Genomic DNA, 57,671 nt, shown 5'->3' on the forward strand with positions numbered 1-57,671 from the left:
GTTATCAGTGAGCTTAAGGTAAGCCAGATCCCATATTGGGTAGGATTTACGTACCTGATGGTAAGCGGGATCATGACCAGTGTAATAACCACACTGCCACCCTTTAGCACTATTGAGCGGAAAATATTCTTCCGCGCCCTTACCGAGCGTTCGTGTCCTTTGTTAAAAAAACGGCTAATACCAACTGTTAATACCTGCAACATAAAATGGGGTTTAGGGGGATTTAAAGCAGATTAAGAAGAATCTTATTTTACCAAACGTTCATTTTTATTTTCCGGAGCCAGTCTGCCACCTTACTGCTACTATCTTCATAGGGCGATCCGTAGCCATAGCTGCCATAGCCGTGCCCGTAACCTGTAATGGTATTGGTACGCATTTCAATATCATTCACTATCAGGTACATGTGCTTGGCTTTTTTGGTGCGGTGCAAATCATTTACAATGCCCAGCTGTGTTTTAAGCGTATAATTTTGCCGTACCACATAGAAAGTAACGTCAACAAATTCCTCGATAATGAGTGCGTCAGATACCAGGCCAACCGGGGCAGTATCGATGATCACATAATCAAACTTTTTCTTAAGGTCTTCAATAAGGATTTTAAGCCTGTCGTCCATCAGCAACTCGGCCGGATTGGGCGGTACCGGGCCCGATGATATGTAGAAGAAATTAGGGTTACTTTCAAAAGGTTTAACCAGGCAGTCAACACATCCTTCGGGAGAAATTACATAATTAGTAAAACCATAATCATCCTTCATACCACCTATGTTTTTGAGCAGTTTAGGCTTGCGCAGATCAAGCTCAAGCAATACCACTTTTTTGCCCGTAAGGGCTATGGAATTACCCAGGTTAAGCGAAATGAATGATTTACCCTCCCCGCTCATGCTTGAGGTAAACATGATCACGTTTGATCCTTTTTTATTATCGGTAACGTACTTTAAACTGGTACGCAGCGCCCTGATCTCTTCGGCCACCGTTGAGCGGGAATCATTATAAACCAACGATTTTGAGCGCTTATCGCCACGGCTTATCTCGCCAAATAAAGGCACACTGGTATGTTTATCAATATCGGCCTTGGTGTTGATACGGGTGTTCAGCAACTCTTTAACACTAAGCCCAGCTGCCGGGATACAGATCCCGGCAATTGCGCCAATAAGATACAATAGTGATTTTTTAGGTGCGAAAGGTTTTTCGTCGGCATCGGCATCATCCAAAATACGGCAGCTTGAAAGTGTTGCTGTTTGCGATATGGCTGTTTCCTCACGCTTTTGCAACAGGAACAGGTACAAGTCCTGTTTAAGGCTTTGTTCGCGGGCATAATCCAGGTAGATCCGTTCTTTTACCGGCGCATTTGTAATTTTATCTTCAATGGTAGCGTTCTGCTTTTTAAATGCCGATTGCGATACCCTCAGGCTGTTGCGGTAATTGCTCAAACTGGTTACCAATGCCTGGCGGGCCAGTTCAATCTGCTGATCAAGGTTTTTGATGATCACGCTGTTATCGGTAAGCGTCATCCGCAGTTGCTCTTTGCGCAGCAGCATTTCATTGTAGCCGTTTATAGCAGTACCAAAAGCCATATCCTTGGTAATTAACGAGCTTGGTACTACCTGTGGATTGCCGGCATCGTTTACGTATTTATAAAGATCATTGGCTATAGCGAGCTGCACCTCGTTATCATTCAGCTTACTTTGATAGGAATTTGCACCCTCTATAAGCGCTTTTGATTGTGCGTTGATATCTGAGATCTTGTTCTGAACCTTGTATTGCTCCAGGTTCTTTTCAACCTTACCCAGCTCTGCACCAACAACTACCAGGCGTTTATCAATAAACTTCATGGTGCTATCGGCAATACGGATCTTGTTGGCCAGGTTGTTTTGCAGGTAAACGTCCATCAGCTTTTGAAGTATTACCCGGCCTCGTTCAGGATTACTGTAACTCAGGTTTAGGTCAATAACGGTGGCCTGCTTATCGTCGAGCCCGACACCAAGGTTTTCATCGAGCTCCTTTTCAATTTGTTTGGGAGTTTGAACCTTGATCTTGTATTCGCCGTCGGGTTTAAAGTACTGCGTTTTGTGGAAAGTAAGGTTATACTGGGGTAAACTTACCGGCTTATCAAAAGTACCTGTGATACCTTCCGATTCCTTGTCATTTGTAAGCCTGAAGGTATTGCTGTTCAGCACCTCTAAGGTATAATTAGCCAGCACCAGTTTATCGGTTTTATAGCCGATATTAATTTTAAAAGGCGCTTCGTTAAATACCTCAGTTTTGCGGAAGCCATTATTGTCATAAACATGAATATTAAGATCGAGCAGGTAGACCACCCTTTTGATGAGGCTGCGCGATTTAAGCACCTTAACCTCGTTATCGGCATTGCTCTTAATATCAAACAAAGAGGCCAGATCAGAGTTTACACCGTTGGTAAGGGCTTTGGTAGGCGAGTTTTTTTCGTCCTCAACAATAATTTTGCTGCTGATGTTCCATTTACTTGGCTCGTACTGGATGTATACAAAAGTAGCAACAATGCACACCACTATACCAATGCAGAAGAGATACCAGTAATTAAGGCAGATGGCAATAAGACTGCGGACATCGCCTGGAGCTTCCTCCTTTTTGTACACGAAATCGAGCTTGTCAGCTAAAAGGTCCAATTTATCCATATCAACATTTTATTAAAATGCCAATAATCATGATAAAGCTATCAGTTTCCATAAGTAGAAATAATAAGCAGCTCAATGATCAGGGCAAAATTTATGTGCTACTAATTTGACCGAAAGTTAACTCAGAAAAGCCGTTTAACCTTGAAAATGAACGGTTATGAACAAAGTGAACAATGATTTAATAATGAACGAAATGAATGATTGGGGTGAGAGATTAGAGGTTGGAAACTGGAGATTAGGCTATATATCGCATTATATAATACATATAAAGATATTGTTATAAAGATAAGATATTGCCAACCACTAACAATCATATTACCTCTTCGAGGTCGGGACATTATATAGATCACATCACCACCGATGAGCACTTTTGACACGGAGGTCTTATATGATTGATTTATTTATAAACCCTTGTCCCGCCGTTTCCCAATATCTAACTTTGTATTATGCCAGTCACCCAAAATATAAAGGTTGCCGTTGATGCTGTAGTATTTGGATATACCTCAAAGGAAGGTTTATCCGTACTGCTTATCAAACGCAATATCGAACCCTTTAAAAACAGCTGGGCATTGCCGGGCGGTTTAGTGGCTGACCATGAATCGTTAGAAGAAGCTATTCAGCGTGAGCTGCGGGAAGAAACCGGTGTAAATATCACCTACCTGGAACAATTATACAGCTTCGGCCAGCCGGATCGTGATCCGCGGAACAGGGTGATCTCCATAACTTATTATGGCCTTGTACGGCCGGATGCCTTTGTTGTTAAAGCAGCTACTGACGCCAGCGATGTAAACTGGTTCAATATCAAAAAACTTCCCGCCCTGGCGTTTGATCATACTACCATCATCAGCGTGGCACGCGAACGCCTTAAAAGCAAAATGCTTTATCAACCCGTGGGCTTCGAACTGCTCGAAGAAAAGTTCCCCTTCTCCGAGCTCGAAAAACTCTACCTCGCGGTACTCGACCGCCCTATCGACCGCCGTAATTTTAAAAAGAAGATCACCAAATACGGCTTCCTGGAAGAAACTACCGAAAAACAAGCCCTCGAAGGAGCCGGCAGGCCGGGTAACCTTTTCCGTTTTAACGAGGAAAAGTATTACCAGCTTCAAAAAGAGGGGATTAGTTTTGAGATATAAGCCCCTCTAAATCTCCCCTAAAGGGGAGACTTTAAAAATCAGCCTACACCAACATGTCATTGCGAGCGCAGCGCGGCAATCGCACGGAAGCAAAGCCGCTCTGTATAACATGCGATTGCCACGTCGCGCCGACGCGCATTCCTGTTTCGCTCCTCGCAATGACGTGGTTTTATTCCTCCCCCTCTCCCGAAAAAATCAAAAATAATTTGCGTATTAAAAACACATATTTATATTTGTGTATAATTAACGCAAAATAGAAATGAAAACAGGAGTAATTATAGCACGCTTTCAAACGCCGTACCTGCATGAGGGTCACAGGCAACTGATAGCACAGGTTAAGCAAAATCATGCCAAACTGATTATATTACTGGGTGTTAGCCCCATAAAAGGCAGTCGCAAAAACCCTTACGACTATTATACGCGTGAAAAAATGATTAAAAAGGATTATCCTGAAATTGTGGTACTGCCCATCAGCGATAATCCGAGCGATAAAATCTGGTCGGATAATCTGGACAACCTGCTGAAAAGTGTTTTCAATGCAGAGCAGTTTTGCCTATATGGCAGCCGCGACAGCTTTATCCCCTACTACAGCGGCAAATTTGAAACCATTGAACTGCCCGAGCATGGCGACTATAACGCCACCGAACTGCGTAAACAATACGCCGATAAGGTTTTCTTCGACTCCAATGATTTCCGTGCGGGCATCCTGTACGCTTACTATAACCAATACCCAAAGGTATACCCTACTGTTGATGTAGCCCTGTTCAGGAATAACCGCAGCGAGATTTTGTTAGGCAAAAAAGCCATCAACAATAAATGGCGTTTTGTAGGCGGTTTCTCCGATCCGGAAGATGGCTGTTACGAAGATGCTGCCGAACGCGAGCTTGCCGAAGAATGCGGCGAAATGCAAACCACGGCCATGCAGTACGAAACATCGGCCAAAATAAACGACTGGCGCTACCGCAGTGAGGCCGACAAGATCATTACCCTGCTGTTTAGTTGCGATTTTATCGGTGGTGAGCCAAAGGCCCAGGATGATATTGCCGACCTGGCCTGGTTTAAACTTACCGACCTGCCTTTAATGATAAAAGACGGCTCTATTAGCGAAGAACACATTGAATTGTTTAATTTCATCACCGGCAAATACCTTAAAAACTAAAGCCATGAAAAGGGAAAATCTGATTCTTTTAGCCGACGCATATAAATACGCCCACCATAAATTTTACTACCCCGGCACCACCAATATTTACAGTTACCTGGAAAGCCGCGGCGGGATGTTCAACGAAACCGTTTTTTTCGGTCTGCAATATTTTTTGAAGGAATACCTGCAGGGCCCGGCCTTTAACCAGGTTGATTTGGACGAGGCCGATGAATTTCTGAAACAGGTTTTCGGCCGCGATGATGTGTTTGATTGCAGCAAGTTTCAGTACATACTGGATAAATATAACGGTCACCTGCCGGTGCGCATCAAAGCCGTGGCCGAAGGCACCAGCGTACCCACCGGCAACGTGCTCATGACCATCGAAAACACCGATCCGGAATGTTACTGGCTCACCAACTTCCTCGAAACATTGCTGATGCAGGTTTGGTACCCCTGTACCGTAGCTACACTAAGCCACGAGGTTAAAAAAGTAGTTACTCAATATTATGAAGAAACCGCTACGCCCGAAGCTTTCGGCGGGATTGGTTTTGTGCTGAATGATTTTGGTTTCCGTGGGGTGAGCAGTGTGGAGAGTGCCAAACTGGGGGGGGCTGCCCATCTGCTTAGTTTTGCAGGCAGCGATAACCTGGCGGGTTCTGGCATGGCTATTAAATACTATCGTGCGCAAAAAGTGCATGGACTGAGCATTCCGGCTACAGAGCACAGCATTTGCACCCTGCTTGGGCAGGAAGGCGAACTGGAAATATTTAAACACGTTTTGCGCAGCTTCCCTACGGGCGTTATTGCCTGTGTGAGCGATAGCTTTAACATTTTCCGCGCCTGCAGCGAATACTGGGGCGAAGACCTGAAAGAAGAGATCCTGAAACGTGATGGCACGCTGGTGATCCGCCCGGACAGTGGCGATCCGGTAATGACCCTTTTGGAGATCTTTAAGATACTGTTTGATAAATTCGGCTTTACCACCAATACCAAAGGGTATAAAGTGCTGCCTCCGCAGGTTAGGGTGATCCAGGGCGATGGCGTTAACTATACCGAGATCGGTGTGATTTACAAAGCCCTGAAAGAAAACGGCATCAGCGCCGAAAACCTGGTGCTGGGCATGGGCGGCGCATTACTGCAAAAAGTCGACCGTGACACCCAAAAGTTTGCCCTGAAATGCAGCAGCGCGGTAATTGATGGTAAAGAAGTAGCCGTTGAAAAAAGCCCTGCCGAAATGGATGCCCAAGGCAACATCACCACCAGCTTTAAAAAGAGCAAAGGCGGAAGGCTTAAACTGGTAAAAACTGCTGAAGGTTATAAAACCATCCACCAGGACGAACAACCCGAACTGGCCGACCAGCTCCAAACCGTTTTCGAAAACGGCCATATTGTTAAAGAATTTACCTTTGAACAGGTAATTAATACCTTGCAAAACCAATAAATCACATTAACAAAAAAGCTTTGTGCTTTATGCATTCTGCTTTAAGCTCTTATATAATGAAGAAATTACTTTTTGCCATAACCGGTTATGAATACCTTGCCGAAAAAGTGCTTGCCCTCGGTCATTGCGAACGCGGAGAAATTGAGGTAAGCTACTTTACCGATGGCGAACGCTACCAACGCATCCTCTCCAATGTTGAAGGCCGCGAGGTATTGCTGATCGGCGGAACTGTGAACGACAGCGCCACGCTCGAACTGTATGACCTTGCTTCGTCGCTGGTAAGCTACGGCGCCGATTCGCTTACGCTGGTGATTCCCTACTTTGGTTACAGCACCATGGAGCGTGCCGTTAAACCCGGCGAAATTGTAACCGCCAAAACCCGCGCCCGCCTGCTCTCGGCCATTCCCAAATCAAACCGGGGCAATAAGGTAATGCTGTTCGACTTACATAGCGAAGGCATCCAGTATTATTTTGAGCAGGACCTGTACCCTGTACATGTGTACTGCAAGGATATTGTGATAGAGGCAGCCACCCGCTATGGCGGCGATAACTTTGTAATGGCCAGCACCGATGCCGGCCGCGCCAAATGGGTGGAATCATTGGCTAACGATATGGGCGTAAATGCCGCCTTCATCCTCAAACGCCGCCTAAAAGGCGACCATACCGAAGTAAGCGCCATCAACGCCGACGTAGCCGGCAAAACGGTTATCATTTATGACGATATGATCCGCTCGGGAGGCAGCATCGTAAACGCCGCCCTGACCTATAAAAATGCCGGTGCCGGGGATATTTATGTGATCACCACGCATGGTTTGTTTGTGAACGATGGTATTGGGAAGCTAAAAGCCTGCGGGGCTATTAAAAAACTGATTTGTACCGATACCCATGTAAATTGTAAGGATTTGGAAGTAGATGATTTTGTGGAGGTGAGGACTGTGGCGGGTTTGATTTGTGGGTAGTTTGAAAATGTGTATGACATTATCATCCAGTTGCATGCATGGTTTATACCTTTCATGTGGGCCACAAGGCACAGCCTTGCGATAGCGGGGGTATTTTATTATATTGCTTATTTTATATAAAACAGTTAAACATTAAAAATCCCAAATCTTCGATGCCTGAAAGTTGTGTGAACGGCAGGATAAATCCTAGTGCCGAAACAAAATTACGCCTATTTGCTGATTCAGCAGGCCATTGTAACAGGCCAGAATGCCATAGATATCTTTTCTCGGATCTCGATATTGCGGATTATCACATAGGTGAGATGGCTCACATAATTGCGGCATCTGACAAAGGGCCACGAGGTGGGCAAGATTTCGATGAAGAAGCGAGAGCCGAATACGATAATTTAATTCTGCTATGTCCGTCATGCCATACCGAAATCGACAAAGCGCCTCAAATGTTCACCGTCGAACTCATTCAAAAATGGAAAACTAGCCACAAAAAACGCATTATTGAAACCATAGGTATTCCCAAGTTTGAAAACAGGGTTGATGCAAGAGCACATATCGCTAAAATCTTAAGAACAAATAAGGCAATTTTCGATAGTCTAAATCCTGATTTGCCTTACCAGGAAAATCCTGAAGCTGAACAAGCAATTGTCTGGAAAAGAAAAATGATAACACAAATCGTTCCCAACAATCAGGAGATTTTATTATTACTAGATATGAATGCTGATCTCCTTAATGAAGACGAACTTCATACAGTCGAAAATTTCAGACAACACGTTTACGATTTGATTGAGCGTCATCTTGGTGATAATTTGGCAATAGCAAGTAGATTCCCGGAAAAATGAATGACATTTTGAAAAACTAATAATGAGTTTTAGAAATTGGATTTTAAAGAAATTAAACGAGCCAGGGCAAAATCTTGATATAGACGAAGCAACTGGCCTTGGTGAATTTTTAATCGAAGTTCGTACGAAGCGAGGTAAAACAGTAACCGTAGGTGTTATTGAAAACAGCGAAACTATAACCAAGAATAGTTTCAACCAAGTTTGCATGAGCGGGCCAAAGACTCCCAACATCATAATTGCGAGATTTGGTGCAATTTGGAGCGGTAGCGCAATTGATTATTTAAGGCAACAAAATATAGGTTGGGGCGGTATGGGTGAAATTTCAAGTACTTTTACAACCGACAACTACGCCGAGATACAAAAAAGGGAATATAATTTTGTTGAGGAAGGACTACTAAGACATTCACAAGTTACCCGTTTGGAGCGTCTTTACGATCGTATTTTTAAGATACATAGAAAAGGAGGCCTTCCGCCTTTCACTATTGTGTTGATAAATTCATATGAACTTAGCGGCGACGAGGTAAGGCAAGCGATAAGAACCTACGGGAATTTTGACGGTATTTTAAAAACTAATCCCAACGGAAATCCAACTGGAAATGCTTATTCAGCAGCTGCAGAAATCGGCGCAGACATCTTTATATGGCGGGATTTACTTGGAAGACTTAATAAAAAATGAAGCCTGAAGTAGCTGCAATATCTGGCCTGCTTAAAAAACACTTACAGCAAATTGGAGAGATTAAAGCCTTTGTTTTTGGCTCGGCTGCTCGTTCAGGTGCCGAGCCAAATGATATCGACATTTTGATAATTTATGAACACTCTAGTTCTCCTCTAACAATCAGGAGGATTTTGGGTAAGGCGGATTATAAACCTATTCATTTGCTTTTTTTAACTGCGGAAGAAGAAATCGAAACAAACTTCATTATTAAACAAAATTGCGTTCCTATTCTATAAGCTATATTATTTAGCTATTGCCTTCAACCCTTCGCTGGCGCACGCGTGTCGCACCCCACTGGTCGAAGTTTAGCGATAGCGTAACTTCGTCCTAAAATGCTTTAAGCTTTCAGCTTAACTTTATGACGGCAGTAAATCCTTTATTGCTATTCAGGCCACGCAAGCAACGTGCTTGAGTTACACTATCACTAAGCTCCGATCAGAATTAGCGTTTCCGGATCTTCATCACCTCGAAATACTAAAACTACCGATTATCTCCACCACCTCACCGGGCGCCCATGCCGAAAAATTGAGATTAGTTTTGGTTTTAAACGTTCCCTCAATTAAGGTGTCGCTCGTTTTATATTTTGTGATCTGGGTTGTACCACGTTCGTAAAGCCCCCAGGTCATGGTGTAATTATTTGAAGGTATAGAAAAGCTGCAGGTATACAAATCAACTTTCCCTCCTTTAAAGCCAAGGTAAGTCAGCAGAAAGCCCTGTGTTCTGTCGGCACTGTGCGCAGAGATCATGGTTGTCGGGCTACCATTCCAAGGTTCAAAGATCTCGCTCATCGACAGGCTATCTTTAGGCGTTTCAAACGTATAGGTTTTTCCCTTTACATTTATTGTTACCTTACCGGTTTGCGGTACGGTACACAATGAAGCCAAATAGGCATTTTTAATCCCGGCCCTTATCGGGTTATTGTTGTTTTGATGAATAATTTTGTTTTGCTCATCATAAACAACCAATTTACCATTGTTACCGTTGAACTCGCAGAGAAGGAAGGTAAACTTAAAATAGCCATTGTTATCAAGATTACTCAGTATCTTTTTGCCGTTAAAAGTAAACTCGGCCCTGCCCTTCACGCCGTTAAATCCGCAATCTTCTATTTTACCCTCAAAGGTGGTTATGTATGGCGCCAATTTAACAACCAATGGTTGCTCCAATTTTTTATCTACCGCAATTGGCGGGATTAAAAAGGCGTTCAGCATATCATAACATGGTGATGTTACGGCTGTACGTATTTGTATATTGGCCGGCACGTAAATTAATGCAACGCCTTTGGAGTTAATTCTTACGCCCGAAAAACTATTAACGGCGTAATTATCTATACCGCAACCAAGCCTAAAAAAGCTGGCCGGGTTTGAATTGCCATCCGTTACATAAGCCCTGAGCAAAGCTTGCGGATAAGCTGTGCCCCATTGCAAATAGGATAGACTTGTTGTGCTACCGGTAAAATATTGTCCGTTCAAGGTGGCATCACCGGCTTCTTTCCAGATATCATCGGCTTCGTCGTAACTCCATATCTTTATTGAGTTGCTTTTATTAATGTAAACATACTGCCAGTCAATTTTATAAGTATAATTAACCGGCTTTACCAGTTTAAGCAGTTGCCCGGTGTTGCCATAAACCTGCACATTCATCCCTCCCCAATGGTCTAACACAACTTTCTGATTGGCTGCCGTTAAAGCCCTGGTATCCCCCGGTAACTTATCCGCATATTCGCTAATGATATTGGGAGGCATTTTTACGAAAACGTTTCCATTATAGGCGCTTCCGTCTTGATTAACAAAGCTATTAGGCTGAAAAACCAGCGTAGCATAGGTAGTGGTGATGGTACCGCCGCTTGCCGATCCGAAACTTCCGGCGGTTTGTTCCAAAATTAAAAGGTAAGAAAGGTTTTCTATCGTACTATTCTCTTCCAGCGTAAAGGTTTTACTGAATTTGAAATACCCGTTTTTTGATATCGAAAGTTTTACCTTATCAGCGTTACTTACTTTGCCGGTATACTCAAACAAGCCCGAAGCTGAAGTTATGGTTTTATGTCCGTCTATAGTAACTTCTACTCCTTCGGCCGGAGAGCCATCAGGGTTCTTTATATCACCCGACAATCCAATTTCTGTCACTCCCGGACCGGGTGTAGGTGGTGGTATTATTTCTTTTGCGTTTTCTCCTTTTCTACATCCATAAAAAAATAAAACAGCAAAACACAGTACGATAAGGCGGTTTAGTTTCATGCTCAAAAATAGCTAATATCCACCTTATTGTAAAAATCAATCGCTATTTATGCTATCAATTGCTGTTGCCGCACGCGCCAGGGGTTTCGCTTTATCAACTTATCTCCCAACTGGTCGAAGTTTAGCGACAGCGTAACTTTTTCCTAAAACATATTACGCCTTCAGTTTAGCCTTATGACCTTAACATCAACTGTCCTATAGAGGATAAAGTTATAATCTCGCTAAATATTATTTTAAAACGAACGAAATACACGCAACACGCTTGCACCTGCTTTAACGGACCGTACCCGTTACATCATTCATGCTGGCCAACCAGCCAGACGAAGCTACGCTTCGTCATAAAAAGAGAAAAGCACAAAGCTAACCTTCCCGGCTTTAAGCAATGGTGGCAGTACTTTGTCACCATCAAAATTCAAGCAACAGGCGATATCTAAAAAACATCAAAAAAATGATAAAAACATACCCAAAAACCAGCAGCCATGTGAGCAGGAGTGAAACACCAAACAAACACTCCAAAAAGTTTTAAAAACTGATTATCAGTATTTTAGTAATGTTTCGCACAAAAACTTAAACATCTGATTATCAATCAGTAATACTTTTAACCCGTTCCGTTGTTTCACTCTCAAAAAATGGGACATTTGAGTTTTTTTAAAAAAAAGCGCCGCACCCTTTTTCAATTTTTTTTCGGGAATCAAAAAATTGGAACATCCCATTTGTTACAAAGCATATAGTCAAAAAAGGCTTGCGTCTGCACGCCATCAGCTGTTATAGATCACTCTAACAGCAACGCATCCTCATCATCAGTAAGGTTAAGCTGGATAGTATCATTCCCGGCTATGCCTTCAATACTGCCGCGGATATGGGCCGCACTTAACAGCACCTTATCCAATTGCTTTTCGCGGGCCTTCCAAAGCTTCTCCATGGCATCCCGCTCCCGCTGGATAGACTGGCGCATACTCATATATCCTTCTCTAATGGCTTTCCATTGCTCCGAAAACTCGCTGCTGGTAAGGTAATCATATAGCAGGTGCATTTTATCACCTTTGTTATCCTGCGACTTGGCCAGGTTTGATAATTTCATCACTCCATCCCTTAAAATGTATGACACCGCCTTTACCTCGTCAAAACTACAGATCCAAACGCCATCACGTTCGCCAAAACAATCCATGCCTTTGGGGTAGCATTGGGTTACAATCACGGCTACATCAACGCCCATGCTGCGCATGTCTTTTTTTAGCTTCTCGATCCAATCCATCGAAAAAGCATTGGTGCGCTTGCTTTCGTAAATAATCTTACCACACTCCTGCCCAAACTGGTTGCGTACGGTTTGCACACAGTCGGCCCCACGCACACCCTTCCCTACCTCACTTATGATATCAAACGGGAAATAATTACGCAATGCTTCTTCCAAAATTAACTCCTGAACTTCACCCTGCAATTGCATGGAGCCTTGTTCGGCTTTGCGCTTCATTTCGTCGGCCAGTTTCTTTTGGTCATCGAGCTGTTTTTCGAGTTCTTTAACTTTTAACTGATACTCGGTATCTTTTATACTATGGCGTTCGGCCTCTTGTTTGCGGATCTGGTCGGTAAGTTCGTTACGTTGCTCCTGCAACTTACGTTGTATGGCAAGCTCCATTTCTTCTTCCTTTTGCTTCAACTGACTTTCGCGCTGCAAAAACTCCAGTTCTTTTTGGCGTGATTGTTTTAGCTTCTCTTCAGTTTCGGCGGCAGAGTTTTTGAGCAGTACAAGTTGGTTCTCAAAATCCTGGCTTATGGTTTTACGCAGGTTATCTTCAAGCGTTTGCTGTAATTGCTTTTTTTCGTTGTTAAGCCGTTGTTCGAAGGCAGCCTGCTGCTGGCGCTCCTTGTTTAAAAACTCCTCGTCCTTTTTGCGGTATTCCTCCTCTTTTTGACGGGTATAATCCATCATTTTAACCCTGAGTTCTTTTTTATACTCCTCGGCCATTACTTCTTCTATCGGAAATCCGAAACCACAACTTGGACACTTAACTTCTGTAGCCATATTACTAAAAGGAAAATTTTTCCTGTAAATCAAAGATAGGGATTTTACGTTTAGCATATTAAAACAGGAGTGCCAGGCTTTATTAACATTATTGCAACAAAATGAAACTATAATGATAACAATCTATTGCAATTGCCGTTTATATTGCCGAAGTTTATAACATGCAGATATTGAGAATAGGAAAGGTAATGTGGAGTCATGATTATGACCTGGCTACATTAGGGTTGGCAAATGACGGAGGCGCATTATTTGCATTTACCCCACCACCACACCATCACACCGGCGAAATTATACTTACCCCTAAAAGTATAGTACTTGACGGCGACGGTTACGAGCACATCCCGCTTGATAGCCTGGAACAGCTATATTTAGGCTTCGACGAATTTTACAAACGCTCAATGGTGCGCAGTAACGGCTTATTCTGGCAACCGCTGAGATTACGTTACAGGCTTAAAGAAGAATTGAAAACTCTATACCTCATTGTTGATCACACCCTGTTTGGTGCTAAAAATCAACTATGGTTTAATACCCTTAAACAACTGCTTTCCCGAAAAGGTTAAGTTAGTTCTATCCTATGTTTTCCGGCATAATGTTCGAATAACAGCGGACGATCCCCTCGTTGCTATAACCGATATTTGTACATTGATAATCCGCTATCAAAAATGAGGAATTAAAAGCATCGGCATATCTAAGCATCGATCATTCACCCCAGGTATATAAAACAAAAAACGGCGCGGGTTATCCGCGCCGTTCCTGTTAATATATTTTTTTCAATTATTTAGCTTTGCCGAACTCGCCGTTAGCTTTGATAGTTACTTCATCGCTAACCATAGCGTTACCAAATTTTGAACCGAAGTTAAAGTCAGAACGTTTGATAGTACCGGTTAGCTGGAAACCTGCATCATCAGCTTTGCTCATTGGGTTTTGGATAGTACCACGGTACCATAAATCAAATGAAGCTGGTTTGGTTACACCATGTAAAGTTAAGTTACCGCTAAGTTTGTAGTGCTTATCAGATGTTTTGGTGATAGCAGTGCTGGTAAAAGTAATGGTTGGGTAAGTAGCAACGTCAAAAAAGTCGGCGCTTGTTATGTGTTTATCGCGCTGATCATTATCGGTACTTACTGAAGCTGTTTGGATGCTGATCTGAAACTTAGCATCGCTGAAATCTGGTTTAGCGGCAGTGATAGTTGCATCATAGTTTTTAAAAATACCGTCAACGTCAGATACCATTAAGTGTGTTACGGTAAATTTAACGTTTGAATGTGCTTTGTCTACATTCCAGGTAGTTTGTGCTGATGCTGCCGTGTACGAAAATGCTGCTGCTAACAGGATAAGAATCTTTTTCATTGTTTTGATCTTTAAATTTCTTTTTTGTTTTGATTTATGCCCCAAAAGTATACAAAGGATCGGAACTTCAAACAAAAAAGATGTTTAAACATCTTTTTATTAAAATCGGATGACAATATACTACCATTTTAGTAGAACTTACAAGAAAAGTAAATTATTTTTGAGTGGCTTAAACCTCACGTTTTTAAGGTTTTTTGTTTATTACGAAGCATGATCATTGCCTTATCAGCCCTTACCTTACGGGTAGCTTCCTGCTTGGCCGAACCAACCCAATCGCAATAGCCCTGTTTGTATGATCTTGACAAACTTTCAAAAAATTCGTTCGCTTCTGCATCGCTGTCAAGCAGTACCTGTAATTCGGCAGGGGTGCCTTCAATATGTTCGCCGGGTTTAAGCATAGTATTTTTCTCGGGGTTTTATTCCGGATAAATATAGTGTTAATTGGGATAAACGTCCGGTTGAAACACCATGATTACAGCCAATAAAATTATTAAAAGGAAGGAGATAGCTAAAAGTGTATCAACCAGCAACTTTTGTTTTTTTGATTCCATATTACTATTAAATTAAACAGTAAAAGCCGCAGGTTAGCTTATATATTGAATATTGTAAAAACGGAGGTGCGACATTATTATTATAGTGTATTTACCTAAAATATGGATGTAACTTAAATTTTATAAAACCTAAAGCAAACAAGAGTGTTATTTGACTTTAATTGAGATTTACTAAATCAAAGTAATTATGTGAGATAGCCCGGCATAACCACCGGGTTATCTTTTTTAGCGCTTCACTTAATGCTTATGAAATGGCTGCTCAAAAAATTCATCCACCTTCTTATTGAATTCATCGGCATGTTCAACCAATGTACCATGGCCTGAGTTGGGCAGGATCCATAAATAAGAATTTGAAATATTCTCTGCTATCTGAACCGTATGCGTTGTTACAATGAGGTCATGATCGCCGGCAATAATAAGCGAAGGGCATTTTATAGCTTTTAGTGCCGATAGCTTAATATTAGGCTCTTTGTAGTCAAGCATAAATATCTTACGATCGTTTTTTTCTTTGGAAGTAGCAAAATGATAATCCTTTTTATCAGCGTATTCTTTTTCCATGTCCTTCCATAACGAGGGGATCAGTGCTGTAGAATCGGGCCAGAGATTGGCGCCGGTCGAGGCTAATTTTATTACCTTTTCGGGATGCCTCATAGCCATTTCGAGAGCATTGATACCACCATCACTCCAGCCTATCACATAAGCCGAATCAATATGCATTACATCAAGTAAAGCAGCAAAATCATCGGCCATCATTTCAAAAGTAAGTGAATCGCGCGGATCGGTCGATTTGCCATGGGCCCTGCTGTCAACAGCAATAACTTTATACTTTTTAGCAAAATAAGGTATGTTTTTCTCAAAAGCATTGATGCTGCCACCGTTGCCGTGTATCATTAACAGCGGCTTGCCTTTACCATAAACTTCGGTGTACAGCTTTATCCCCCTAACATCATAATATTTACCGGCAGCTGCATTATCGCCATAAACAATACTTTTTTGTTGGCTACACGCTATAAATGCCTGGCATACCAATACAATTAACAACAGTTTTTTTAACATCATGATTGTACCTGTTTAAGTTCATTAAATATACATACATAATGCGCAGTTTAAACAGCCATTGCACAAGCGCTACAATTAATTTTTAGATAGCGCTGTAAATCAAACAAGTATTATATTTGCACGCTTTAACAGAAGCGTTTTTTAAACCATACGGTTAAAACAATATCATACCTATAACTATTATAGAATGAAACGTTTATAAACCTGTATACATATATTGTTCATGCCCGCCACCTTTCCAAAAAAAGTTAACATTCTTACCCCACTCATTCCTTTGCTATGCATCCTTTTCACCACTATGTGTTATGGGCAGCAGAGTACAACTGCAGTACCCAATCGGTTTAAATTTAAAACGGTTATCATCGATGCCGGACACGGAGGTAAAGATCCGGGATCGCACGGGGCTTATTCTAAGGAAAAAAACGTTTCATTGAGTATCGCCAAAAAACTGAGGGATGCCATAAATGACGAAATGAGCGGCATTAAAGTAGTAATGACCCGCAGTACCGACGTTTTTATTGAATTGCATAAACGCACGGATATCGCAAACGATAATCATGGCAATTTATTCATTTCAATCCACTGTAACTCATCCCCGCAACGCAAAGGATCATCGCGGGGAACATTGCTGCTTGTTTACGGTTTTCACCGCAGCCAGGAACAACGCGAGGCACTGCGTGAAAATGCTTCCATATTTATTGAAAAGGACTATAAGGAAAAATATAATGGCTATGGTGATGATGCAGCAGTGAATACCATTGTACTTAATGCATTTCAGCAAAAATACCGTAAGCAAAGTATTCAGTTTGGCGATTTGATTGACTACCAATTTCGCAAAACCAATGGCAGGCATAGTTTAGGAGTAAAGGAACAGGGCGTTTTGGTATTGGCGCAAAGCGGTATGCCTGCAGTGCTGGTTGAAACCGGCTTCATTAATAACCCGGCCGACGAAGAATATTTGAACTCGGCCGGCGGGCAAAACGAAATTGTGCGGTCGATACTCACAGCCCTAAAGCAGTACCGTAATAATTTAGAAGGGAATTAATAGCTACCGCTCTTACGTGATCAACTTAATTAAGAATTACGCTTCTCCCTGATATTTATTATTGTCATTTAAATATTTATTTCAGCGCAATTATGAAAAACCTATTTTAACGAGCTTTTATAGCTTATATTATCGATTTTAGTCCAAATTAAATTTATTTTATAAATATTATTAAAAACCTCTTTTGGGGCAAAATATCTTTTGTGTTTCTCCGTTTCAGTGACTCAATAAAACCCAAACACTAACACAAATGAAAAAAATCCTTGTCCTAATTCCTGCATTTTTACTGGCTTTTCAAATCTCAAAAGCCCAAACCGAAAAAGGTTCACAAACACTGGGTATCGATCTGCAATTTATGCATCAGAAATCGACGCAAAACATCTTTCAGTCGTCCCCGAACCCTTATGAATCTGAGGTTAAAAATACAAATTTCAGTATCGGTCCTAACTATAGTTATTTTATAGCAGATAAACTTGATATTGGAGTAAATGTTAATTACGCTCATACCTCCCAGAACAGTAAAAACAGTACTTACCCCAACAACGTAACCTCGCACCAATATGGGGCTACACTCTTTTTAAGGAAGTATTTTATGTTTGGAGATAAATTAGGGCTCCGCGCAGGACCGTATCTTGGATACAGCCGCTACGATTTTAGATCGGTAGATACAAGCACTCCAACTAAAACTGATAACTATACGGCAGGAGCAACTATGGGCCTTGTTTATTATCCTGCAAAAAAACTTGGTTTAGCCGCCACACTGGCTAACTTTTCATATAGTCACAGCAAGGTTAAAGCTGATAACAGCCAGATTGAGAGCACCAATAATGTTAATTTCAATTTGATCAACAACGGATTATTACTCTCTGTATTTTATGTATTCGGCGGTAAATAAGCGCTAAATTTCAAGGCAGGACGATAAGATGCAATATCGTCCTGCTTTATTTTTATTTCGCCCGGTGGATGATAAACCCATTGTGAACAGTTTCCATACCTATTTTAGGGTAATATTCCATAGCTGTTGTGGCCGAAAGCAGTAGAAGCATGGTTTCATCTCCAATGGCTTCTTTAGTTAGTTCGACCAACTTTTTACCTATCCCCTCTTTTTGATAATCTTTAGTAACCGCCAGATCCGAAAGATAGCAGCTGTAGCAAAAATCGGTAAGCGCACGTGATATACCTACCAGTTTATCGCCATCCCAGGCACTCACTACCAGGTTTGAGTTTTGGTACATTCTGGCAATTCGTTCGGCGTCATGCGTTGGGCGTTTCAATCCGGCTGTATCATAAAGTTCTATCACCTGCCGGGCCGATGGTATGGTACCTGTTTTATAAGTTATTTCCATAGTGCTATTGAGTATTTTACATATCTATACCCAAATGTAAGCGGTGACTGCACTATCTCAATAAGCCAGAAACAAGAAAGCAGGTAGTCCAGCGAATTAAAAAGAAAAGCTGTTTAAAGTTTCTGCAATATCCCGTTCAGCATGTTACCATTTTTTAAAAATAACGAATACTGCCAGCACAATAAGCCCGAAACCCACCAGGTGGTTCCAGCCCAGTTTTTCGTTTTTGAAAAGCAGGGTTGTAAATATCATAAACACGGTAAGCGTAATGGCCTCCTGAATAGTTTTTAATTCAACCAGGGTAAAAGGGCCTCCGTTTTCCTTGAAGCCGCCTTCGTTGGCCGGCACCTGGAACAGGTATTCAAAAAATGCAAGGCCCCAGCTTATAAGAATAATGGCTATTAAACTCAGATTTTTACCCCATTCATATTCTTTAAACTTCAGGTGCCCATACCAGGCAAATGTCATGAAGGTGTTGGATATAAACAGGAATGTAACAGTACGTAAGCCTTTCATCAATACAATTTTTTTTCGCAAATATCAATAAATTGAGATTGATAACACCGGCAATTGTAAATTGTTACAGCATTAACTACAACAATTTAAAATTTAAAAACCAGTTCGGCACCAAGCGAAAGGGAGTTCCAATTTTGCTTTCCCGAAACATCACCCAAGGTAAGTTTCTGAGAAAAGAAATTATATTTTGATTCGATACTGACACCCAATTTTGGCGTCACCGGAAATATTACACCTACTTTAGGAGCATAATACAATGACTGCGACCATTTGTCGTAAACAAAGGTATTTGCACCATCAATTTCATAGGCTACTGCAAAGTCAGTAAAATACAGCCCTAAATTTACACCGCCATACACCCTGAAATTATCAGCTACGTCAATATTATAAGCAGCACCGGCATAAGCTGAAATTACAGGCATATCTGCATAGTATGTGTTTACATTTGAGTCGCTGCCCTCAACCGTTTCTGAAATAAAATATTCATGTGGTTTAAAATTAGTGTACCCTAAGCTTAAACTTGCGGTAAAAGGGCCTAAAAATCTGTAAACGCTGGCATTAAAATTAATAGACGACTTAAAAGTATAATTAAAATCCCCTTGCGGTATCTCAACACCGGTACCTGCGGCTACACCCCAGCCATCGCTAAAATTAACGGCTCCACTACCGCCGCCACCATAGGTTAAAGCCCGGCTTGAATGATGTTGCGCTATAGCAGCGTTAGAACAATAAAACAGTACAATTATTAAAAATAGCTTAAAACAGGTATTTGATTTTTTCATGGGGAGGAGGTGCGCCCTGCAGGGAGCACTTAGATAATTGTGTTTAGGAGTCATTACCGTAAAAATAAGCAAAAAAAAGATAACCGGGAACACTAAATTAATTTGATAACAAGGTAAAAGGCACAAAAAAACCCGGACTTAATCAATCCGGGCAATTAAGCATTCAGGATACTAAACTTTATATAGGTTTATAATGATCAATGCTGTTGAACAGAAGCCGGTAACCGCTATTGCAGCTGCGAATCGGGCGTATTGTCAAATTTCCGTTTATAGGCTATCCCTAATGTACACGCTATTATAAAAAGCAATAAAAAACACTCAATGTAAATATGAAAAGGCGAAATATCCTTAAAACGACCAACTATGAAAGTAGAAACATCAGGCAGCAATAAACCAAACAATGGAAAGCCTGCAAACATTCTTAAAATTGCTAATTTTTCCATAATATTTTATTTCAGGGGTAAAAGTTTGATACGACTAATTTACAACTTTAAAGAATAACAAACAATAATATTTTACTAAAAAGCAATTAATATTTTCTTAATGATTAAGAAAGATTAATTATAATTTGAGGCTTAGAGTTTATAATAATCCTCAATTGAACGACCTATTTCCTGTAGCGGAATCAAATGGTCGCCAAAACGATGTTCAATGATTTCCCAATAGCCTTTTGTTAACCTGGTTATGGTATAAAAAGCAGAATAGTTTAATACACTAAACGTAGCCTGATTAGTAACCGAAGGAATAATTTTATAAGTTCGTCTATTAACTTTTAGTTCAAAAGGTTCCATGGGCGTCAGTTTACACAAAAATATTGTGTAGCATACAGATATGCAAGCTCAATGCACCCCGTATTTTAACCCATATTGCACTACGTATTTTTACCCAAAAAAAGGGTTAAAAAGGCATTGCTTTTATCAACTCGAGTACATTTTGCTTTATTGCAGGGTCATTTTCGATGATTTGAACAAGTTCATTATCATCTGAAACAGAAACAATTACAAAATTCTTATCCTGGTTCCAGAAATCACCGCTTATAACAACTTTACCATTGCTTTTAAGGTTATCGTAATAACCTCTCCTATCGGCTAAGCATTGTTGATTATCTGCCGGATTACTAACTTCTTCAAAAAAGAGCATCACATGATGCGGATCTTTATAGGCTGATGCATGTACCATAAATTACTTATTTTTATTCAGATACTTAATTATTCAATTTGTTAAGCTAAACAGGTAACCTCAGTAAGAATATTACCCGGAGCATTAAAATAAAATCCGTAACCACCACGTAACGGCCCCGGTGACTGTGATACATTGACACCAGCTTCTTTAAGGCGATCATAAACTTCGGCCACTTGTTCATAGCTATCAACCAAAAAACCGATATGAAAAGCATCGGGATAATTGTTATTGCCATTACGATTAAAGGTATCGGCCATAAGCACCAGGATAAAACCGTCTTTACCTTCCATTACAGCCAGCATATTATTCCCTTTTATATCCGTGCATTTAAAGTTAAAATGTCGCTCAAAAAATTCAGAACTGGCAACCACGTCGGTAACAGACAGGTTAACATGATTAAGCTTAATATTGGTTACAGACATAATGATTAGGGTTTTAATGCTTTTAATACAAGACCAAGCGTTTGTTCCATCAGTTTGTCATTCAGTGCAAAACTGTTATTCACATAGCTGTTACCCTGATTATGAAACTTGATAAGCTGATAAAGAGGCGCGTAAGCCACGGACCAATAAACTTCAAAAGGTAATGGGATAAGCTGTTTCTTTTCTTCGGCATTGCGCATAAATGCCCCTAAAATCTCCCCAAAATTAACAGTAAGCATCGCCGTTACTTTTTCATAAAAATGCGTATAGCGCATGATCTCAATAAATTCCATATCTAACGGACATTGAATGAAATATCTAAGCCTGTTGTGCCATTGTACCCTTAACCCGTCCGCAAAATCCATATCAGGCGAAAAGTTTTGAAGACTAAAAGCCATCATTTTTTCGGCAACACTAACACAAAGGCTGCTTATAAGCTCCTCTTTATCTTTGTGATAGATGTAGATGGTTGCAGGCGATACGCCTACAATCTTTGCAAGCTTATTAATCCCAAACCCGTCAAGCCCTTCGGTAACTATCATTTCAATAGCTTTCTGACGTATTTGCTGTTCCTTATGTTCGTCTCGTGGTCTCATTTCAATACAAATATAAGTGAGCGTTCGTTTATTTAAGATTTTATTTCTTCCTTCTAGGTCAGATTATCATCATAATTTCTTCAAAAGACTGAACGCACCAATACTTACAGATCACTAAGTTTAAGAAAAACCTAATAAAACGTTTAATTTCTTTTCATTAAAACAATAAATCGGGCTATATGTTAATCATGGGCTCAAGTAATAGCGCATGATACGTTTAACAAGGAGTTTTAATGACGATTGAATCGAATTTTACAAATTTCAATCAAAAGATTAATAAATTTATTTAACTCATAAATAATTAATGCTTAACTTAGCATTATCATATTAAACATCAACAATCATGGAAAATTTAACAATTTTACGAATGTTCTTCTGCTTCCCACTGGTTGGTTTGTTATTGCCCGATGCAGGTATCTTATTGTCGAATTATCCCGGCCCGGTTCCGGTAATTCATGTGGTAATTGAAGCTGCGTTATTACTTTGCATTTCACTTTGCACCGCGGCCATTGCATACAGCAAAAGAAAAAATCAGGATCAAACTAACGAAGCTTCTTTTTCTTAAGCTATTGTGTAGAAACGGGAAGTACACTGTTTGGGATTAATTAACCGGCTAAAGTTGGGGTCTTTATGCCCCATATCTACCCTGTACTTTCCGGCTTTCTATTCATTCTTATTAGTTTGCAACATATTTCATAATGGTATAAGTTTTGCCTTAATCAATAATAGTTTTTTTATTGATATTTGATAAAACCGCTGACACCTTCATGAAAAGAATTCTATTTCTGCTTTTTTTACCCCTATACTCATTTGCTCAAACAGCAGGGACATATATTCAGCAGGGAAACTCAAAAGCCAATACCAGGGATTATAAAGGCGCCATACAAGACTTTACGCACGCCATAGAATTAAATGCCCAAAACGCCGATGTTTTTTATTACAGGGCAAATGCATATGGCAATATCAAGGAATACAAAGCCGCCATTAATGACTATGCTCAGGCTATTACCCTAAAACCCAACTTAACCAATGCTTATTTGTATAAGGCTAATGCCGAAGCCGCAATACAGGATTACCAAACTGCTATCACAGATTTCGACAGGGCTATAGCACTTGGGCCAAAAACAGCAGATATGTTCCATTACAGGGGCAATGCCAAAAGCAACCAGGGGGACTATCCAGGTGCTATTGCCGATTTTACAACAGCGCTTCAATTTACGCCTAATAACGCCGAACTATATAAATACCGTGGTTTAGCTAAAAACAACAATAACGATTTTACAGGGGCCATTGCTGATTATAACGCAGCAATTAAACTAAGTCCCAACAGTGCCGAGATTTATCAATATATGGCCGGCAGCAAGGCCAGTATAAATGACTATAATGGGGCCATTGCCGATTATACCAAAACACTATCTCTTAATCCCAATAACGCCGAAGCTTATTTTTACCGCGCCAATACCAGGGCGAAACTAAATGACTTTAAAGGCGCTGTTGATGATTATAAAAAAGCGGCGGCTATAAATCCTAATCAAAAAAACCTTTTGCTTTACATGGCCAACGCCCAAAGCAGTCTTGGTGATACCAATGGAGCTCTTGATTATTTTAACAAGGCGATAGCTCAATCCCCCAAAAATGCAAACCTGTACATGTACCGCGGTATTATCAAAAGCGATAAAAAAGATCATCATGGCGCCCTGGAGGATTTTAATAAAGCCCTTGCACTTGACCCTAAAAATGGCGATGCATACCAAAGCCGTTCATTTTCAAAACTTGCATTAGGCAATTATGAAGGCGCCAAACTTGATGCCGATTCGGCAATTAAAATAAATCCAAACAGTATAAGTGCTTATGTGAGCCTAAGTAAAGCTAAAATGGCTTTAAAAGATACCGCTGGAGTTATCGCCGATTTAACAAAAGCAATTAGCATGAATAATAAAAGCGATGAAGCTTATCTGTCACGTGGCGATGCTTATCGCGACCTGGGGATTCCGCTCGCCGCCATTGACGACTACACCAAAGCTATTGCTATAAATCCAATTTATACCTATGCTTTTTTAAATCGCGCCATTGAAAAAACTAAACTGGGTGATTATGCCGCCGCTGTAAAAGATCTCGAAAAACTGATAAGTATCGCTCCCCAACAGCAAAATGGCTATTTGCGACTGGGTAAAATCAATAACTTTTATAAATACACCAATAACGGCGTGCAGCTTTTCACTAAAGCAATAGCATTAAACCCGACAATTGCCGATTTTTACCTTTACCGAGGTGAAGCTAAGGCTGCCTCCGGAGATGCCAAAGGTGCCATGGCCGATTATAACACGGGAGTACTTAAAACTCCAAAAAACATCACATTGTTGTTGAAACGGGGCTTAACCAAAGCAGATGCCGAAGACAATGCCGGTGCGATTGCCGATTTCAATAACGCCCTCAAAACAGATTCACTATCAGACTCAACAGCACTGGTGTGGCAGGCAAGAGGTTTTGTAAAGGGCAAACTTAAAAATTATAAAGGCGCCCTTAACGACCTTGACCGTGCAGTATCAATTTACTCAAACGACGAAACATTTTTAATCAGGGGCGATACAAAAGTGGCTATGAAGGATTATGCAGGCGCTGCCGATGATTATCATAACGCCATTTATATGAATGATGCCAATATAAAGGCTTATTCGCATAGCGGTATCGCTAAAAGTTACCTTGGCGATGCCCAGGGCGTAAAGGATGACTTTGCTGCAGTGTTTAAAATTTCACCTAACAACCCGGATCTATATATTGACAGAGCTATTGCCAAAATAAATTTGAAAGACCCCAACGGTGCCATTTTGGATTGTAATACTGCTATAAACCTCGATGCTAAAAACAATCGGGCTTACTTACAAAGAGGACTTGCTAAAATAGCCGTTGACGATAAAACAGGAGGATGCGCAGATATGAATAAAGCTTTAAGCATGGGGTCAAAGGAAGCACCCGACCAAATATCAAAATATTGTAAATAACTATAACTTCTTATTTACAATACCCGTATAATAATATGTAACTATTAACTGATCTATAAAAACGAAGCCCCGAAAGGGGCTTTTACATTTAGCCGGTTTTTAATCCGGCTAAACAGCCTTTTTATCTCCTAGATGTAATTGTTCGCGCAGTTCCTTCATCTCTATTTCGTAGGCTCGCATACGGGCTTGTAAAATATCAACCTCGGTACGCATCATCTGTATTTCAGTAATAAGCTTAGCCGATTCGGGTTTGTTGATCATTTTTTCGCCGGTACCAAGAATAAGCCATTCGGGCGAGTATTTAAGCTGAAAACAAAGCTTCCGGATAAGATAATAGCTAATATCCTGCTTTTTGTTAATCACCTTACTAATAAAACCCTGGTCAACGCCAATAGCTCCGGCAAGCCCTAACTGGCCGCCATGCTCTTTCACAACAACCTTTAACCGTTTTATAATAGCTTCGTCAGACATAAGTGACTGCAATAATAATCATTTTGTTTATCCGTGCAATATATAATTACTTTATTGAACAAGCCTTGAAACAAAAAAGGTCAAATGCCCCAACAGCAAATGACCTTAAAGTAAAACTAACCAACAAAAACTATATATGACAATAAAAATAAGCTTAGGTTAATAGCAAAAATTATTTATTTCCTAACTTTTCAACAAGCTCGCCAAGTTTATTATTGTAAACAGACAAGCTGATCTTTCCTGCATTATAATCAACGGTTATTTGTTTCAGGCTTGCCTCTAATTCTTTGCCGGTATTCGCATGAAAGGCATTAACGCTAAGCTCTGTATTAATCCTGCTTAATTTCTGATCCATACTACGCTGCATAAGTAATGGCTGTACATCATTTGCATTTTTTAACAGCAAATCAACCCTGCGCCTTTGTTGTTTATCAAACTGTAAAATAACAAATACTAACCCCAGGCCTGCTATCAAAAACAAATAAAAATAATCCATATCCCCCTGATATTAAACGTTCGTTATACATTTTAATACGAAGCCTATAAAATAAGGTTGCATAATATTAAAAACTTTTTTGATTATTTCTTTTAACGTTAAAATTACATCTGTTACAGATTTTAAAATACGCTTAAAAAGCCGAACTTTACATTTATAATCCCTTAACAAAAGGGACACATAAAATTGCGATCATTATGAAACCGGGCGATAAGGTAATTTGTATAAACGACAAAATAGATCCCGAAAAGATGGCTGAAATACAGCAGGATTTTGAGATATGGATCACCAAAGATAAGGAATACACCATACGCGAAATACTGGACAATAATGGCATAGTAACCGGCTTATTGTTGGAAGAAGTACACAATTTTCCGAAATTTTTCAAGCTGATAAACCGTTTTCAGGAACCGGCATTTGCCCAGTGGCGTTTTCGCAAACTAAATTATGCAAGTCCGCAGGCAGAAGCTATTGACGAAGAATTGGTACTTGTTGAGCAAAACGAAAAAGAACAACAACAGGTAAAGGTAAAATAGCCCGATGATCATAGCCCGCTTATCTTAGCTTTAAAAATGCCGACTTGTTAAAATAAGTTAAACATTTTGCCGTAACCCATTCATAAACGGATATTTATATAGCAAAACGCTATCTATAATTATCCGTTTATGAAGAAGCTACCCGCGTTATTTTCATTGATCACATCAATTGGCTTGTGGTATGCCTGCACCCAACACCCGCAAAACAAAAATACCAGTGATAAGTCCACTGTAAAAATCAATAATCGTGGCGTTAATATTGCCTATACTGATACAGGCAAAAGTGATACTACATTATTATTTGTACATGGCTGGTGCATTAACAAAAGCTATTTTAACGAACAGGTAAAGTACTTCGGCAATAGATACCGGGTTATAACTATGGATTTGCCAGGTTACGGCCAATCGGGCAAAAATCGAAATTCATGGACAGTAAATGATTTTGCCGGTGATGTAACCTCAGTAATAACCACCCTTAAGCTAAAAAACGTAATACTCATTGGCCACTCCATGGCTGGTGAAATAATTGTACAAGCCAAACTCAATGCGCCACAACAGGTGATAGGCCTTGTAGGTATCGACAATTTTAAAGGATTTGATGGTAAGCCCGAAACTCCAAAATCAAAAGCTGATTACGCGGAAGCTATCGCTATGCTAAAAAAGCATTTTAAAGCGGTAGCCACTGCTTACTTTAACCAGGATCTTTTTTACAAAACAACCAGCACAGCCATCAGGAAACGCGTATTAAACGATGTAACAAATGCTGATAGCACTATTGCCATAGCAAGCATGGAAGACAATAATTTTAACACTGTATCCAAACTCAAAGCCACCAAAACAAAACTTCATCTTATTAACAGCGATTACACTCCTAATGATACAATTGGCTTTATCAAAGCAGGCATCCCCTATCAGCTATTGCAGATACATGCCACCGGGCATTTTCCCATGGTTGAAAAGCCTGCAGAATTTAACAAGCTTTTGCAGCAGGCTGTTAATCAAATTTAGTTGCTGCAAAGCTACATATAGGTGTATTAAATGACTTTGTACATTATGCAATAAATGCCAATCAGCATAATTAAATACTAACTTTAATAACTGTAGTCACTTGCAATCCCCTCTTCCACAAGCTGCGTAAGCAAATTCTTCAATATAGCTTCCCGGGTCCATTGCTGTTCAGGTAAAGAAGCATCATCCTTATACCAATGTACGGGGGAATTAATTTCAATACGGGCCTTGTAAGCAAAGTTCTTGGTTGGGTGTAATTTAGTTCCTTCGTAGCTATTCAGGTTTTCGGCCTTAATGATCCGGGCCATGTCACGTATCCTGATATCTACCTGTAGGCATTCATCAATTGAATTTTTAAAATCCTGTTTATCTTCCAGCCACAAAGTAAGTACTTCATCTGTAAGATCGTGCTCGGCAATGGTGATCCGGCTGTAATCATAATCAACCGATATAATAAGCCACCAAAGCTGGCTTTTAAGTTTTTGAGAAATTTTTATCATGATAATTATTGTATTGATTGCGTATTATTTTAATTGGTCATTATATTATAAAAGCTGCAAGCTGAATTATTGCCGGTTAAAAGCAGGCACCCATCCCGGCAAATATTTTTGAATAGCTGCAATTTCATCCCGATACTTTTCGCATGCGGCCCTGTATCCCTCAAAGCGTTGTAAAACCTCATGTTCATTTACATTATCCGAGGTATTGGGATAGTTACTATCCCCTGCCGATTGCTGAAGCGCCGAAAAAGCTATATACATAGTAGTATTATATTGAATTTATTTATTGGTATTATTTCTTGATTTTAAATTACAGAACACTGTATTCTCACAAAAGAATACTCTTGATAAAATAGTCTTTAAATTTTATTTTCCGAATAATTTAACTTACATTAGCAATTATCAACAAAACAAATATACAGAATAATCTTTATTATAATCAAGAAAAATCTTTAATTTATTTTCATCATGGAAGACGAAGTAAAACCAGGCAAAATAAAGACTGTACGCCCCGAGACCTTAGAGTTTATCATACTCTACAATCAACTTAAAGGAAAAGCCTTTAATGGTAATGCTCAATTAGCAGAAGCATTAGGCTTTAACTCCCCAAGCTCAATCACTGAGATAATAAAGAGCCGGCAAAACATAGACCCAGAAAAACTCCGTATTTTTAAAGAAAAATATAAAGAATACATAACTGGAGAAAAAAAACAGAACTTTTCTGAATCAAAAACTGTATCCAAACACAGTGAGGGCATCCCTATGTATGAAATTTCTGCAACTGCTTCGGGGGTTGAAGTATATAATGACATTAATGATTCGCAGCCGGTTGGCCATATGAATTTTCCAGGCATTGAAGATTGTGATTTCGCACTTCCTGTTTGGGGACACAGCATGTACCCGTATCTTGAAAACGGCTGCTGGGTTGCCTTAAAAATAATTCATGATAAAAAGATCCTGCCAGGTGAGGTTTATTACATTGAATGGGGCGACTATCGCATGTACAAACGTCTGCTTGCCGGAGATATTCCTGATGAGGTAATTGCTCATTCAGATAATACTACCGAAATGGTTGGTAACCGGCTCAAATACGCTCCATTTATTATAAAGGTGGCCGATATTAAAAAACTTTGCCTGGTTAAAGACATCCACAAAAAACACAATCACTAAACTACATGGCGGCTGCAATTTTGATATTTCCCTTGCAGCCGCCATTACCATTCTGCCCACTGCTACAAAACATCTGACGCCTGCAACATTCTTACAACTCTGCAGTTATTATAAATAAAGGTCATTTGTTAACATCTGCCTTATATTCGGCTCATTTGTTAAACCTTTCAAGATTCGGGCAATCAAATTCAAAGAGCCTTAAGCAAGGCTATTTTTTAATCATGCAAAGTGAGATATTAAAACTTATCATTAATGAATTCAACGTTGGCAACTGGATACAAAATTTTGCGTTTTATATATTTCTGGCTTTCTTACTCCGAACAGTAATCATACAAACAAAATCAACGTCAAAAATTAAATTGAAAAGCAGACGCGCCTTGAAGTAACTCAATTATTTACAGAAGACAAACCATCAGGCATTAAAACTTCTATAATTTAGCCGTAATTTTCTTTTTATAGATAAAATGACAATCCGACTGGCCACGCTTAGCGATATACCGCAGATATTAACCCTTATTACCGATGTAGTACCTGTCATGAAAGCAGCAGGTAACTTTCAATGGGATAACGACTACCCCAACAAACAGGTATTTACTGAAGACGTTGGGCTTAACCAACTTTGGGTAGCAGAAATCGCCGGATCCATAGCAGGCGTGGCCGCCATAACTACCGATCAGGATGCAGAATACGCTCAGGCTGGTCTTGATATCACCGAAACTGCCATAGTAACGCATCGGCTTGCTGTAAATATCGACTACCAGGGGCGCGGTGTGGCGGCAGCACTTTTAAAGCAAGCCGAATATGAAGCTATTCAACGCGCAATAAGCATATTGCGAATTGACACCAACATTGCCAATCAGGCAACACAAAAGCTGTTTCCAAAACTGGGTTACGTTTTGGCAGGGGAAATTAGCTTAGACATAAGGCCCGGCTTAAGATTTCTGTGCTATGAAAAGCGGCTCAATAACAAATAATGGCACTTTGTCCGGGCATAATGCTCCATCAGCATCCATCAAAATTTCACACATTCACACTAAGTCTACAATCATTTCTCAATAGTTATTCACAATTGGGCATTTTATCAACAATTACCTGTTAGTTTATTTTTTATTCAGCTATATTTATCGTAATTATAAACCGAAGGCCCTCCGCCCGGAATCATAAAGCTGTAACAAAAGAGAAGAAGATGGACCCTATAATGACGCTGGTAATTGTTGCTATTATTGCTGCTATAGTTTTAGTAGAGTTTAACAAACAACAAAAAGCAAAAGTGAGCGATAATACACCTATCACTTTTGACGTTCAACAAGCTTATTTACTTAAAGCTGCTGAATATAAGATAGAAGTAATAGAAGACCATCAAAAGCACAGCACAGGCTCAAGCGACACTAATATTCAACATCTTGAAGAAGAACTAACACAGCTAACCAAAGCTTTCGAAAAAGGAGACATCCAGTTAAAAGAGTTCAATTTAAAGTTAGATACTTTACTCAACAATCTTGACCCGGCCAATTTTTCGCTGGCCCAGGCTTCTTAACTTTTATTGATCAATTAAATAAAATGCTATTTCAGGAGTACTACATATCCTGATAATGGTTTGCTGCCATCTTTAAGGTCAACTACATAGTAATATGTACCTGAAGGTAGTACATAACCATTAAAAGATCCATTCCAATCTTTACTATAACCTACCGAACGAAATATTCCGGTACCATACCTGTTAAACACATTCACCGTGCAGTTTGGGTAAGCCGCAAGTCCGGTTATGCTCCAGGTATCATTAACACCATCACCATTTGGAGTAAAAGTATTGGGGATAAGCATTTGTTCAAGCACATTAACCTTAATACTGGCCGATGCCTGGCACCCTCCTGCAGATGTTACCATTAATGTATATGTGGTAGTTACTACTGGCGATGCATTTGGGGCTGAGACTGACGGGTTACTTAACCCAACCGAAGGCGACCAACTATAATAAACAATTCCATTGGATAGTGTTGGCGATAAGGTAACACTTTCACCTTTTTTAATAGTAACATCGCCGTTAAACGCAACGGTAGGCAGCGCTTTAGTTTGAATGGGCGCTGCCGGGTCCGAAATTGCACGCAAAGGACCACAATCACTTGTATTGGTCAGCGTAACGGTTACCTTATCAGCAGCTGTTATAGTAGCTGGTACCGGGAATATTTTATTGTTATAATGCTGATCGATACCATTGATCTCCCAACGATAAACAGAATTGGTGGTTTCAGTGCCATGGGTGTTTGCCACAAATGTTACCTGCTGTCCCGGGCAAGCCAGATCTGGTTGCTCTATTGTTACCATCGGAGGTGTTAATGGCACAAATTGGGGCGATAGCGGGTCCGAGATTGCACGCAAAGGGCCACAATCACTTGTATTGGTCAGCGTAACGGTTACCTTATCAGCAGCTGTTATAGTAGCTGGTGCCTGGAATGTTTTATTATTATAATGCTGATCGATACCATTGATCTCCCAACGATAAACAGAATTAGCATTCTCAGTATCATGAGTGTTTGCCACAAATATTACCTGCTGTCCCGGGCAAGCCAGATTCGGTTGCTCTATTGTTACCACCGGAGGTATTAATGGCACAAATTGGGGCGATATCGGGTCGGAAATTGCACGCAAAGGGCCACAATCACTTGTATTGGTCAGCGTAACAGTTATCTTGTCAGCAGCCGTTATAGTAGCCGGTGCTTGAAATGTTTTATTATTATAATGCTGATCGATACCATTGATCTCCCAACGATAAACAGAATTAGCATTCTCAGTATCACGAGTGTTTGCCACAAATATTACTTGCTGTCCCGGGCAAGCCAGATTCGGTTGCTCTATTGTTACCACCGGAGGTATTAATGGCACAAATTGGGGCGATATCGGGTCGGAAATTGCACGCAAAGGGCCACAATCACTTGTATTGGTCAGCATAACAGTTATCTTGTCAGCAGCCGTTATAGTAGCCGGTGCTTGAAATGTTTTACTGTTATAATGCTGATCAACATTATTGATCTCCCAGCGGTAAACAGAATTAGCATTCTCAGTATCATGAGTATTTGCCACAAATGTTACCTGCCGTCCCGGGCAAGCCAGATTCGGTTGTTCTACTGTTACCGTTGGCGGTGTTAATGGCATAAATTGGGGCGATACCGGGACTGAAGTTGCACTCAGAGGCCCGCAATCACTTGTATTGGTCAGCGTAACAGTCACTTTATCGGCTGTAGTAATTGTAACCGGTGCCTGGAATGTTTTATTGTTATAATGCTGATCGATATTGTTGATCTCCCAGCGGTAAACAGAATTAGCATTCTCGGTGCCATGGGTGTTTGCCACAAATGTAACCGACTGCCCCGGGCAAGCTAAATCTGGTTGTTCTGCTGTTACAACCGGGTTTACCAATGGTATATACATGGGTGATGCCGGGGCAGAAGTAACGGATGGCGAAGTGGTACAATCAACTGTATTGGTCATCGTTACCGTTATTATATCAGTACTGCTAACATCAGAGCTTATAAAATTTACACTATTAGGCCCAGTGGGGATTCCGTTTACATACCACTGGTAATTTAAATTATTGGCCGGATTGGGTGTCAACGCCACAAGTATCACTTGCTCGCCGGGGCAACCTAAAATTTGTTGATTAATGCTTACTTCAAGTGTCATGATCTCGTTTACTACCCCGCTTACAGGCACTTGAACATCCGCTACCCCAGTTGATTTTAATAACACATTCCCGGTTATATTTCCGACGGGTGCTGTAGCTGCAGAACGAACATACACGGCAATTCCGTCACCATCGGGTGGGAACTCCAAATCAGCAAGAGGTATAGTAACAGTATTGCTATAACCGCCAACCGGCGTCAACGACACTTCAAAGCTGGGAGGAGCTATAACAACTGCATCACTGGTAAGGTTTATTCCCGCAACCATGAACGTTTGATAATTTGCAGATGCCGTCCCAACGCAGGCCGTAATAGTACCACTGGCGCTACTATTATTGATAATGGGCTTTGTCACATCATCAACTTCTATACTCAATATAAATTTACTGCTACCCGCTGCGTTATATGCGGTAACTGTATAATTAGTAGCGGGCCATAAAACTGTAGGTGTACCGGTAATAATGCCTGTTTTCGGGTTAAAAACAAGACCGGCAGGCAAAGCTTTATCAATGGTATAACCGGTTGCTATAACCTGTTTTATAGCATTTTTACCATACTCTGCCACATATAAGTTACCATCCGGCCCCATTGTTATACCGCTCGGGCTACTGAAATGAACATTAGTACCAACCCCACTTTCGGCTCCTATGGGCCCGCCGCCAGCTATAGTTTTAACCTCACCATCCGGCGAAATTCGTCGCACAGTGCCCGCGCCACCGTCAGTAACATATAAATTGCCGGATGGATCAATCGTTATACCTACAGGATATTGGAAGTTAGCAGTTGTTCCGTTTCCATCATGTGTACCGAAGGAACCACTACCCGCTATTGTTGTAACCTGCCCGTTAGGGGTAATTTTACGGATTACAAATCCGGCCTGATCTGCAACGTAAATATTCTCATCTTTATCAACTGTAAGTCCGGCCGGCTTGTTAAACTTTGCAGCAGACCCAATACCATCTAACGTACCCGCCACCGGCTGCCCGGCAAGTGTATATACATATCCGGAGGGAGAAATCTTTCGGATTGCGTTATTACCATCTGATACATACAGATTATCATCCTTGTCAATTGCAATACCATTAGGATTAATGATATTTGCTACATTACCCGGACCATCGGCAGTTCCAGCTTGGCTAATACCGGCAAAAATTGTAATTATCCCGGAAGGGGTGATTTTTAGAATGTTGTGATTACTGTAATTGGCTACAAACAAATTGCCACTTTTATCCTTAACAACACCGCGGGGGTTATTAAGCTTCGGCACATTAAAAGGAGGGCCGGGTAATGCATCAGTAGCTATTGACGAAACCTGCCCGGAAGCACTTATCATACGAATCCCACCACCACTTTCTGCTATGTAAGTATTGCCGTCGGCATCCATGCTTATACCATATGGCAATTTAAATTGCGCGGTAGCTGCGCCACCATTTACATTGCCAAACTGCCCCGTACCTGCTATAATCTTAGTTTCACCATATATAGTGGCGGGTACAGCGCCACCTGTATTAGAAGGGCTTAAGGGCGTTATTGCAGCACCATTAATATAAACGTTGAGGGTAGTATAAGTAATATCGGGCGCCTGGCCAAAAGCCGAAAAGGCCATAAGCCAAAGCGCTATTGCTGCTGTTGCCGGTTTCAGGAAAGTATACACACTGCTGTTATTTTAAATTGTAAGCAAGTTTGTGGATCCCGGAATATGAAAGATAATAAGAGCAGATATAATTGGCCATTAAATTGCAGGTAAGGTTATAGTAATCTGTTTTATATCATCAGTCTATCAATTACTTATAGACATACTAAAATAAGTCTTTTCCGGCAACTACTGGTCAGTTAATTCATTTAATATGATTTTAATTATATAGTTTCACATTACAGATAAAACAAAAAAGCCGGCATGGCCGGCTAATATTTTGAAAAAGAAGAATAAATGTTTTAATTGGTATTAATTACGTCTGAAGCCGCCTTTTTGACCACCACCGTTAAAGCCAGGACCTTTATCTTCGGCTACGTTAACCGTGATCCTGCGGCCATAATAACTTGCTCCATTCATGCAACGTATCGCTTCTTTCGCTTCATCCTCGTTAACCATCTCCACAAAACCAAAACCCTTACTCTCTTTTGTTTCGCGATCCTTAATGATCCTGAGCGATTTAACAGGCCCAAAATCACCAAAAACAGCTGTTAATTCGGCCTCATCTACTTCTAAAGGAAGACCTGCAATAAATACTTTCATCAATGTTTTTAAAATTTGCGTAAAGGTACGAAAAAAGAGCCATATTCCCGCCTCTCCGGGCATTAATGATCATTAGGTAATGGCTTTTTTACCTTCATATTACTGAATAAAAATTTCCAAACCAAATGTTAAAAACAGAGCCGGATTTTATTTAAGCTGCAGCTCAAAACTGCCCTCAACGCGGTAAAATGGCGAGTCGGATTTATCATCCTTGGCTAAAAAGGTAAAGAAAGTACCTTTGGCAATCATGTTTTCGTGGTTATACTGGTCCATATCAATTTTACCAAAATCCTGTTGCCCGGCATACCTGGTAAGTGTGTATTGAAGTAAAGGTTTTTTTTCATCAACCTTAAATAAAAACTGGCTTCCTGCTACATCACTGCTTGTTTTTACCGAAGCCAATCCTAACGAGCTGATACCAAAACTCATGTTATGCGCTTTATTAATTGCAGTGATGCCAAAATATTTATTATCACCATTATGCACGTTTATGAACGCTATCGAATCCTGGCTGGCATCAAATGTGTAAGTTGAATCTTCGATGGTAACCTTTAAAGTTCCTTTACCTGCAAGAAAATTACCGGGAGTATTGATGATGTTTACTGATGATACGCTGTCTTTACTACTTGTTGTTTTAACCGCGTTTATATCCTTCACTTCCTCATCTTTTTGACAGGAAGTTAAGGCCACCGAAATGGATAAACTTAGTAAAACAAACAATTTAGTAAAACTGGTACGTATCATAGGCTCATTGGCGAATAAACATAGCAATAAATAATTACAAATCTCATTAAATATGGTTAAACAAATTAATTTTTTAACTTTTTTTAACCTTTGTATGATATACGTCAATATTCATGCTAAAGTTGCCCTTTTCGGCACGACAAAGCACTTTTAATAAAAATGCAAAAACAAGTATGCAACCGGCTGCTTTCAGGGATTTTCGATGCCTAAAATTATAAAAGACAAAATCAAGACTACTGACAATCCACTGCCAATCAGCTCAATACATACACATTAAAACACTTCGCCTACATTTATAAACAAGCCTCGTGACCCTTCACGCCCAAAACCGTAGTCAATGGCTATGTTGGTTTTGGATACCTTATTTAGCTTAACCCTTAAACCAGCTCCAAAACCGGGCTGTATAGATTGCAAAGCCGTGCCCGGTGCCGCCGAAAATGATTCGCCGTTTGCAAAAGCTACACCTCCAAGCAAACCATTGCGGGTGACCTTAAACCGGTATTCGCTTTCAAGATAAACCATTTGCGCTCCACGAAATCTGCCTTGTATATAGCCGCGTCCGGTAGTAAAGCTGGGATCATGTCCTGTGGCTGGCAGATCAAGATATGCAGGCCGGCCATTAATTACCAACCAGTTATATGACCAAAAGGCCAATACGTTATCAGAACTTTCAGGAAATCTGAAATATTTACGTATGTCAACAATTAAAGAACGCCAGGCCGTTGTGCTGCCTAAAAAAGTATAATTATCCCGGTACTGTAACGAGGTGTAAAACCCGCGCGATGCATTGATCGGGTTATCGCGACTATCATACAATCCGCTGAATGTTATCCCGGTTGATATAGCACGGCTAACAGAGCCGTACCTTTCATAATCAGAGGTTTTTCCGTTCAACTGCCCTTTCTCGTACATATTCCATCGGTCATCAAAAATATAACCCAAGCCGGCATAAAAATTTCCGGTTATATTGCGTAAAACGGTTTCATGAAACCGGAAAAAACTGTAAACCAACGGATTTTCATTATCCCTGTCAGAATTACTGCCTAAGCCAAAACTACTTTGCGGATATTTGTAAAACCTAAAATCACCTATAAAGTCATACTTATTATTTTTTGACCAGATGTTTGATTGTATGGGGATGATCACCTGCTTATTCTGAGTATAAGCGGGATTTACGGTTATAGTAGAGATCCGGGTATTAGGAGCTAACCTGAAAATCACATTGCCGGATATAGTACCAGCCAAACCTGTTTGCAAAGTATATCCTATAGCCGGGATAATTGATATTACCGGTTTTGAGGTTACGGAATCAACCTTGCCGGGTTTATTGCTTTCATGAAAAATGGATCCGATAACATCAAAAATATCTTTTTCGAAGGTAGTGTCGGGGTGGGTAACCAGTACTGTATCTTTATATTTAGTATGCCCTATAGGGATGTATTTTTGATCCTGGGCATGCACACTGACGCCTATGAGCAAGCCTGCAAATATTAAAATGCCTGTTTTATTAATACCCATTATAATTATTCGATGCAGGGATGTGTAAAGGTTATATCCGTGCAATTATAAAATAATTATTTAAGTTATTTGTTTGTGCAAAGTCTTATTGCGCCTTCAGCCGCGGATCAAAAGTAAACTTACTCACGCTACTGATAGTTATTTTATCATAGTCGGGATGGGCCGGATTAAACAGGTAATTATATTCCAGATCGATAATTGCCGACGGAACTTTTAAAACAGCCGTTTCCATTTTACGCAGCCAGGTATCGCCAAGCAACTGCGTAACAGGATAATTAATTACTTTATGCCAGTTAGCATTAAGTTTTTGCAGTTTGTTTACAGTGATTTCAAAAACGGGCAGGTCATCAGGTATTTGAAATATAATAACCGAAAAATCACCCGCATATAACGCAGTTCCGGGTGAATGCGCTAATTTTTCAAGACATGAAAGCGCTAACGAACCACCCGTATAGATCATATATTGTCCCAATGAGTTCCAACGACCGTCGATGCCCGAGCCCTTACGGTCGCGTGCATATTTGGTTTGGCTTATCCTGTAAACGTTCAAAAGGTGGTGTAGATAGATTAATAAATTATTTGGTAAACATAGATTTACGTTAAAAGGTAATCTATAATTCAATAATTGATATTATGCAAGCACACCGTAATCAATACGTATAAGCTGACTTATTACAATACTGATGCCTGTTATTGTATCAAGTAAATCATAAGGAATGGCATCAATGCCCGGGTTATAATGCTTTAACCAGCCTTTAAATTCATCAAGAGAGCCAAAGGTATCAAGGCCTTTATCAAAAAGTTCAAAAAGTTGGATAATATGCTCGCTAAGCCCCTGGTTTAACTCATGTGCACTTTGCAAATGTTTACGCAAAGTAGGCTCGGTGATATGTAACCATTTGGCAATATCACCCTGAGTAGCACCGGTTACTTTTAATAAATCAGTGATGGCATTTGAGTGTAACCCTTGTTTTATAGCACCAAGCTTAGCTAAGGGCGATTTAAAATAAGTTTCATAAGGTACCAGCAGATCATTAAAGGCCTGCATAGGCGCATCTGTAAATACATATGGGTGCGATGCAGCCTGCCCCTGCCTGGCTTCAATACCTGTATTACGATTTTTGATTGCTTTGCTCATACACAAATGTAAATATTTTCTATTAAAAAAGAAAATATTTACATTCACTTACATGCTAATTATTCTATTAATTATACTCAGTAAAAAATTACCAATAAAATTAGCAATTACAGAAAACATTTCCGATATTTGGTTATTCTTTTATGCCATTCGGCATTATAAACATAATGAAACTCAACATATCTTCCTGCAATAACGCCGCCCAGGTTAAGCAGCTTATTGATCATTATTTCGACAATATAAAAGGTGAATATCACCTTGAACACAAACCCGCAAAAAACAATAAAGACAATGTAGAAACTATTGAACACAAAGTTTGGGATAGGGATCCCGAACCTGCAACCTTATCAGCTTTAGCCCTTGCCCTTGGCTTTAGCAGCCGCCAGGAGTTTCATGATTATGTACATCATGGCCGTTTTTCGAAAGCTGTTAAACAGGGAATTTTACGCGTAGAGGCATGTTATGAAGCTCATTTACATCAAAATACAACGGGCGCAATGTTCGCATTAAAAAGTATGGGATGGACTGAAAAACCTGACTCACCATCTGCTAATACCAACGCAGATAATAATTTAAAAGTACATATAGTTGACTCCGGTCCTGCTCCGGCCGGCAGTGAAAAAGATGTAAAGCTATAATACCAACATCTCTGGTTGATAAATTATCAACCAGATTAACAATTAAAACCATGACCGATGAAGAAATAAATGACGAAATTGAATTTAAAGAACCGGAAGATTTCCACTGCTCCGTGCTGTTCAAACAAAATTACCTCTCAACGGCACATGTGGTAGTTAACCAGGGAGGTACCAGTAGCGGTAAAACGTTCGCCATTGAACAGGCGCTGTTTTGCCTTGCCTGCGAAAAGCCCAAACAGGTAATCACCATTGTTGGACAGGACATCCCTAACCTTAAAGCAGGTGCCCTGCGCGATGCGATTAACATATATAGTTCTTCGGCAATATTACAGGCCAAAATAAAAAGCTATAATAAAAGCGACCGTATTTTTGAGTTTGTTAATGGCAGTTTGATCGAGTTTAAGAGTTATGATAACAGCCAGGATGCAAAATCGGGCAAGCGCGATTATCTGTTCATCAATGAAGCAAATGGCCTCACGTGGGATGTATATACAGAACTGGCATTACGTACTAAAAAGCGCATTTTTATTGATTACAACCCCAATACAGGCTTTTGGGTACATGAGCATTTAATTGGCAAACCAGGAGTACAACTCATTGTATCCGATCACAGGCATAATCCATTTTTAGGGGCGGAAGTCCATGATAAAATCGAAGCGCTAAAAAGCGTCGATTTTGAACTTTGGAAGGTATACGCCCGCGGCTTAACAGGAAAAATAAACGGACTTATATTTGACAACTGGTACATCTGTGAGGCAATCCCTGCCGATGCCCGCTTGATAGCCCTTGGCCTGGATTTTGGCTTTACCAATGATGAAACAGGATGCGTTGAGGTATATCAGCAAAATGGTGAACTGTGGGCAAATGAGCTACTTTATGCAACAGGATTAACCAACACCGATATATCTGCAAAATTGAAAGATGCGGGAGTAGGTATTAATAATGAGATTATTGCCGATAGCGCAGAGCCCAAATCAATAGAAGAGTTAAAACGGCTTGGATGGCGTGTTACCCCGGCAAAAAAAGGGCCCGACAGTGTTAAAAATTCTATTGATATCCTTAAACGATACAAAATAAATGTAACCCGCAACAGTGTAAACCTCCGTAACGAGCTTAACCGTTACAAATGGCGCATAGATGCAACAGGCAAAGCAATTAACGAGCCGGTTGATTCATGGAACCACCTGATAGATCCGCTAAGATATATCGCCCTTAATAAATTAAAAATAAGCAGCGCAGGCAAACTTCAGTCCCGTCTGCCGCACTTGCCAGGCAGTCGGCAAACCAACGCATTACACGGGCTGATTTGACATACGTTATTAAAACAATACAGGCTTTATAATTATGACAGAACGAATATTAAAAACCACCGATGGCAAGCTGCGCATTCAGATGCCAACCCAATTAAATGAGATTACCCTTGGCCAAATGATGGATTTACAAGCCCGACCCGATATAACGGATATTGAAGCCATCAGTATACTTTCCGGCATCCCGGTAAACGAGCTTCAAAACATCAAAAACTATGATGACCTGCATCAGTTTGGAGAGGCAGTACTTTCACTATCGTACCAAATCAAATACCTGTATAACAGTAATGAGATCCCCAAAGAAATAATTTTTACAATGTTGGGCGCCAACGAAATATCGCCCCAAAAAACAAAAGTAAAAGTAAAAGTAATGCAAAACCTATCGATTGAACCCGCAGGCGCTTTTATGGCTGCACGCGACATCATAACCGAAGAAATAAACACCCACATAAAAACCCATGGAGAAAACGATTGGCAGGAGCATTTTAACCCTTCGTTAAACGCCTGCTGCCAGGTACTGGCACAATATTTTTATTGCCGGGCAACAGGTAAAAAATATAGCGAATACGAGGTTGAAAGCTTTATTGATGAAGTTAAAAAACTACGGGTAACGGAGGCGCTGCCCATCTCGAAACATTTTTTTACCTGTTATCCCAACTTATCGATACCGAAAACAAACTTTTGGCATCGGCTCCTACCGCGCTTGAAAAAAGGGCGGGCATCCAATCGTTCGAAAAATTTAAGTATATCAACACTATAAACTCCTTGGCAGGCGGTGATATTACCAAGTGGCACCAGATCATGAGTATGCCATATGAGCGTATCCTCACCAAGCTACTCCTCAATAAAACTGAAGCCGAATATCAAAAGCGATATAGCGAGCTATCTCAATCCTCAACTTAAACGCCTACTCCCTGCAAGGCACTGAACACTTAACCAGCCCCAATCAGGGATCGGGGTTTTAATTTTTATGCGTAACCAAATAGAAGCTATAGTACAAACACTTAATGATAACCCAACATTTGCCTATGGCACCCAGACTGAACTAAACACCCTGGCAGACGGCATCACCTTTCCCTGCGTGTTCCTTTATCCGCTTCAATCTATCGAAGTAAGTGCGCAGGTTAATGGCTCAGTAGATAATACGTTTGCTATTTACATGGAATTTCTGTTCAAAACAGACTTTGGGCAGTTCACGTCCGAAAATGAAATATATGTATCTCAGGCATTGCAAATGGCTAATCAATTTGTGGTGAAAGCCTCACAATACCGTGAAGGCGAAGGCAGGTACTTTAGAGTAAAAGCCGGGCAAAAAGCTAAATGTGTGCCGGTTTATAACAAGTTTGATGTTAACACCACAGGCGTAGGCTTAACCATAACGTTGTCAACTATGTATTTTGATATTTTTTAACCTGGTTAAATCCAATTGACAAACAATGAAAATAACAGCTATAATTAATGAATTCATCAGCTCAACAACCTATCCCGATCAAAATGGAGGACAGATTGACCAGGGCGATATATTCATCAGCATTATTGATGCAGATACCAAACAACCTACTAATGGAAATAACTGCGAGGTTACTTATCAGCGCAACCAAAACGGTATAACAAGTAATTACACCGTTACTGTAGCCGGGCAGTCATTCCCTCTCTATTCGGGTGTAATCAGAGATTACGAGTACAGCCCCCAGGGAGATATGATCCGGAGCGATTATGTGTCGTTCACCCTAATTTCTGTAAAAGCCGGAGATAGTCCCTCCACTAATCCCTCTGTATGTGACCTAAAGATAAACTATATAGATATTAACAAGATTGAATCGGCTCCAGGGGCCTCCGATGCCCAAATTACAGTTAATGCAAGCTCAAGTTTTGCATCTATATTATACAGTATAGATCTGGGCATAACCTGGCAAACCTCTCCTGTTTTTTCAAACCTGAGCGGCGGATTAAAACACATATTGGTAAAAGACAGCAATCCGTTAGGGTGCACCGACTCAGCAGACATCAGCATTTTAACATCTACAAACCTGTTAACCGGCGATCCTTCAGTTACGCTGCCCGATGGGTATGTTTCACGATGGAATGCGGCATTTAACCCCGTTGTGTTTACCTATCAACGAAAAGATTTCACTATTAAAAGTATAACAGCTGATAGCGGGCAAGGACACACTATCATCAGCGTCAATGCCAACTTCATTGATCCCAATACAGGTTTACCAAAAGTGAAGGCAGGAGATAAAATCTATATAAATACCCCTGCTTATAAAGGAGTTTATACCATTGAAAAAGTTAGCGGCATTAATACTATTGTGATCAACACGCTTTTTGCAAGTAGCGATACAACTGGTTTTATCAATATAAACAGTATGTACCCCTATTATGAACTGCATACACGTATTACTTATACCGATCCGTTTACCAATACCCTATCCACTATCAAATCAGTAAACCGGCCGGATAATACAGGGCTGATAAAAGCCGATCTGTCAAACTTTTTGCAAAGTTTATTACACCCTGCAGATAATAACAACTACAACCAGGTTGATTATGCGGATACCAATCTATGTACCAGCTTTATGGTTGAGTATGCCTGGCATTATGACGATGGATCAACCGGGGGATTTACAAGTAACTTCAATCAAATCCAACATCCATACTACGTAGTTTATGCAGCCAAACAGCTTGGAGATGAATATGGTGGTAATCTTGCTGCTTATGTACCAAATGTTAACTCACCTGCACAGTGGATAACAGATTTCAAAGAACCTGCATACTCCGCAGGATATCCTTTTGATATAGGGTATCTCTTTACTGATGAAATGACAAACCTTCAGCCTTATTGCCAGCTCACCTTACTTGATATTAACCGGAATTCATTAACTGGTAGTTATGAACCCGACCACCTGCAAAATGAAGATGATTCATGGATCCTGAATGAAGATGGCAGTAAATTTAGTATTGGGAACCAAACATCTTTTGTGATGCCATTAGCAGGCCCTGCCGGCCTTCACCGGTTGATGGTTAGTGCCAATTTCCCACCTGAAGCTTATTACCTTAATATGCAGATCAGGTATGACGATGAAAATGGTTCGCATTCATTAACTAAAGTACAAACCGTTAGAATAGATGATGCTATTGACGACAACTCAGTATATTTAAGATGGATCGGGTTAAGTGGTACGTGGAACTACTACCGTTTTGTATTTAACCAGGAAATAAGTCTCGATGTTCAAAATGCCGTTATCATCAAAAACTACGTACAAAACTGGCAAACCCAGGAAGGAATTGAGGAAGTGATCAGTAAAAGCGCAGGGCAAAAAATGAAAGTAATAGCCGAAGATCTTTCTGTAAATGACATCCGTGGACTGCAGTCCATAAAATATTCGCCAAAGGTTCAAATGCTGATAAATAAAAATCCTGTTAAATGGCAAACTGTGGTAATAAATACAGCAACATATAGCGAATATGAAACCCGAAATGGTCGGGCTCCTTTTAGCGTTACATTCAATATACCGTCAATAAACATTCAAACCCAATAAAGGCTACGGCTGTTTTTTAAAAAGTATGTTATCAATTCCCCGGTAATGATCGCCATTATACACAACTGCACTTTCATAAGTAACTTCAAGCGTATTCTCAGTAAGCTGAATTATGGTATAAGTACCTTCATAAAGAGCAGGCGTATTTTGGGTTATCATCAAAGTTTTTCCGTTTAATGTATAGTTGTATTTAATTAGCTCAGTTTCACCCGCAGGCGTGAGGTTGGAGGTATAGCCTGAGCCATCAGCATTAAATAACTCGAAATCTGTAGATGTATAATTTGATTTGGAAGTATCCCGCACCAGTATATCATTCTTATAACTACGGGTATGATATTTTTTAAGATACCACTTACCCACTATTGTAATTTCAGGATTAGCGGCATTGTTATCTTTTTTACATGATGCCACGCAGCATGCCAACACAGCAACTACAAAAAAATATCTCATATGCATAGTGTGCTGTTTTAGGTTTACAACCCGGGAGACGAAAGCAACAGTTAAACTTAATAATTTATTGATAATAAACCAATTGTTTTAGTATCTCCACTTTTTACCGTACTCAAAATCATCATTTATTAATTTCATGAATCAGATACAACTTTATATTAATGACCAATTGGTCGACCTGGCCGATGACAGTCCTATAGCCCTCACCTTCCAGATTAACAACCTGGCCGAGGTAAAAAACCAGCAGGGAAACACCAGCAACCAGTTTAAGATACCATTGACACAGCGTAACCGGCAAATTCTGGGTTTCCCGGATGATATAGCTTTTACCACAACCCTCCCTTATGATAATTACCAGGCAAAAATTATCCAGGATGGCCTTGAGATTATTCCTTATGGGCTGGCTGTACTTAACAGCATTGAGCAGGATATAGCCAACATTACTATACTAAGCGGCAACGTAGATTTTTTTGATGCATTGGAAGGAAAGATTTATGATATGGGCGATAGCAGCAGCTCGACATCCAATTTGGGTAAAAGGCTGCCATGGCAGGTTTATGACCACCCCTGGAATTTGGATACCATTGTTGCGTCACAAAAAAAGACAGACGGCTGGATATGGCCCGTTGTTGATTATGGATCAATAAACGAGGTTGATTTTGATAAACCTTTGGATGCGTACACCATGCGCCCCGGCTTTTTCATTAAAACAGCTATCGAACTAATGATAAGCAACATAGGATATAAGGCGACCGGATCTTTGCTTAAAAACGAGTTGTACCCTAAGCTCATTTGCCAGTTTGCAAATGATGAATTTGAGCACGGTTCAGATTTTCAGAATTCTATTGATGGCTTAAGTAAATCAGAATCATTATTATACGTAACAAAAAATGAGCTTGTAATTGACGGTGGTCGATTAGGCATGAATGCTAAGCATGTTACAGACAAAACGTTACCAATTGGCTTCCAGGAATATCATGCAACAAATCGTGTCAATGGCACTGCAAGCTTAATTCTTGATTTGGATATGCATGGCATCGCGAATACCGGCGATAACGGATATTTCGAACTCATCATAAACTACCGAGAAGCGAATGGTCATGAAAGTGAAGTGGCAAAGCAAACTATCAACTTTACTGATAAGGCTTATCCCCCTAATACCCGTGAGCGTACAGAACCGGTTAAGAATTTAAAACTCACATACGATTTTGAACTTAATAAAGGCGATTCTGTATTCATCACTTATCACCTGCATCGTTATAATACCACCGTTTTCATCCACAAAGGTGCTGTATTTAGGTTCGATGTTGACCAAAAGCCGGTTTTATATGGGCAACAGATACAGTGTGAACGCATTTTTCCGGATATAAGCCAGAAAGATCTGCTGAAAGATACATTACAGCGTTTCGGCATTGTATGCCAAACCGATAATAGTACCCGAACTGTGTCCTTTAATTCATTTGCAGATATTGTTGCCAACATTCCAATCGCAAAAAACTGGACAAGCCAGTGTATCGATCAGGGTAAAACCATAAATTTTCAGCTCGGCGGCTATGCCCAGGTTAATTACATGCAATACAAAGATGATGATAATGTGCTGCCTAAAAAGTTCGCCGACTCGGAAATTAAAGTTAATGACAAAACCTTGCCAGCCAGCGCAGATCTGTTTGAAAGCCAGTTTGCTCCCACTCTTAACCGGGCATTTATAGGCGGCACCATAGCACAAATCAAAAAACTCGATCCTGACAACAACACTAACGGCTTCAGTATCAGCACATCACCTAGAATACTGGTCGATCAGAAACTAAACCTGCTTAATCTTAAAGATGCCCCCACGGTAAAATTTACGGATGGCGAGAAAACTGTAACAGTAAATGACTTTGTATCGGTGCCCTATTTTTACAAGCCCGATGGCGAGTTTAACCTTTGTTTTTCCGACAAACCCGGGACTAATGGCAATATATTACCAGGCTTAAAAACAAACTATTACCCCCAGCTTGAAAAAATACTTACCCAAACAAAAAAAGTAGTACGTTATTTTTTGCTTACGCCGCGCGATATCCTTGAACTTGATTTACTCATTCCCGTTTATCTTGAGCAGGATAGTTGCTATTATTACATCAACAAGATTGATAGTTGGCGTAAAGGGCAACCCACAAAAGTAGAATTAGTAAAAATGGGATGATAAATATTCATTTTAAAATATCATTTGTACCTCAATAGATATATTGTATATTTACCAATAAAATTAGCAAAATCTAAATTATCACTTACATGAAACTATCAAGAACTTTATTGCTGCCATTATTCATTATTGTTGGCTGTGAGCCTATAAAATCAATTGATAATAGGCCCACTGATGAATTGGCTTTTGTAAGAAAATTTCGTGCAGCCGATTCTATTTATTCCGGCGAAAAAAACAATATTAAAAAAGCGGAAATACTTGAAAAACAACGAGCTCAACTAAGTAAATTTATAACAGATACGTTACACGCAAAATTCAATCAATGGCAAGCTATTGTTAGTCAGATCGAGATTTATAGCGCCCCTACTGATTATATTGAGATTACATTATTGATAACTAAAGATGCCGATTTAGATCCGAGCCAAAAGTATCCCGATGTTAGAAACATAATATTATCGGCAATAATTAAACCGCAAGACCCGCTTAAAGATAAATTAAAAGAATTATTAAGAGATGATAAGGTATTAGTAACCGGCAAATTCCAAAAAACATTAAAAGATAATATTGTTGAAGTCAGGAACAGCTTAGATAGCGAAGAGTCTACTTTTTCAAATCCTAAATTTGATTTTAAAATAGAAGACATAACTAAAATGAAATAGAAGTTAGCTGGTAATATAACAAGTCACACACCACCGCAAAATAAAATAGGCCAATTGCACAACAATTTAACTCTCATTAAATCGGGCAATTACATTTAAATAAACTTCATATCGCACAAATAATTATTAAAAAAATTTTGATGCATTCAAGTCGTAAAAATTGACATCATTCATATTTTATAACTGTGACTTTGATTATTAAACTATGCCAAAAGACATTTAAAACATAAAAAACATGACTAATTATAACTACAGGCTCGATCTCAGCAATGATGATATTGAGAAAACAAAAAAATACACTGATGCTTTAAATGAATTAAAAAAAGCAGTTGTTGGTGTAAATAGCAAGTTTCCTGAATTTTCGGATGGATTAAAAGAAGGTATTAAAGCCATTGGCGAAAAACTACCGGAAGTGGTAGATGCTATGCAAAAGCTAAATGAACAAAATAAGGAACTTGCCGCATCAGGGCAAAAGCCTAAAAATATTTTAAAGGAATTGGCTTCATCATTTTTATCATGGAATTCCCTTATCTCGGTGGGCATAACCTTACTTGCCAGCTATAGCGATGTAATTATCGATTGGGTAGCCGACATGCTCAAGGGACAAACCACGCTATCGGCCCTTGGTAAGGCTATGAAGGACAATGCAATTATTACCGAATCGCTCATACAAACTAAACTAAAAGGAGACCAGGCAGCACAAAATGAAATCACTAACTTAACTGCTCTGTACCGGGCCACCCAAAGCCACACGCTATCAATGGCGGAAAAAAAGAAAGCTGCAGCTGCGTTACAAGATCAATGGCCCGGAACATTTAAAAATATGAAAGATGAAGCCATTATAGCAGGAGATGCAGCAAACGCTTATGGGGATCTAAGAGAACAAATTCTTGCAACAGCCTACGCTGAAGCGGCAAAAAGTAAAATTTCTGCAAATGCAAGCAGGGCGCTGGAAAATGATTTAAAAATTGCAAAGGAACGTAAGAACAATCTTGACATTATCAAAGAGAAAGCGGCAGTAGATAGGAGCTATGAATATACTTTAAAACACCCTGTTCACGACGAAGGCGAAACTATCAAGGGATTGGCCCGTAGTTCAGGACTTCTTGCTAAAGATCTTGACGCCAGCGACAAAATAATCTATAATTTATCAACAGATTCGAAATTATTAAACGATCAAAATGAAAAATTATATGATGAAATTGAAGCGAGGCAAAAATTAATTTTACCCAACAAGAAGTTAGATGAAAGCGGTTCGGATAAACCAAATAACAGCGGCCCTATTATCCCTCATAAGAAGGTAGAAAAACCTAAAATTGATCAAACCCGTTCTTCCGAAATTCTTCAAGTCAAAGCAATTGATTTTGCGAAACAAATTGAACTTGATAAGCAAAATTATGACACTGAACTTTCGTTATTAAATGATCAGTATAACAAAAAGCTGATTGGCCAGGACGAATACAACAAAAAAAGTGAAGAGCTCCAGAAAAAATTTCACCTCGGCATTGGCGATAAGATCCAGTTTTTCAATAAAAATGATTTTGCTGAAGCGCAAAAACAAATGCAGGCGATGATAGATGCCCATCAGCACGAGGATATGATGGCAAAGGATCAGAAAAAGGTTGATAAAACACTATTACCTGGCCAAAAATTAGATGCCGAGAAACAGCTTATTAATGATAAGTATACTTATGAGATAGGCCTCGCCGCTGGTAACGCCGAAAAAATCAAAGCGCTGGAAGATCAAAAGCAAAAGGATATTACAGCCTTAACTCAGCAATACGAGCAACAACGCAGAGAGTTCGCCTTGCAAAGCGCGCAACAAGTGGCCGACAAAGCTTTTTCTATCATTCAAAATAACATTAAAACTGAAAGCGATGCCAGGATAAGGGGATTAGAAAAAGACAAAGCAGCCGAATTGAGTAATAAAAACCTGACAAAAACTCAGAAAAAAGGGATTGAGGATAAATATCAAAAAAAGGAAGCCGCCGAAAAAGTTAAAGCTTTTAAAGCAGAACAGAAAGCATCTATACTTCAAGCTGTTATAAACGGGGCGTTGGCGGTAACCAAGGCTACCTCACAAACTGGTATATTAGCTCCTTTTGTAATACCAGGAATAATTGCTTCTACCGCTATTCAGGTTGCCACTATCGTGGCTCAAAAACCACCGCAATATGCTAAAGGTGGTCTGCATTATCAGTCGGACGGCCGCGGTGCGTTGTTGCCGGGCTATAGCCGTACGGATAATACAAACGCCTACCTCCGCTCGGGCGAAGCCATTGTAGTATCCGAAGCCATGCGCAATCCATGGGCCCGCAACCTGGTAAGTGCTATAAATGTGGCGCATGGCGGCCGCGACTTTTCAATACCCAATCCCGGCCGTGGTTATGCCGTAGGCGGCATATTTACTGATGGTGGCAATGCTAACCGATATTACAATCAACCGGTTAATGATGTAAAAGATCTGGCCAATACGCTGGCCTATCAAATGATCAATAACTTCCCTCCTGTTTATGTTGATGTTAAGGATATTAATAATCAACAAAATATACTTGCCCAAACAATTAATCGTGTAAACCTTTAAATAAATTATGCCAATCATCACAATAAACATACCTCTAACCTCTAACCTCTAACCTCTAACCTCTAACCTCTAACCTCTAACCTCTAACCTCTAACCTCTAACCTCTAACCTCCATGGATATTCAAATTGCTAATACACTTTTTGATGAAGGGATCTTCTCTGCTATGTACAAAGCAGGGTTCATCACTACTAAAGTATTTGTGTATCGTGAAATCTATTTATGGGTAAATGCCCAACAACAAACACGCAGCATTTCTAAAAATCAAGCTGTACTTGAAGCCGAAATCAAATTCAATAAAGATGAACGCACTATCTGGCGCGCGCTCAATTGCTTTTCTGAAAAAGTGGCTTAAAAATTCGTCCAGTGACAAAACACTGTCACCAAATTAAAAGGATTTTATGCCGACATTTGTTATGTCAATCCACCGAAACTAAAAAAATCCTTGATGATGAGAACAAGCCAAGGCAACTTCAATTCATTCAAATAATTCAACAAATTCCGGTTCAGACAGCCACTGACAAACTACTGTCACCATCAAAACAAGCAATAATCACGACCTTTGATATATGCCAACCGGCATTATAAAACATCAAAAAAACAGTCTGCTATTCCAGGCAAAATAACAAGCCCAGTCCCACTGCCGGACTTTCTCACTTACCGACTTTCGGACAAAAACAACTTAATATGAGCTACAAAATTTATTTATACGACACCGAAACCGACTGCATAGGTTCAGGCAACTTATCATCAGTATACATGCAAACCCAGCTTGCGGTAGCAGCGGGCGATGATGTTGAAGTACACATCAGTTCGGTAGGCGGCAGCGCATTTGATGCCATTGCCATTTATGATCTCCTTAAAAAATATCCAGGCAAAGTTACTACCTATATCGATGCGCTGGCCGCCTCAGCGGCGTCAGTTGTTGCAATGGGCGGCCGGCAGGTAGTGATGAGCAAATACGCGCTCCTCATGATCCACAAACCTATGGTTGGCACTGGCGGCAATGCCGATGAACTTTTAAAAGATGTACAAATGCTAAATGTAGTTCAGGAACGCCTGGCGCAGATCTACATAGACAAATCCGGCCTGGACGGAGTTACCGTAAACAGCTTGATCAACTCAGTAACCTGGATGACCGCAGATCAGGCACTTGATCTCGGTTTTATCGACCAAATCGAAGATTACAGTACAAAGATTACCAACAGCGCACTTATTAAAAACTATACCAGCACAGCTCCGGCAGTTTACCAGCGATGCATTAACAAAATCTTAAACATAAATAACAACAGCATGAACATCGAAAACAAAGAACTCATTGAGAAAACGACATCAGTATTAGACAAGATCATGAACTTTTTTAAAAAGGTTGTCAACAAGCAAACCATCACTGATAAGGGAACGCTCCATCACGCAGGGCAAATTGAAGAGGGTGCCGAAGTTTATCAGGATGAAGACATGACTACACCTGCCATAAGTGATACTTACACCTGTGCCGATGGTAAACAACTGGATATTAAACAAGGAAAGATCCAGAGTGTAACACCTGTCGATCCTGAAAAAGCCCCCGAAGCGGAAGATGAGGACGAGGATTTGCCGGAAAGTAAATTTAAATCAGCTAAAAAAACCAACGATGTGCAAAATCGCATGCAGCAGTTAAAAGCCCGCTTGCACGCACAAAACGCATTGCTAACAGAAGCCCGTACGGCGCTTGAGGAAGCTAATAACCGCCTGCAAAAAACACGTACTGAGGTAAAAAACGAAATCAAGTCAACCTTTATACCCGAAAGTTCAAAGCGCAGCAATAAAGCCCATTCAGAGCCTGCTCCGTTCTTTGCCCCACAAACCGAAATCGCAAAAAATGCGGTTAAAAAGGCTATCGCCTCCTAAACCGATCAACACATTACCTAAACCTTATCATATCTAATTAACCCATTTTTACTATCCCTATACGTTTAAAACAATCAAAGCTCCCCCTTTAGGGGGCTGGGGGGCTAAACTTTATGGCTCAATTTACATTTACTAACAACACCTACGCCGGCGAAGCGCTGGCAGGATTTATGGCAAGCACATTATTAGAAGCCGATTCGGTGAAACGAGGCCTGCTCACAGTAATTAACGACGTAAAAGCCCGCAAGGTAATTCTTGATGTTGACGATGACGTTGTATTGCAAAACCCTTCGGGCATCTTTACCGACCAGGGTACAACCGCTCATCAAACCGAAAGTTATCTTGACCCGGTAGTTTACGAATTTATGAAACAGGAGCAGTGGGATAAGCTTGCGCAGAGCTGGGAAGCCCAGGCCCTAAAACCCGGTGCCTTTATGGATTACGAAGGTGTGGTTGACCTTTCGGACTTTATGGTACAACGTTATTTAACCAAAATCCAGATTGCTAACGAGCGTTTGTACTGGCTTGGTAAGACTGCTACCAAGGAGGCAGCATTCACTGCTGATTTTCCTGGCCTGCTCCCTTCTATAGCTGCCGCTTCCGGTGTTTATAAAGTAGGTTTAAGCAAACCGGCTACCTCCCTGGTTGCTACAGCAATTGACGCAAACGGCATTGTAACAGTAGCCGATACATCAACCCTTGCCGATGGCGACGTTGTTACAATCACTTCAGTAACCGGCACCAGCAAGGATATCACTAACGGAGCACCGGGTATAGCCATCCAGGGGCAATCATACTTTATCCAAATTGCCAGTGCAACTTCATTTAAACTGGTACGCAATTACAACGATGTTAACAGCCGAAAACCAGCAACTTTTAGCGGCACAACTACCGCGGCTACTGTAAACTACATCAACGTGAGCAATGTTTTACAGGTATTGGGCAGCGTTTACGCCCAGCTTGACCCAGCCGACAGGATCCAGGAAGATTTTAACTTACAAATCCCGTTACATGTAGGTTACGCTTATGCCCAGGCACAGGCCAACAAAGCACTCAATGTAATTAACGCCTTTACCGATATGAAAAAGATGGACTACCTGGGCATTCCGCTTCAGATCATGAACCACTGGCAGGCAAATACTATTTTAGGTGCAAGATCTTCAAACCTATTCCTTGGTGTTGACCTTTTAGGTGACGCATCAGAATTATCAACCGTTTACCTGAAGCCTTACACCAATGATAACGTGGTACGCATGAAAGCCCGTATGAAAGCTGCTGTAAACTTCAAATTTGCCAACGAACTATTTTACCTGTCTGCATAGGCAATTATTGAGTTATTGAATTAGTGATTTAGTGAATTTGCTTTCATATCACATGTATAATTCAATAAATCATTAATTCAACAATAACTCCTTGATTCATTAATTCAATAAATCATTAATTCACTAATTAAACTCCATGTCAATTTATAATAAAATAAACGCCGGTTTTAGCCTGGGTACAGATGAACCTATCACCTCCGGTATTGAGGATGTGATCTACATTTTTAATGCAGATGATATTGTACTCACTTATGATACTACCAACCCGCTTATTGTTAAAGGCCTTACTGCAGTAAGCAACGCTAAGGTTTACAAATTTGAGGGCACAAATAACAGCTTCAATACCATGTCCAAACTCGCCAAAACACAGGTGGGCCCACGTTATACCGAAGAGATAGATTTCAACATTGCAGGTTTATCTGTTGATATCAAAGGGCTGCTTATGGCTATGGGATACGGCCGTGTGCGAGCGATAGCCGTTAATAATTATAAATCAAGCGATTCGGCGATTGAACTTTTTGGCGCCGTAAACGGATTGATCCTCACCGATGCTGAACGTAATGCGGCCGATGAATCACTTGACGGTGGTTACAAACTAAAACTTACCAATCCGGATAAAATGAAAGAGCCCTACCCTCCCCGTGCGGTATCTATTGCTCCAACATCGGGCACCGCTACGTACGCCAGTACCATAGCAGCGCTTGAGGCACTGGTTGTAGCATAATCATTGTGTCATGAGGTCATTAGTCATTTTTAATAATGGCTAATGACCATTAAAACATCTTTTTGATATAACCTAAAACTAATGACCAAATGACTAATGACACAATGACAAAGAAATACATTCTTAAACCTGGTCTCCATCAGTTCGCCCCCGGTTCGGCAGCTGTTCATTGTAATGAAAACCTGAGCGATAAAGAAGCAGAATGGTATTTGCAACGATACCCGCATATTGAAGCACTGTTTGCCCCCCGGCCCCCTGAACGGGGAGTTGCAGAGCAGACCAAAGAGCAGCGCCAATCAACAGAAGATGAAATGTTAGGCAAAGGAGGTTTAGTATGAAAACCTACCTTCCGCAAATTGAAAGACGAATACTGGTGAGGCCGAACCAAACCTACGGTATTCTTAACTATGACCTGGATAACGCTTATCCTCAGCGCATGCTTGAGTTGGTAGCCGGATCGCCAACTGCAAAAGATTGCTGGAACAAACGAACAAAATTCATAGCCGGTAACGGGTTTGAAGAAAAGGAACTTGGGAAACAAGCAGTTAACTCTAAAGGTTTAACTGTAGCTAAACTGTTAAAAGCCTTGGCAACTGATAAAGCGCTTTTTACGGGTTTTGGAATCCACGTAAATTACAATGCCGATTTTAAGATCGTATCGGTAAGCTATGTAAAGTTCGAAGACATTCGCATAGGTGATACCGACGCCCCGGAAACAGTTGATAAATACGCATTATACTCCGATTGGGGCCGCAAAACCTGGAAAAATATCATGCGCAGCAAAATCGCATTTTTAGACAGGTACAATCCTGATCCGGAGGTGATCATTGAACAGGTATGCCGGGCTGGCGGCTGGGAAAACTACAAAGGGCAATTATTTTATTTTAACCCGGAAGTTGATGATTACCCCCTGATTGAAGCAGATTCTGTATGGGAAGACTTTGAAACCGAAGCCGGGATCAAAATTTTCAATAACCGGGAAGTGACTACCGGATTCCTGCCCTCAACCATGCTTTTTATGCAATCGCGCCGCGAAGAGGCGGAAAACACCCGGCCTGATGCCAATGAATATGCAGGGATCAATGTTCCATCTCAGCTTGAAAAAGATCTCGGCGCATTTCAGGGAGCAAAAAGCGCGCAAAAGATCATTGTAATTGAATATGAAGATGAAAACTCAAAACCGGAGTTCAAGGCTTATCCAATTCAAAATAACGACAAACTGTTTGAAACTACCGAACGATCTGTCGAAGCAAGGATTATCAAAGGCTTTTCGGTGCCAAAAGAATTGATCAATGTCGAAAAATCATCCGGCTTAAGCAACGGCAGCGAAAAGAAACAGGCTATTCTTGAATTTAATGATAACACCGCTGCCGACAGGTTCGATTTGTCAGAAACCTTTGCCGAAATCTTTATTCGTTTTTACAGAGATATTAATCCCGGCAATAACTGGAACATCGTACCCGTAACAGCAATAGCAGCCGACGATACCCCGGGCTTCAAAGCCGGAAAAGCCATCAACGAGCTGCTGCAATCAGCCATTCCTCAAAAAAGCAAAATAGCTGCTTTGGTATATGCATACGGTTTTAAACAAGCCGAAGCTGAAGCCATATGCCCCTGATTAAGTCATAAGTTTTTAGTTATAAGTCATAAGTTCTAAATATTAAAAGAAGAAAATCTGACTTAAGACTTCCTACTTAAAACTATTATTCCAGCGGGAATCTCAATAAACATCATTATGATAAAACATTTTCAACTCCCCCATTGGGGGTCAGGAGGCCATGCTATGATCTATTTAATCAATCAAACCATATTTCAACAATACGAGGATATCAACGTAAATATTAAGCCCGAACGCCTCAAGGTGTTCATTAAAAAAGCTCAGGAACTCGACCTAAAACCGTTTTTAGGGTATGCTTTATACAACCAGCTGATAACCTATTGCAATGATGACGGCACCATAAAAGAAAACGCGCCGCAGGCTTATAAAGATCTTTTAAACGGCAGCGAGTATCTCGATGATTACGGCCGTATAGTATTGTATGAGGGTCTGGCCCCTTCACTGGTTTATTTCACCTTTGCCCGTTTTATTGAAAACGACTCGGTTCATTATACAGCAACTGGCCCGGTTATCAAACGCCACGATAATGGCAACGCGCTTTCATCACCCGAAATAGTAAAACTCGTGCAGCAACAACGCAGCATAGCCAATGCTTATGTCAATGATGTCGAAAAGTTTTTAAGAGATAACCAGGAAGGCTTTCCGCTTTGGCACTATAACGAAAAGAATAAAAGCAGCAGGCAATCCGGTCCGCGAATCCGTGGTATCGACAAAACTGATTTCAACTATCCGGTCACTATAAATGATTATAATTTACCAATAACCGATTTTTTAAACTAATGGCAAACGATAAAAAAATAAGCGAGCTTCCAATAGCCGAAACTATAAGTGCGTCCGACAGATCAATCCTGATCAGCAATAATGCCGACTACCAATTTGATTTTGCCACACTGCTTCAATTCATCAACTCGGGGCTTAATGCCGGAGCTAACCTAACTTTCGGCCCGGTGCTCCCGCAAAACACAGCCGGTAAAAATGGCGACGTATTTATTAATACTTCTGCAGGTGCCTTTGCGCAAAAAATAGCAGGCGTTTGGACAATTGTTTATACCATAGCTACAGGCAGTAGTACTGATACCACGGTACTGTATGGTACTACCAATCCGGGTACAGGAACCGGCAACAATGGTGATACTTTTATCAATACCGTAAGCGGCATATTTTACAAGAAAAGCGGCGGCGCATGGAACCAGGTATTCTCCATGCAAACAGGTCCGCAGGGACCACAAGGCCCAAGCGGAACAAATGGCACCAATGGAACTAATGGTAAAACCATATTAAATGGCACAACAAATCCGGCAAATAGCCTTGGTACCGATGGAGATTTTTACATCAATACATCATCCTATTACTTTTTTGGTCCCAAAAGCGCCGGAGTGTGGGGAACGGGAATTTCCCTGATAGTTTCGGGCGTACAATTTGAAGAAACAGCCAATAAAAACGCTCCGGACGGTTACGCCGGTTTAGATAGCAGCGGGAAAATTGCATCAGCACAGCTCCCGAGCTATGTTGATGATGTAATAGAAGTTACCAATTATGCCTCATTGCCAACAAGCGGAGAGACCGGGAAAATCTATATAACCACAGATACGAACAACGAATACCGATGGAGCGGATCAGCGTACATACAAATTGTAGCATCACCCGGCACAACCGATGCAGTACCTGAGGGTACAACAAATAAATATTTTACGTTATCGCGGGTGTTAAACGCAGTACTTACCGGCATAGGCTTCGGAAATGCCTCGGCAATATCAGCTACAGATAGTATTTTACAAGCATTAGGTAAACTTCAGGCACAAATTACGGGTTTATTTAAAATTCCCGGTGGAGGAACAAGCGGGCAAATATTAGCAAAAAATAGCAGTGCCGATGGTGACCTGCATTGGATTAACGCACCTTCCGGTAGTGGAGGTGGCTCATCTGAGCCTTCCGGGCAAATTAAATCTTTCAGAGTTGATTACGGCGCTGTGGGTGATGGCGTGACAGATGATACGGCGGCAGTGAACGCAGCGCTGGCGGCTGAAAAGGTGATAGAAGATAGTGGTGATTTTTTTGTTACATCTATACCTATAAATAAATATGGCACAAAAATCCAGGGTAACGTAAGGATTCTAAGGAATAGTCCAAACGGCAATGCAGTTAAACAGCAACTAAACAGCTATGCAGATGATTATCAACACATATTTGGAACTGAATATTTGAGCTCATTCCATAAAAAATTGTATGCTAATCAGACGACATCTTCGCCAACGGCATTAAAGATCATAT

The 57,671-nt window shown here is 40.4% G+C and carries 59 protein-coding genes (2 of these 59 cut by a window edge); 33 read left to right on the forward strand and 26 right to left on the reverse strand.

The window, feature by feature from the left end:
* Both AC59JO_RS01540 and AC59JO_RS01545 read right to left on the reverse strand, forming a co-directional pair.
* A protein-coding gene (locus AC59JO_RS01540; protein ID WP_497302916.1) for a lipopolysaccharide biosynthesis protein crosses the window boundary here: on the reverse strand, positions 1 to 203 show its beginning. It extends 1,159 nt beyond the left edge of the window; the window shows 203 of its 1,362 coding nt (coding positions 1–203); it begins with the start codon at positions 201 to 203; the stop codon falls past the left edge of the window.
* Between the two features lie 47 nt (positions 204 to 250).
* On the reverse strand, positions 251 to 2,653 hold the full coding sequence (locus tag AC59JO_RS01545; protein WP_497302918.1) for a GumC family protein: 2,403 nt from the start codon (positions 2,651 to 2,653) through the stop codon (positions 251 to 253).
* A gap of 446 nt (positions 2,654 to 3,099) precedes the next feature.
* Here AC59JO_RS01545 and AC59JO_RS01550 point away from each other — a divergent pair, with 446 nt between their 5' ends.
* From AC59JO_RS01550 to AC59JO_RS01580, 7 genes are all read left to right on the forward strand, one after another.
* Positions 3,100 to 3,786 carry an NUDIX hydrolase gene (locus AC59JO_RS01550; protein WP_497302920.1) on the forward strand — a complete coding sequence of 229 codons (687 nt, stop codon included), beginning with the start codon at positions 3,100 to 3,102 and terminating at the stop codon, positions 3,784 to 3,786.
* Positions 3,787 to 4,045: 259 nt separating this feature from the next.
* Positions 4,046 to 4,945 (forward strand): NUDIX domain-containing protein, encoded by a 900-nt coding sequence (locus tag AC59JO_RS01555; RefSeq protein WP_497302922.1) that lies wholly within the window; start codon positions 4,046 to 4,048, stop codon positions 4,943 to 4,945.
* Positions 4,946 to 4,949: 4 nt separating this feature from the next.
* Complete coding sequence (locus AC59JO_RS01560) at positions 4,950 to 6,368, forward strand: nicotinate phosphoribosyltransferase (protein WP_497302924.1); 1,419 nt, start codon at positions 4,950 to 4,952, stop codon at positions 6,366 to 6,368.
* 56 nt (positions 6,369 to 6,424) lie between these two features.
* Positions 6,425 to 7,327, forward strand: coding sequence for a ribose-phosphate diphosphokinase (locus AC59JO_RS01565; protein ID WP_497302926.1), 903 nt, complete (start codon positions 6,425 to 6,427; stop codon positions 7,325 to 7,327).
* A 38-nt stretch (positions 7,328 to 7,365) separates the two neighbouring features.
* On the forward strand, positions 7,366 to 8,160 hold the full coding sequence (locus AC59JO_RS01570) for a hypothetical protein (protein ID WP_497302928.1): 795 nt from the start codon (positions 7,366 to 7,368) through the stop codon (positions 8,158 to 8,160).
* Between the two features lie 22 nt (positions 8,161 to 8,182).
* Positions 8,183 to 8,836, forward strand: coding sequence for a hypothetical protein (locus AC59JO_RS01575; RefSeq protein ID WP_497302930.1), 654 nt, complete (start codon positions 8,183 to 8,185; stop codon positions 8,834 to 8,836).
* Positions 8,833 to 9,111 carry a nucleotidyltransferase domain-containing protein gene (locus AC59JO_RS01580; RefSeq protein ID WP_497302932.1) on the forward strand — a complete coding sequence of 93 codons (279 nt, stop codon included), beginning with the start codon at positions 8,833 to 8,835 and terminating at the stop codon, positions 9,109 to 9,111. Before AC59JO_RS01575 ends, AC59JO_RS01580 begins: the two co-directional genes overlap by 4 nt.
* Positions 9,112 to 9,336: 225 nt before the next feature.
* Here AC59JO_RS01580 and AC59JO_RS01585 read toward each other — a convergent pair whose 3' ends face one another.
* Positions 9,337 to 11,109, reverse strand: a complete 1,773-nt coding sequence (locus AC59JO_RS01585) for a hypothetical protein (RefSeq protein WP_497302934.1) — start codon at positions 11,107 to 11,109, stop codon at positions 9,337 to 9,339.
* Positions 11,110 to 11,881: 772 nt separating this feature from the next.
* Positions 11,882 to 13,132: a DUF2130 domain-containing protein gene (locus tag AC59JO_RS01590; RefSeq protein WP_497302936.1), complete on the reverse strand. Its 1,251-nt coding sequence runs from the start codon at positions 13,130 to 13,132 to the stop codon at positions 11,882 to 11,884.
* Positions 13,133 to 13,293: 161 nt separating this feature from the next.
* Between AC59JO_RS01590 and AC59JO_RS01595 the strand changes: the two genes are divergently transcribed.
* Entirely contained in the window at positions 13,294 to 13,692 is a 399-nt protein-coding gene (locus tag AC59JO_RS01595; protein WP_413668882.1) for a hypothetical protein, read from the forward strand.
* Between the two features lie 214 nt (positions 13,693 to 13,906).
* Here AC59JO_RS01595 and AC59JO_RS01600 read toward each other — a convergent pair whose 3' ends face one another.
* The 3 genes from AC59JO_RS01600 to AC59JO_RS01610 all read right to left on the reverse strand — a co-directional run bounded on the left by AC59JO_RS01600 (position 13,907) and on the right by AC59JO_RS01610 (position 16,092).
* On the reverse strand, positions 13,907 to 14,482 hold the full coding sequence (locus AC59JO_RS01600) for a YceI family protein (RefSeq protein ID WP_497302939.1): 576 nt from the start codon (positions 14,480 to 14,482) through the stop codon (positions 13,907 to 13,909).
* A gap of 176 nt (positions 14,483 to 14,658) precedes the next feature.
* Positions 14,659 to 14,880 carry a YdeI/OmpD-associated family protein gene (locus AC59JO_RS01605; RefSeq protein ID WP_413668884.1) on the reverse strand — a complete coding sequence of 74 codons (222 nt, stop codon included), beginning with the start codon at positions 14,878 to 14,880 and terminating at the stop codon, positions 14,659 to 14,661.
* A 390-nt stretch (positions 14,881 to 15,270) separates the two neighbouring features.
* Entirely contained in the window at positions 15,271 to 16,092 is an 822-nt protein-coding gene (locus AC59JO_RS01610; protein ID WP_497302941.1) for an alpha/beta fold hydrolase, read from the reverse strand.
* Positions 16,093 to 16,315: 223 nt separating this feature from the next.
* Here AC59JO_RS01610 and AC59JO_RS01615 point away from each other — a divergent pair, with 223 nt between their 5' ends.
* Both AC59JO_RS01615 and AC59JO_RS01620 read left to right on the forward strand, forming a co-directional pair.
* Positions 16,316 to 17,137: an N-acetylmuramoyl-L-alanine amidase family protein gene (locus AC59JO_RS01615; RefSeq protein WP_413668886.1), complete on the forward strand. Its 822-nt coding sequence runs from the start codon at positions 16,316 to 16,318 to the stop codon at positions 17,135 to 17,137.
* A gap of 250 nt (positions 17,138 to 17,387) precedes the next feature.
* A complete protein-coding gene (locus AC59JO_RS01620) occupies positions 17,388 to 18,032 on the forward strand; it encodes an autotransporter outer membrane beta-barrel domain-containing protein (RefSeq protein ID WP_497302943.1) in 645 nt (214 codons plus the stop codon).
* 52 nt (positions 18,033 to 18,084) lie between these two features.
* Here the strand turns inward: AC59JO_RS01620 and AC59JO_RS01625 are convergent, their stop codons facing one another.
* The 8 genes from AC59JO_RS01625 to AC59JO_RS01660 form a co-directional block, all read right to left on the reverse strand.
* Positions 18,085 to 18,483, reverse strand: a complete 399-nt coding sequence (locus AC59JO_RS01625; RefSeq protein WP_413668888.1) for a GNAT family N-acetyltransferase — start codon at positions 18,481 to 18,483, stop codon at positions 18,085 to 18,087.
* A gap of 144 nt (positions 18,484 to 18,627) precedes the next feature.
* The gene (locus AC59JO_RS01630) at positions 18,628 to 18,999 is read right to left on the reverse strand and encodes a DMT family protein (RefSeq protein ID WP_091163254.1); all 372 of its coding nucleotides are present in this window, start codon (positions 18,997 to 18,999) and stop codon (positions 18,628 to 18,630) included.
* Positions 19,000 to 19,085: 86 nt separating this feature from the next.
* Entirely contained in the window at positions 19,086 to 19,781 is a 696-nt protein-coding gene (locus AC59JO_RS01635) for a hypothetical protein (RefSeq protein ID WP_413668889.1), read from the reverse strand.
* A gap of 227 nt (positions 19,782 to 20,008) precedes the next feature.
* Positions 20,009 to 20,224: a hypothetical protein gene (locus AC59JO_RS01640; protein WP_413668890.1), complete on the reverse strand. Its 216-nt coding sequence runs from the start codon at positions 20,222 to 20,224 to the stop codon at positions 20,009 to 20,011.
* A 132-nt stretch (positions 20,225 to 20,356) separates the two neighbouring features.
* Complete coding sequence (locus tag AC59JO_RS01645) at positions 20,357 to 20,572, reverse strand: hypothetical protein (protein ID WP_497302947.1); 216 nt, start codon at positions 20,570 to 20,572, stop codon at positions 20,357 to 20,359.
* 106 nt (positions 20,573 to 20,678) lie between these two features.
* A complete protein-coding gene (locus AC59JO_RS01650) occupies positions 20,679 to 20,960 on the reverse strand; it encodes a YciI family protein (RefSeq protein WP_413668891.1) in 282 nt (93 codons plus the stop codon).
* Positions 20,961 to 21,001: 41 nt separating this feature from the next.
* The gene (locus tag AC59JO_RS01655; protein ID WP_413668892.1) at positions 21,002 to 21,385 is read right to left on the reverse strand and encodes a VOC family protein; all 384 of its coding nucleotides are present in this window, start codon (positions 21,383 to 21,385) and stop codon (positions 21,002 to 21,004) included.
* 5 nt (positions 21,386 to 21,390) lie between these two features.
* The gene (locus AC59JO_RS01660; protein WP_413668893.1) at positions 21,391 to 21,981 is read right to left on the reverse strand and encodes a TetR/AcrR family transcriptional regulator; all 591 of its coding nucleotides are present in this window, start codon (positions 21,979 to 21,981) and stop codon (positions 21,391 to 21,393) included.
* 343 nt (positions 21,982 to 22,324) lie between these two features.
* On the opposite strand from AC59JO_RS01660, the gene AC59JO_RS01665 reads away from it, so the two are divergent.
* Entirely contained in the window at positions 22,325 to 22,546 is a 222-nt protein-coding gene (locus tag AC59JO_RS01665) for a hypothetical protein (RefSeq protein ID WP_413668894.1), read from the forward strand.
* A gap of 202 nt (positions 22,547 to 22,748) precedes the next feature.
* Positions 22,749 to 24,983 (forward strand): tetratricopeptide repeat protein, encoded by a 2,235-nt coding sequence (locus AC59JO_RS01670; protein ID WP_497302950.1) that lies wholly within the window; start codon positions 22,749 to 22,751, stop codon positions 24,981 to 24,983.
* Between the two features lie 108 nt (positions 24,984 to 25,091).
* On the opposite strand, the gene AC59JO_RS01675 is transcribed toward AC59JO_RS01670, so the two are convergent.
* Both AC59JO_RS01675 and AC59JO_RS01680 read right to left on the reverse strand, forming a co-directional pair.
* On the reverse strand, positions 25,092 to 25,454 hold the full coding sequence (locus AC59JO_RS01675; RefSeq protein ID WP_413668896.1) for a hypothetical protein: 363 nt from the start codon (positions 25,452 to 25,454) through the stop codon (positions 25,092 to 25,094).
* A 172-nt stretch (positions 25,455 to 25,626) separates the two neighbouring features.
* Complete coding sequence (locus AC59JO_RS01680; protein ID WP_413668897.1) at positions 25,627 to 25,950, reverse strand: hypothetical protein; 324 nt, start codon at positions 25,948 to 25,950, stop codon at positions 25,627 to 25,629.
* A 197-nt stretch (positions 25,951 to 26,147) separates the two neighbouring features.
* On the opposite strand from AC59JO_RS01680, the gene AC59JO_RS01685 reads away from it, so the two are divergent.
* Both AC59JO_RS01685 and AC59JO_RS01690 read left to right on the forward strand, forming a co-directional pair.
* Entirely contained in the window at positions 26,148 to 26,486 is a 339-nt protein-coding gene (locus AC59JO_RS01685) for a hypothetical protein (RefSeq protein WP_091210837.1), read from the forward strand.
* 129 nt (positions 26,487 to 26,615) lie between these two features.
* Entirely contained in the window at positions 26,616 to 27,494 is an 879-nt protein-coding gene (locus tag AC59JO_RS01690) for an alpha/beta fold hydrolase (protein WP_497302953.1), read from the forward strand.
* Positions 27,495 to 27,577: 83 nt separating this feature from the next.
* Here the strand turns inward: AC59JO_RS01690 and AC59JO_RS01695 are convergent, their stop codons facing one another.
* Together AC59JO_RS01695 and AC59JO_RS01700 are read right to left on the reverse strand one after the other, a co-directional pair.
* Positions 27,578 to 27,994: a hypothetical protein gene (locus tag AC59JO_RS01695; protein WP_413668899.1), complete on the reverse strand. Its 417-nt coding sequence runs from the start codon at positions 27,992 to 27,994 to the stop codon at positions 27,578 to 27,580.
* A 66-nt stretch (positions 27,995 to 28,060) separates the two neighbouring features.
* Positions 28,061 to 28,255: a hypothetical protein gene (locus tag AC59JO_RS01700; RefSeq protein ID WP_413668900.1), complete on the reverse strand. Its 195-nt coding sequence runs from the start codon at positions 28,253 to 28,255 to the stop codon at positions 28,061 to 28,063.
* A gap of 207 nt (positions 28,256 to 28,462) precedes the next feature.
* Between AC59JO_RS01700 and AC59JO_RS01705 the strand changes: the two genes are divergently transcribed.
* The 3 genes from AC59JO_RS01705 (at position 28,463) to AC59JO_RS01715 (ending at position 30,701) form a co-directional block, all read left to right on the forward strand.
* Positions 28,463 to 29,164 (forward strand): S24 family peptidase, encoded by a 702-nt coding sequence (locus AC59JO_RS01705; protein WP_413668901.1) that lies wholly within the window; start codon positions 28,463 to 28,465, stop codon positions 29,162 to 29,164.
* Positions 29,165 to 29,628: 464 nt separating this feature from the next.
* On the forward strand, positions 29,629 to 30,138 hold the full coding sequence (locus tag AC59JO_RS01710; protein WP_413668902.1) for a GNAT family N-acetyltransferase: 510 nt from the start codon (positions 29,629 to 29,631) through the stop codon (positions 30,136 to 30,138).
* Between the two features lie 212 nt (positions 30,139 to 30,350).
* Positions 30,351 to 30,701 (forward strand): hypothetical protein, encoded by a 351-nt coding sequence (locus tag AC59JO_RS01715; protein ID WP_413668903.1) that lies wholly within the window; start codon positions 30,351 to 30,353, stop codon positions 30,699 to 30,701.
* Positions 30,702 to 30,727: 26 nt separating this feature from the next.
* Here the strand turns inward: AC59JO_RS01715 and AC59JO_RS01720 are convergent, their stop codons facing one another.
* The 6 genes from AC59JO_RS01720 to AC59JO_RS01745 all read right to left on the reverse strand — a co-directional run bounded on the left by AC59JO_RS01720 (position 30,728) and on the right by AC59JO_RS01745 (position 38,480).
* Complete coding sequence (locus AC59JO_RS01720) at positions 30,728 to 34,498, reverse strand: T9SS type B sorting domain-containing protein (protein WP_497302957.1); 3,771 nt, start codon at positions 34,496 to 34,498, stop codon at positions 30,728 to 30,730.
* Between the two features lie 291 nt (positions 34,499 to 34,789).
* Positions 34,790 to 35,080 (reverse strand): RNA recognition motif domain-containing protein, encoded by a 291-nt coding sequence (locus tag AC59JO_RS01725; protein WP_090523751.1) that lies wholly within the window; start codon positions 35,078 to 35,080, stop codon positions 34,790 to 34,792.
* 147 nt (positions 35,081 to 35,227) lie between these two features.
* Entirely contained in the window at positions 35,228 to 35,824 is a 597-nt protein-coding gene (locus tag AC59JO_RS01730) for a hypothetical protein (protein ID WP_413668905.1), read from the reverse strand.
* 273 nt (positions 35,825 to 36,097) lie between these two features.
* Complete coding sequence (locus tag AC59JO_RS01735; RefSeq protein ID WP_497302960.1) at positions 36,098 to 37,342, reverse strand: BamA/TamA family outer membrane protein; 1,245 nt, start codon at positions 37,340 to 37,342, stop codon at positions 36,098 to 36,100.
* An 85-nt stretch (positions 37,343 to 37,427) separates the two neighbouring features.
* Entirely contained in the window at positions 37,428 to 37,892 is a 465-nt protein-coding gene (locus AC59JO_RS01740) for an RES family NAD+ phosphorylase (protein WP_497302962.1), read from the reverse strand.
* Between the two features lie 81 nt (positions 37,893 to 37,973).
* Positions 37,974 to 38,480 carry an Xre family toxin-antitoxin system antitoxin gene (locus AC59JO_RS01745; RefSeq protein ID WP_413668908.1) on the reverse strand — a complete coding sequence of 169 codons (507 nt, stop codon included), beginning with the start codon at positions 38,478 to 38,480 and terminating at the stop codon, positions 37,974 to 37,976.
* Positions 38,481 to 38,647: 167 nt separating this feature from the next.
* On the opposite strand from AC59JO_RS01745, the gene AC59JO_RS01750 reads away from it, so the two are divergent.
* The 5 genes from AC59JO_RS01750 to AC59JO_RS01770 all read left to right on the forward strand — a co-directional run bounded on the left by AC59JO_RS01750 (position 38,648) and on the right by AC59JO_RS01770 (position 43,970).
* Positions 38,648 to 39,118, forward strand: a complete 471-nt coding sequence (locus AC59JO_RS01750; RefSeq protein ID WP_413668909.1) for a hypothetical protein — start codon at positions 38,648 to 38,650, stop codon at positions 39,116 to 39,118.
* A gap of 50 nt (positions 39,119 to 39,168) precedes the next feature.
* Positions 39,169 to 40,428, forward strand: a complete 1,260-nt coding sequence (locus AC59JO_RS01755; RefSeq protein WP_497302965.1) for a PBSX family phage terminase large subunit — start codon at positions 39,169 to 39,171, stop codon at positions 40,426 to 40,428.
* A gap of 34 nt (positions 40,429 to 40,462) precedes the next feature.
* A complete protein-coding gene (locus tag AC59JO_RS01760) occupies positions 40,463 to 41,188 on the forward strand; it encodes a hypothetical protein (RefSeq protein ID WP_413668911.1) in 726 nt (241 codons plus the stop codon).
* 210 nt (positions 41,189 to 41,398) lie between these two features.
* Positions 41,399 to 41,839 carry a hypothetical protein gene (locus AC59JO_RS01765; protein WP_413668912.1) on the forward strand — a complete coding sequence of 147 codons (441 nt, stop codon included), beginning with the start codon at positions 41,399 to 41,401 and terminating at the stop codon, positions 41,837 to 41,839.
* A gap of 25 nt (positions 41,840 to 41,864) precedes the next feature.
* Entirely contained in the window at positions 41,865 to 43,970 is a 2,106-nt protein-coding gene (locus AC59JO_RS01770) for a hypothetical protein (protein WP_497302967.1), read from the forward strand.
* 3 nt (positions 43,971 to 43,973) lie between these two features.
* Here the strand turns inward: AC59JO_RS01770 and AC59JO_RS01775 are convergent, their stop codons facing one another.
* Positions 43,974 to 44,420: a lipocalin family protein gene (locus AC59JO_RS01775; RefSeq protein WP_413668914.1), complete on the reverse strand. Its 447-nt coding sequence runs from the start codon at positions 44,418 to 44,420 to the stop codon at positions 43,974 to 43,976.
* 136 nt (positions 44,421 to 44,556) lie between these two features.
* On the opposite strand from AC59JO_RS01775, the gene AC59JO_RS01780 reads away from it, so the two are divergent.
* From AC59JO_RS01780 to AC59JO_RS01830, 11 genes are all read left to right on the forward strand, one after another.
* A complete protein-coding gene (locus tag AC59JO_RS01780) occupies positions 44,557 to 46,605 on the forward strand; it encodes a hypothetical protein (protein ID WP_497302969.1) in 2,049 nt (682 codons plus the stop codon).
* Positions 46,606 to 46,694: 89 nt separating this feature from the next.
* A complete protein-coding gene (locus AC59JO_RS01785) occupies positions 46,695 to 47,264 on the forward strand; it encodes a hypothetical protein (RefSeq protein WP_413668916.1) in 570 nt (189 codons plus the stop codon).
* A gap of 235 nt (positions 47,265 to 47,499) precedes the next feature.
* Entirely contained in the window at positions 47,500 to 49,848 is a 2,349-nt protein-coding gene (locus AC59JO_RS01790) for a hypothetical protein (protein ID WP_497302971.1), read from the forward strand.
* Between the two features lie 113 nt (positions 49,849 to 49,961).
* Positions 49,962 to 50,201, forward strand: a complete 240-nt coding sequence (locus AC59JO_RS01795) for a hypothetical protein (protein ID WP_413668918.1) — start codon at positions 49,962 to 49,964, stop codon at positions 50,199 to 50,201.
* Between the two features lie 332 nt (positions 50,202 to 50,533).
* The gene (locus AC59JO_RS01800) at positions 50,534 to 51,736 is read left to right on the forward strand and encodes a head maturation protease, ClpP-related (RefSeq protein WP_497302974.1); all 1,203 of its coding nucleotides are present in this window, start codon (positions 50,534 to 50,536) and stop codon (positions 51,734 to 51,736) included.
* A 113-nt stretch (positions 51,737 to 51,849) separates the two neighbouring features.
* Positions 51,850 to 53,058 (forward strand): hypothetical protein, encoded by a 1,209-nt coding sequence (locus AC59JO_RS01805; RefSeq protein WP_497302976.1) that lies wholly within the window; start codon positions 51,850 to 51,852, stop codon positions 53,056 to 53,058.
* A gap of 136 nt (positions 53,059 to 53,194) precedes the next feature.
* Entirely contained in the window at positions 53,195 to 53,782 is a 588-nt protein-coding gene (locus tag AC59JO_RS01810; protein WP_413668921.1) for a hypothetical protein, read from the forward strand.
* Positions 53,783 to 53,871: 89 nt separating this feature from the next.
* Positions 53,872 to 54,120: a hypothetical protein gene (locus tag AC59JO_RS01815; RefSeq protein WP_497302978.1), complete on the forward strand. Its 249-nt coding sequence runs from the start codon at positions 53,872 to 53,874 to the stop codon at positions 54,118 to 54,120.
* Complete coding sequence (locus AC59JO_RS01820; protein WP_497302980.1) at positions 54,117 to 55,400, forward strand: hypothetical protein; 1,284 nt, start codon at positions 54,117 to 54,119, stop codon at positions 55,398 to 55,400. Before AC59JO_RS01815 ends, AC59JO_RS01820 begins: the two co-directional genes overlap by 4 nt.
* Before the next feature lie 117 nt (positions 55,401 to 55,517).
* Positions 55,518 to 56,180 (forward strand): DUF6712 family protein, encoded by a 663-nt coding sequence (locus tag AC59JO_RS01825; protein WP_413668924.1) that lies wholly within the window; start codon positions 55,518 to 55,520, stop codon positions 56,178 to 56,180.
* On the forward strand, positions 56,180 to 57,671 hold the 5' portion of the coding sequence (locus tag AC59JO_RS01830; RefSeq protein ID WP_413668925.1) for an SGNH/GDSL hydrolase family protein. Its footprint extends 1,112 nt past the window's final position; only the first 1,492 of its 2,604 coding nucleotides appear in the window; its start codon is at positions 56,180 to 56,182; its stop codon lies beyond the right edge, outside the window. The genes AC59JO_RS01825 and AC59JO_RS01830 overlap by 1 nt, the downstream gene beginning before the upstream one ends.

The sequence above is a fragment of the Mucilaginibacter sp. A5337 genome (assembly GCF_059690695.1).

Bases quoted from the DNA above. Each gene is read 5' to 3' on its own strand.
- AC59JO_RS01545 (WP_497302918.1), bottom strand. From the start codon at position 2,653: ATGGATAAATTGGACCTTTTAGCTGACAAGCTCGATTTCGTGTACAAA.
- AC59JO_RS01550 (WP_497302920.1), top strand. From the start codon at position 3,100: ATGCCAGTCACCCAAAATATAAAGGTTGCCGTTGATGCTGTAGTATTT.
- AC59JO_RS01555 (WP_497302922.1), top strand. From the start codon at position 4,046: ATGAAAACAGGAGTAATTATAGCACGCTTTCAAACGCCGTACCTGCAT.
- AC59JO_RS01560 (WP_497302924.1), top strand. From the start codon at position 4,950: ATGAAAAGGGAAAATCTGATTCTTTTAGCCGACGCATATAAATACGCC.
- AC59JO_RS01565 (WP_497302926.1), top strand. From the start codon at position 6,425: ATGAAGAAATTACTTTTTGCCATAACCGGTTATGAATACCTTGCCGAA.
- AC59JO_RS01570 (WP_497302928.1), top strand. From the start codon at position 7,366: ATGGTTTATACCTTTCATGTGGGCCACAAGGCACAGCCTTGCGATAGC.
- AC59JO_RS01575 (WP_497302930.1), top strand. From the start codon at position 8,183: ATGAGTTTTAGAAATTGGATTTTAAAGAAATTAAACGAGCCAGGGCAA.
- AC59JO_RS01580 (WP_497302932.1), top strand. From the start codon at position 8,833: ATGAAGCCTGAAGTAGCTGCAATATCTGGCCTGCTTAAAAAACACTTA.
- AC59JO_RS01585 (WP_497302934.1), bottom strand. From the start codon at position 11,109: ATGAAACTAAACCGCCTTATCGTACTGTGTTTTGCTGTTTTATTTTTT.
- AC59JO_RS01590 (WP_497302936.1), bottom strand. From the start codon at position 13,132: ATGGCTACAGAAGTTAAGTGTCCAAGTTGTGGTTTCGGATTTCCGATA.
- AC59JO_RS01595 (WP_413668882.1), top strand. From the start codon at position 13,294: ATGCAGATATTGAGAATAGGAAAGGTAATGTGGAGTCATGATTATGAC.
- AC59JO_RS01600 (WP_497302939.1), bottom strand. From the start codon at position 14,482: ATGAAAAAGATTCTTATCCTGTTAGCAGCAGCATTTTCGTACACGGCA.
- AC59JO_RS01605 (WP_413668884.1), bottom strand. From the start codon at position 14,880: ATGCTTAAACCCGGCGAACATATTGAAGGCACCCCTGCCGAATTACAG.
- AC59JO_RS01610 (WP_497302941.1), bottom strand. From the start codon at position 16,092: ATGATGTTAAAAAAACTGTTGTTAATTGTATTGGTATGCCAGGCATTT.
- AC59JO_RS01615 (WP_413668886.1), top strand. From the start codon at position 16,316: ATGCCCGCCACCTTTCCAAAAAAAGTTAACATTCTTACCCCACTCATT.
- AC59JO_RS01620 (WP_497302943.1), top strand. From the start codon at position 17,388: ATGAAAAAAATCCTTGTCCTAATTCCTGCATTTTTACTGGCTTTTCAA.
- AC59JO_RS01625 (WP_413668888.1), bottom strand. From the start codon at position 18,483: ATGGAAATAACTTATAAAACAGGTACCATACCATCGGCCCGGCAGGTG.
- AC59JO_RS01630 (WP_091163254.1), bottom strand. From the start codon at position 18,999: ATGAAAGGCTTACGTACTGTTACATTCCTGTTTATATCCAACACCTTC.
- AC59JO_RS01635 (WP_413668889.1), bottom strand. From the start codon at position 19,781: ATGAAAAAATCAAATACCTGTTTTAAGCTATTTTTAATAATTGTACTG.
- AC59JO_RS01640 (WP_413668890.1), bottom strand. From the start codon at position 20,224: ATGGAAAAATTAGCAATTTTAAGAATGTTTGCAGGCTTTCCATTGTTT.
- AC59JO_RS01645 (WP_497302947.1), bottom strand. From the start codon at position 20,572: ATGGAACCTTTTGAACTAAAAGTTAATAGACGAACTTATAAAATTATT.
- AC59JO_RS01650 (WP_413668891.1), bottom strand. From the start codon at position 20,960: ATGGTACATGCATCAGCCTATAAAGATCCGCATCATGTGATGCTCTTT.
- AC59JO_RS01655 (WP_413668892.1), bottom strand. From the start codon at position 21,385: ATGTCTGTAACCAATATTAAGCTTAATCATGTTAACCTGTCTGTTACC.
- AC59JO_RS01660 (WP_413668893.1), bottom strand. From the start codon at position 21,981: ATGAGACCACGAGACGAACATAAGGAACAGCAAATACGTCAGAAAGCT.
- AC59JO_RS01665 (WP_413668894.1), top strand. From the start codon at position 22,325: ATGGAAAATTTAACAATTTTACGAATGTTCTTCTGCTTCCCACTGGTT.
- AC59JO_RS01670 (WP_497302950.1), top strand. From the start codon at position 22,749: ATGAAAAGAATTCTATTTCTGCTTTTTTTACCCCTATACTCATTTGCT.
- AC59JO_RS01675 (WP_413668896.1), bottom strand. From the start codon at position 25,454: ATGTCTGACGAAGCTATTATAAAACGGTTAAAGGTTGTTGTGAAAGAG.
- AC59JO_RS01680 (WP_413668897.1), bottom strand. From the start codon at position 25,950: ATGGATTATTTTTATTTGTTTTTGATAGCAGGCCTGGGGTTAGTATTT.
- AC59JO_RS01685 (WP_091210837.1), top strand. From the start codon at position 26,148: ATGAAACCGGGCGATAAGGTAATTTGTATAAACGACAAAATAGATCCC.
- AC59JO_RS01690 (WP_497302953.1), top strand. From the start codon at position 26,616: ATGAAGAAGCTACCCGCGTTATTTTCATTGATCACATCAATTGGCTTG.
- AC59JO_RS01695 (WP_413668899.1), bottom strand. From the start codon at position 27,994: ATGATAAAAATTTCTCAAAAACTTAAAAGCCAGCTTTGGTGGCTTATT.
- AC59JO_RS01700 (WP_413668900.1), bottom strand. From the start codon at position 28,255: ATGTATATAGCTTTTTCGGCGCTTCAGCAATCGGCAGGGGATAGTAAC.
- AC59JO_RS01705 (WP_413668901.1), top strand. From the start codon at position 28,463: ATGGAAGACGAAGTAAAACCAGGCAAAATAAAGACTGTACGCCCCGAG.
- AC59JO_RS01710 (WP_413668902.1), top strand. From the start codon at position 29,629: ATGACAATCCGACTGGCCACGCTTAGCGATATACCGCAGATATTAACC.
- AC59JO_RS01715 (WP_413668903.1), top strand. From the start codon at position 30,351: ATGGACCCTATAATGACGCTGGTAATTGTTGCTATTATTGCTGCTATA.
- AC59JO_RS01725 (WP_090523751.1), bottom strand. From the start codon at position 35,080: ATGAAAGTATTTATTGCAGGTCTTCCTTTAGAAGTAGATGAGGCCGAA.
- AC59JO_RS01730 (WP_413668905.1), bottom strand. From the start codon at position 35,824: ATGATACGTACCAGTTTTACTAAATTGTTTGTTTTACTAAGTTTATCC.
- AC59JO_RS01735 (WP_497302960.1), bottom strand. From the start codon at position 37,342: ATGGGTATTAATAAAACAGGCATTTTAATATTTGCAGGCTTGCTCATA.
- AC59JO_RS01745 (WP_413668908.1), bottom strand. From the start codon at position 38,480: ATGAGCAAAGCAATCAAAAATCGTAATACAGGTATTGAAGCCAGGCAG.
- AC59JO_RS01750 (WP_413668909.1), top strand. From the start codon at position 38,648: ATGAAACTCAACATATCTTCCTGCAATAACGCCGCCCAGGTTAAGCAG.
- AC59JO_RS01755 (WP_497302965.1), top strand. From the start codon at position 39,169: ATGACCGATGAAGAAATAAATGACGAAATTGAATTTAAAGAACCGGAA.
- AC59JO_RS01760 (WP_413668911.1), top strand. From the start codon at position 40,463: ATGACAGAACGAATATTAAAAACCACCGATGGCAAGCTGCGCATTCAG.
- AC59JO_RS01765 (WP_413668912.1), top strand. From the start codon at position 41,399: ATGCGTAACCAAATAGAAGCTATAGTACAAACACTTAATGATAACCCA.
- AC59JO_RS01770 (WP_497302967.1), top strand. From the start codon at position 41,865: ATGAAAATAACAGCTATAATTAATGAATTCATCAGCTCAACAACCTAT.
- AC59JO_RS01775 (WP_413668914.1), bottom strand. From the start codon at position 44,420: ATGAGATATTTTTTTGTAGTTGCTGTGTTGGCATGCTGCGTGGCATCA.
- AC59JO_RS01780 (WP_497302969.1), top strand. From the start codon at position 44,557: ATGAATCAGATACAACTTTATATTAATGACCAATTGGTCGACCTGGCC.
- AC59JO_RS01785 (WP_413668916.1), top strand. From the start codon at position 46,695: ATGAAACTATCAAGAACTTTATTGCTGCCATTATTCATTATTGTTGGC.
- AC59JO_RS01790 (WP_497302971.1), top strand. From the start codon at position 47,500: ATGACTAATTATAACTACAGGCTCGATCTCAGCAATGATGATATTGAG.
- AC59JO_RS01795 (WP_413668918.1), top strand. From the start codon at position 49,962: ATGGATATTCAAATTGCTAATACACTTTTTGATGAAGGGATCTTCTCT.
- AC59JO_RS01800 (WP_497302974.1), top strand. From the start codon at position 50,534: ATGAGCTACAAAATTTATTTATACGACACCGAAACCGACTGCATAGGT.
- AC59JO_RS01805 (WP_497302976.1), top strand. From the start codon at position 51,850: ATGGCTCAATTTACATTTACTAACAACACCTACGCCGGCGAAGCGCTG.
- AC59JO_RS01810 (WP_413668921.1), top strand. From the start codon at position 53,195: ATGTCAATTTATAATAAAATAAACGCCGGTTTTAGCCTGGGTACAGAT.
- AC59JO_RS01815 (WP_497302978.1), top strand. From the start codon at position 53,872: ATGACTAATGACACAATGACAAAGAAATACATTCTTAAACCTGGTCTC.
- AC59JO_RS01820 (WP_497302980.1), top strand. From the start codon at position 54,117: ATGAAAACCTACCTTCCGCAAATTGAAAGACGAATACTGGTGAGGCCG.
- AC59JO_RS01825 (WP_413668924.1), top strand. From the start codon at position 55,518: ATGATAAAACATTTTCAACTCCCCCATTGGGGGTCAGGAGGCCATGCT.